At 43.8% G+C, this 45,563-nt stretch carries 45 protein-coding genes and 1 tRNA gene; 40 read left to right on the plus strand and 6 right to left on the minus strand.

Annotated elements, in window-relative coordinates; translation table 11 throughout:
* Nucleotides 1–112: 112 nt before the first annotated feature.
* Entirely contained in the window at nt 113–556 is a 444-nt protein-coding gene (locus CI597_RS11120) for a CYTH domain-containing protein (RefSeq protein ID WP_024728732.1), read from the minus strand.
* A 126-nt stretch (nt 557–682) separates the two neighbouring features.
* Here CI597_RS11120 and trmB point away from each other — a divergent pair, with 126 nt between their 5' ends.
* The 10 genes from trmB (at nt 683) to CI597_RS18580 (ending at nt 11,272) form a co-directional block, all read left to right on the plus strand.
* Nucleotides 683–1,318 (plus strand): tRNA (guanosine(46)-N7)-methyltransferase TrmB, encoded by a 636-nt coding sequence (gene trmB / locus CI597_RS11125; protein ID WP_024728731.1) that lies wholly within the window; start codon nt 683–685, stop codon nt 1,316–1,318.
* A 48-nt stretch (nt 1,319–1,366) separates the two neighbouring features.
* Complete coding sequence (locus tag CI597_RS18950; RefSeq protein WP_268876118.1) at nt 1,367–1,495, plus strand: hypothetical protein; 129 nt, start codon at nt 1,367–1,369, stop codon at nt 1,493–1,495.
* Nucleotides 1,496–1,506: 11 nt separating this feature from the next.
* Nucleotides 1,507–1,824 (plus strand): thioredoxin, encoded by a 318-nt coding sequence (gene trxA / locus CI597_RS11130; protein ID WP_024728730.1) that lies wholly within the window; start codon nt 1,507–1,509, stop codon nt 1,822–1,824.
* Nucleotides 1,825–1,974: 150 nt separating this feature from the next.
* Nucleotides 1,975–3,756: an ABC-F family ATP-binding cassette domain-containing protein gene (locus CI597_RS11135; RefSeq protein WP_024728729.1), complete on the plus strand. Its 1,782-nt coding sequence runs from the start codon at nt 1,975–1,977 to the stop codon at nt 3,754–3,756.
* Between the two features lie 13 nt (nt 3,757–3,769).
* Nucleotides 3,770–4,708, plus strand: a complete 939-nt coding sequence (locus tag CI597_RS11140; protein WP_024728728.1) for a substrate-binding domain-containing protein — start codon at nt 3,770–3,772, stop codon at nt 4,706–4,708.
* A gap of 204 nt (nt 4,709–4,912) precedes the next feature.
* Entirely contained in the window at nt 4,913–5,788 is an 876-nt protein-coding gene (locus CI597_RS11145; protein WP_268876119.1) for a Gfo/Idh/MocA family oxidoreductase, read from the plus strand.
* 84 nt (nt 5,789–5,872) lie between these two features.
* Nucleotides 5,873–7,603: a sensor histidine kinase gene (locus CI597_RS11150; protein WP_024728726.1), complete on the plus strand. Its 1,731-nt coding sequence runs from the start codon at nt 5,873–5,875 to the stop codon at nt 7,601–7,603.
* A gap of 14 nt (nt 7,604–7,617) precedes the next feature.
* Nucleotides 7,618–9,195, plus strand: a complete 1,578-nt coding sequence (locus CI597_RS11155; RefSeq protein ID WP_024728725.1) for a response regulator — start codon at nt 7,618–7,620, stop codon at nt 9,193–9,195.
* Nucleotides 9,196–9,326: 131 nt separating this feature from the next.
* Nucleotides 9,327–10,226 carry a myo-inosose-2 dehydratase gene (iolE, locus tag CI597_RS11160; RefSeq protein ID WP_024728724.1) on the plus strand — a complete coding sequence of 300 codons (900 nt, stop codon included), beginning with the start codon at nt 9,327–9,329 and terminating at the stop codon, nt 10,224–10,226.
* 125 nt (nt 10,227–10,351) lie between these two features.
* On the plus strand, nt 10,352–11,272 hold the full coding sequence (locus tag CI597_RS18580) for a hypothetical protein (RefSeq protein WP_024728722.1): 921 nt from the start codon (nt 10,352–10,354) through the stop codon (nt 11,270–11,272).
* A 176-nt stretch (nt 11,273–11,448) separates the two neighbouring features.
* Here CI597_RS18580 and CI597_RS11175 read toward each other — a convergent pair whose 3' ends face one another.
* Both CI597_RS11175 and CI597_RS11180 read right to left on the minus strand, forming a co-directional pair.
* Complete coding sequence (locus CI597_RS11175; RefSeq protein ID WP_024728721.1) at nt 11,449–11,928, minus strand: C-GCAxxG-C-C family protein; 480 nt, start codon at nt 11,926–11,928, stop codon at nt 11,449–11,451.
* A gap of 99 nt (nt 11,929–12,027) precedes the next feature.
* A tRNA-Lys gene (locus CI597_RS11180) sits at nt 12,028–12,100 on the minus strand.
* A 248-nt stretch (nt 12,101–12,348) separates the two neighbouring features.
* Here CI597_RS11180 and CI597_RS11185 point away from each other — a divergent pair.
* The 5 genes from CI597_RS11185 to CI597_RS11205 all read left to right on the plus strand — a co-directional run bounded on the left by CI597_RS11185 (nt 12,349) and on the right by CI597_RS11205 (nt 16,912).
* Nucleotides 12,349–13,512, plus strand: coding sequence for an AI-2E family transporter (locus CI597_RS11185; protein WP_024728720.1), 1,164 nt, complete (start codon nt 12,349–12,351; stop codon nt 13,510–13,512).
* Nucleotides 13,513–13,523: 11 nt separating this feature from the next.
* Complete coding sequence (locus tag CI597_RS11190) at nt 13,524–14,342, plus strand: carbon-nitrogen hydrolase family protein (RefSeq protein ID WP_024728719.1); 819 nt, start codon at nt 13,524–13,526, stop codon at nt 14,340–14,342.
* On the plus strand, nt 14,339–15,241 hold the full coding sequence (locus CI597_RS11195) for a LytTR family transcriptional regulator DNA-binding domain-containing protein (RefSeq protein ID WP_024728718.1): 903 nt from the start codon (nt 14,339–14,341) through the stop codon (nt 15,239–15,241). Before CI597_RS11190 ends, CI597_RS11195 begins: the two co-directional genes overlap by 4 nt.
* A gap of 97 nt (nt 15,242–15,338) precedes the next feature.
* Nucleotides 15,339–16,184 carry an ABC transporter ATP-binding protein gene (locus tag CI597_RS11200; RefSeq protein WP_024728717.1) on the plus strand — a complete coding sequence of 282 codons (846 nt, stop codon included), beginning with the start codon at nt 15,339–15,341 and terminating at the stop codon, nt 16,182–16,184.
* Entirely contained in the window at nt 16,181–16,912 is a 732-nt protein-coding gene (locus CI597_RS11205) for an ABC transporter permease (RefSeq protein ID WP_024728716.1), read from the plus strand. Before CI597_RS11200 ends, CI597_RS11205 begins: the two co-directional genes overlap by 4 nt.
* A 192-nt stretch (nt 16,913–17,104) precedes the next feature.
* Here CI597_RS11205 and CI597_RS11210 read toward each other — a convergent pair whose 3' ends face one another.
* On the minus strand, nt 17,105–17,512 hold the full coding sequence (locus CI597_RS11210) for a secondary thiamine-phosphate synthase enzyme YjbQ (protein WP_024728715.1): 408 nt from the start codon (nt 17,510–17,512) through the stop codon (nt 17,105–17,107).
* Between the two features lie 220 nt (nt 17,513–17,732).
* On the opposite strand from CI597_RS11210, the gene CI597_RS11215 reads away from it, so the two are divergent.
* From CI597_RS11215 to CI597_RS11230, 4 genes are all read left to right on the plus strand, one after another.
* Nucleotides 17,733–18,956 carry an InlB B-repeat-containing protein gene (locus CI597_RS11215; RefSeq protein WP_024728714.1) on the plus strand — a complete coding sequence of 408 codons (1,224 nt, stop codon included), beginning with the start codon at nt 17,733–17,735 and terminating at the stop codon, nt 18,954–18,956.
* 89 nt (nt 18,957–19,045) lie between these two features.
* Nucleotides 19,046–19,765, plus strand: coding sequence for a class B sortase (gene srtB, locus CI597_RS11220; RefSeq protein WP_024728713.1), 720 nt, complete (start codon nt 19,046–19,048; stop codon nt 19,763–19,765).
* 11 nt (nt 19,766–19,776) lie between these two features.
* A complete protein-coding gene (locus CI597_RS11225; protein WP_024728712.1) occupies nt 19,777–20,541 on the plus strand; it encodes a glycoside hydrolase family 25 protein in 765 nt (254 codons plus the stop codon).
* The gene (locus CI597_RS11230; protein WP_024728711.1) at nt 20,538–21,491 is read left to right on the plus strand and encodes a ketopantoate reductase family protein; all 954 of its coding nucleotides are present in this window, start codon (nt 20,538–20,540) and stop codon (nt 21,489–21,491) included. The genes CI597_RS11225 and CI597_RS11230 overlap by 4 nt, the downstream gene beginning before the upstream one ends.
* On the opposite strand, the gene CI597_RS11235 is transcribed toward CI597_RS11230, so the two are convergent.
* Both CI597_RS11235 and CI597_RS11240 read right to left on the minus strand, forming a co-directional pair.
* The gene (locus CI597_RS11235; RefSeq protein WP_024728710.1) at nt 21,470–22,387 is read right to left on the minus strand and encodes a CPBP family intramembrane glutamic endopeptidase; all 918 of its coding nucleotides are present in this window, start codon (nt 22,385–22,387) and stop codon (nt 21,470–21,472) included. The genes CI597_RS11230 and CI597_RS11235 overlap by 22 nt on opposite strands.
* A 23-nt stretch (nt 22,388–22,410) precedes the next feature.
* Complete coding sequence (locus tag CI597_RS11240; protein ID WP_024728709.1) at nt 22,411–23,247, minus strand: S1 RNA-binding domain-containing protein; 837 nt, start codon at nt 23,245–23,247, stop codon at nt 22,411–22,413.
* Between the two features lie 95 nt (nt 23,248–23,342).
* Here CI597_RS11240 and CI597_RS11245 point away from each other — a divergent pair, with 95 nt between their 5' ends.
* The 21 genes from CI597_RS11245 to CI597_RS11345 form a co-directional block, all read left to right on the plus strand.
* Nucleotides 23,343–23,771 carry a MazG family protein gene (locus CI597_RS11245; RefSeq protein ID WP_024728708.1) on the plus strand — a complete coding sequence of 143 codons (429 nt, stop codon included), beginning with the start codon at nt 23,343–23,345 and terminating at the stop codon, nt 23,769–23,771.
* A gap of 101 nt (nt 23,772–23,872) precedes the next feature.
* Nucleotides 23,873–24,151, plus strand: a complete 279-nt coding sequence (locus CI597_RS11250) for an HU family DNA-binding protein (RefSeq protein WP_006567569.1) — start codon at nt 23,873–23,875, stop codon at nt 24,149–24,151.
* Nucleotides 24,152–24,279: 128 nt separating this feature from the next.
* Nucleotides 24,280–24,519 (plus strand): RNA-binding S4 domain-containing protein, encoded by a 240-nt coding sequence (locus CI597_RS11255; protein ID WP_024728707.1) that lies wholly within the window; start codon nt 24,280–24,282, stop codon nt 24,517–24,519.
* Between the two features lie 64 nt (nt 24,520–24,583).
* The gene (yabP, locus tag CI597_RS11260) at nt 24,584–24,874 is read left to right on the plus strand and encodes a sporulation protein YabP (protein WP_009289329.1); all 291 of its coding nucleotides are present in this window, start codon (nt 24,584–24,586) and stop codon (nt 24,872–24,874) included.
* Nucleotides 24,874–25,353: a spore cortex biosynthesis protein YabQ gene (gene yabQ / locus CI597_RS11265; protein WP_024728706.1), complete on the plus strand. Its 480-nt coding sequence runs from the start codon at nt 24,874–24,876 to the stop codon at nt 25,351–25,353. The genes yabP and yabQ overlap by 1 nt, the downstream gene beginning before the upstream one ends.
* Complete coding sequence (locus tag CI597_RS11270) at nt 25,328–25,630, plus strand: FtsB family cell division protein (protein WP_024728705.1); 303 nt, start codon at nt 25,328–25,330, stop codon at nt 25,628–25,630. The genes yabQ and CI597_RS11270 overlap by 26 nt, the downstream gene beginning before the upstream one ends.
* Nucleotides 25,631–25,775: 145 nt before the next feature.
* The gene (locus CI597_RS11275) at nt 25,776–27,767 is read left to right on the plus strand and encodes a BglG family transcription antiterminator (protein WP_024728704.1); all 1,992 of its coding nucleotides are present in this window, start codon (nt 25,776–25,778) and stop codon (nt 27,765–27,767) included.
* A 1-nt stretch (nt 27,768) separates the two neighbouring features.
* Nucleotides 27,769–28,215, plus strand: a complete 447-nt coding sequence (locus CI597_RS11280) for a PTS sugar transporter subunit IIA (protein WP_024728703.1) — start codon at nt 27,769–27,771, stop codon at nt 28,213–28,215.
* 52 nt (nt 28,216–28,267) lie between these two features.
* Nucleotides 28,268–28,558: a PTS sugar transporter subunit IIB gene (locus CI597_RS11285; protein ID WP_006567562.1), complete on the plus strand. Its 291-nt coding sequence runs from the start codon at nt 28,268–28,270 to the stop codon at nt 28,556–28,558.
* A gap of 32 nt (nt 28,559–28,590) precedes the next feature.
* Nucleotides 28,591–29,868 (plus strand): PTS sugar transporter subunit IIC, encoded by a 1,278-nt coding sequence (locus CI597_RS11290; RefSeq protein WP_024728702.1) that lies wholly within the window; start codon nt 28,591–28,593, stop codon nt 29,866–29,868.
* 42 nt (nt 29,869–29,910) lie between these two features.
* On the plus strand, nt 29,911–30,294 hold the full coding sequence (locus CI597_RS11295; RefSeq protein ID WP_024728701.1) for a hypothetical protein: 384 nt from the start codon (nt 29,911–29,913) through the stop codon (nt 30,292–30,294).
* Between the two features lie 14 nt (nt 30,295–30,308).
* Entirely contained in the window at nt 30,309–31,154 is an 846-nt protein-coding gene (locus CI597_RS11300) for a class II fructose-bisphosphate aldolase (RefSeq protein WP_024728700.1), read from the plus strand.
* 116 nt (nt 31,155–31,270) lie between these two features.
* Nucleotides 31,271–31,921 (plus strand): deoxyribose-phosphate aldolase, encoded by a 651-nt coding sequence (gene deoC / locus CI597_RS11305; RefSeq protein WP_024728699.1) that lies wholly within the window; start codon nt 31,271–31,273, stop codon nt 31,919–31,921.
* A gap of 3 nt (nt 31,922–31,924) precedes the next feature.
* On the plus strand, nt 31,925–32,827 hold the full coding sequence (locus tag CI597_RS11310; RefSeq protein WP_024728698.1) for a PfkB family carbohydrate kinase: 903 nt from the start codon (nt 31,925–31,927) through the stop codon (nt 32,825–32,827).
* The gene (locus CI597_RS11315; RefSeq protein ID WP_024728697.1) at nt 32,824–33,426 is read left to right on the plus strand and encodes an AAA family ATPase; all 603 of its coding nucleotides are present in this window, start codon (nt 32,824–32,826) and stop codon (nt 33,424–33,426) included. Before CI597_RS11310 ends, CI597_RS11315 begins: the two co-directional genes overlap by 4 nt.
* A 225-nt stretch (nt 33,427–33,651) precedes the next feature.
* Complete coding sequence (locus tag CI597_RS11320) at nt 33,652–34,029, plus strand: BlaI/MecI/CopY family transcriptional regulator (RefSeq protein WP_024728696.1); 378 nt, start codon at nt 33,652–33,654, stop codon at nt 34,027–34,029.
* Nucleotides 34,010–35,407 carry a M56 family metallopeptidase gene (locus CI597_RS11325; RefSeq protein WP_024728695.1) on the plus strand — a complete coding sequence of 466 codons (1,398 nt, stop codon included), beginning with the start codon at nt 34,010–34,012 and terminating at the stop codon, nt 35,405–35,407. The genes CI597_RS11320 and CI597_RS11325 overlap by 20 nt, the downstream gene beginning before the upstream one ends.
* A 13-nt stretch (nt 35,408–35,420) precedes the next feature.
* Nucleotides 35,421–35,876, plus strand: a complete 456-nt coding sequence (locus CI597_RS11330; RefSeq protein ID WP_143266084.1) for a hypothetical protein — start codon at nt 35,421–35,423, stop codon at nt 35,874–35,876.
* Between the two features lie 205 nt (nt 35,877–36,081).
* Complete coding sequence (locus CI597_RS11335) at nt 36,082–43,209, plus strand: DNRLRE domain-containing protein (RefSeq protein ID WP_095142949.1); 7,128 nt, start codon at nt 36,082–36,084, stop codon at nt 43,207–43,209.
* A gap of 27 nt (nt 43,210–43,236) precedes the next feature.
* Nucleotides 43,237–44,292 (plus strand): hypothetical protein, encoded by a 1,056-nt coding sequence (locus CI597_RS11340; RefSeq protein ID WP_024728692.1) that lies wholly within the window; start codon nt 43,237–43,239, stop codon nt 44,290–44,292.
* 157 nt (nt 44,293–44,449) lie between these two features.
* A partial coding sequence (locus CI597_RS11345; protein ID WP_143266085.1) for an RHS repeat protein occupies nt 44,450–45,563 on the plus strand: 1,114 nt, incomplete at its 3' end.

Genomic DNA, 45,563 nt, shown 5'->3' on the forward strand with positions numbered 1-45,563 from the left:
TCAGAAATATGTTTTTTCGGTTTTATGGAAAGGGGCTGTAAAGATATGAAGAGAATATATCAAAGGCTTGGACCGGCAATGATACTGGATGGGTCTGTCATACTGAGAAGGTTCATCTGTTTGCCAAGTTGTTATTCTGATACCGGGGATCTAAAGTTACTTCGTCTTCAAACCACTCAGGCCCCTCGTAATCCAGAGCGGCTTCTTCGGACGCAAATTCAACTTCAGCCATCATGAGACCTTCGTGGTCACCGTGGAATACATCCAGTTCGATGGTGAGAGAGTCTGAGTCAGGAATCTGGTAGCGTGTCTTATAGATGAGAATACCGTCGATCTTGCTTTTCAGGTGCTCATAAGCCTGCTTCGTCAGAGGAAATTCATGCTCGGCCCGTTTCATCAGACCTTTAGACTTATAGGTCAGGATGTAATCATGGTCGAGTCTGCGGATCCGGATCACCGGTTCCATGCACAGATATCCCTGCTCGATTTCGGAGTGGGGATAGGAATCAAGGTCTTTCGGCGGGTCGGTAACAATAAACTTGCGTTCTATTTCCATAGTGCGTTCCTCCTTTTTCCTCATTATATACGCAGCGGAGACAGAATGCAAAGGAAATTGACAACGGGGCGGAAAGCTTTTAAAATGTTTTAGAAACATGAATACAGAGAAGGCGAGGAAGATACAATGCGTTTAAGGAATGTGCCGGGAGCGGCGGACATGATAGCGGCCAGTCCGTTTTCAGTCAATCAACCGGAAGAATGGAAAGGCAAGTGGAGGGAACTGTTTGGCAATGACAGGCCGGTTCATATAGAGATCGGTATGGGGAAAGGAAAATTTCTTTTGACATTGGCGGAAAAGAATCCCGAAATCAACTATATCGGGATCGAAAAGTTTTCCAGTGTTCTCGTGAGAGCAGTAGAAAAAACGGAAGAGTTTGAGGGGAATAACTTGAGACTGATGCGCATGGACGCGGAGAATCTTCAGGATGTATTTGCCGAGGGAGAGATCGACCGGATCTATCTGAATTTCTCCGATCCGTGGCCGAAAGAACGTCACGCAAAGCGGAGGCTTACGTCTACGAGATTTTATGAGAGGTATGACCACATCCTTGCGAAGGACGGGCAGGTTATTTTCAAAACGGATAACCGGGGGCTGTTCGACTTTTCCATGGAACAGACAGAGGAAGCCGGATGGAAGCTCCTTGACTGCACGTTCGATCTGCATCACAGTGAGTTTGCCAAAGACAATGTCATGACAGAATATGAGACAAAATTTTCTGAAAAAGGCAAGCCGATCTGCCGTTTCACAGCCTGCCGTTAATATTTTTATCCGTGTTGCATACTATAATAAAAAAGTGGTAAGATAATTATGAAACAGAAAAAGTGTCTAGTAAAGGTAAATCAATTCTTCTACCAGCATCCAAAGCACAGGAAATGGTTCTGCCGCCTGCTGGCATCGCTGGAAGAAGCAAAAGATTGTTTATGCCGGTCAAGATAAGGAGAATGAATATGGAGTATACGTTTACGAAGGAAAATTTCCAGGCAGAAGTGTTAGACTCAGAGCAGCCGGTACTTGTCGATATGTTTGCAACGTGGTGCGGACCGTGCAGGATGATGGGGCCGGTTGTGGAAGAACTGGCAAAGGAGTACGAGGGAAGCGTTAAAGTCGGAAAGCTGGATATCGATGAGAACAGTGATATCGCAGGGCAGTACGGCGTAATGTCAGTACCTACTTTCCTGGTCTTTAAGAACGGCCAGGTGGCAGCAAAGGTTGTAGGAGCTGTGCCTAAAGAAGAATTAAAGGAAGCCGTGGATAAAGCACGCTAGAGACTAAGAAATGAACGAATAAAAACGGATGGACGGAACGTAAACCGGCCATCCGTTTTTCTGTGGGTCTGCCCCGGGGATTTCGTTTGACAATATGAAAGACAGCAATTAAACTAAAAAACAGATAGTCAATGAAGAAAAGGTGGACCCATGAATATATTAAACATAGAACATATAAGTAAGATTTTTGGAGATAAGACCATATTTGATGACGTCTCTTTAGGAGTGCATCAGGGAGATAAGATCGGAGTGCTGGGCGTCAACGGGACAGGGAAATCAACTTTATTAAAGATCATTGCAGGAATGGAAACGGCTGACGAGGGAGAGGTGATCTTCGGCAGAGGTATCCGAACGGCTTTCCTCCCACAGAACCCGGAGTTTCCGGACGGGGCAAAGGTGCTGTCCTATGTGACGGAAGGGAAACATGATCCGGACGGGGGTGAGCCGGTGAGCGAGGCCAAGACGATCCTTACAAAGCTTGGGATCTGTGATTTTGAGGAGACTGTAGATCACCTGTCCGGCGGGCAGAAAAAAAGAGTGGCGCTGGCCCGGACTCTTGTGGACCCGGCAGATGTACTGATTCTGGACGAGCCAACCAACCATATAGACAACGATATGGCCCTGTGGCTGGAAGATTATCTGAAACGGTTTAAAGGAGTCCTGATCATGGTGACCCACGACCGTTATTTTCTGGACCGTGTAACCAATAAGATCGCAGAGATTGACAAGGGAAAACTGTACACCTATGACTCCAACTATTCAGGCTTTTTGGCTTTAAAGACACAGAGAGAAGAGATGGAGCTGGCCGCGGAGCGCAAACGCCGGAGTCTTCTGCGGACGGAGCTGGAATGGGTGAAGCGGGGACCTCAGGGCAGAGGGACCAAACAGAAGGCAAGGCTTGACCGGTATGAACAGCTGAAAAACATGGAAGGCCCCGGGGAAGCCCGGAATGTAGAGATGGATTCCGTCGGAACGAGACTCGGCAAGAAGACCATTGAACTTCATCGGATTTCCAAGGCATACGGAGAGAAAAAGCTCATAAAAGACTTTACCTATATTATTTTAAGGGATGACCGGCTGGGGATTATCGGGCCGAATGGCTGCGGCAAATCCACACTGATGAAAATCATCACAGGGCGTCTGGTCCCTGATTCCGGAGAAGTTGTGACCGGAGACACGGTAAAGATCGGATATTTTGCACAGGAAAATGAAGACATGGAGGATGACATCCGGGTTATCGACTATATCCGGGATGTGGCTGATTATATTCAGACACCCGGCGGGAAGATCAGCGCGTCTCAGATGCTAGAACGCTTTTTATTCACGCCTTCCATGCAGTACACACCTCTGTCCAAACTTTCGGGAGGAGAAAAGAGGAGGCTCTATCTGCTCAAAGTTCTGATGGATGCACCGAATGTGCTGGTGCTCGATGAGCCCACCAACGACCTGGACATAGCGACATTGAGAGTCCTTGAGGATTACCTGGATTCTTTTCAGGGGATTGTTCTGACTGTGTCCCATGACCGCTATTTTCTGGACCGCATCGCCGGCAGGATTTTTGCATTTGAGGGCGGCGGTGAAATAAAGCAGTATGAGGGCGGGTATACAGACTACCTGAGAGCAGTAAAACCGGCGGAGCAGACAAAGCCGAAGGAAAAAACAGATAAGAAATCATGGAAACAGAAAGATACCAGACTGAGATTTTCATATAAAGAACAGAGAGAATATGAAACCATAGATGAGGACATTGAACGGCTGGAAGAAAAAATTGCATCTGTGGGACAGCAGATGGAGGAAAACGCCAGCCAGTATACGAAGCTTGCAGAACTGACAGAAGAAAAGTCAAAACTGGAAGAACAGCTGAACGGAAAGATGGAGCGGTGGGTTTACTTGAACGACCTGGCAGAAAAAATTCAAGCCCAGAATTCCTGAGAGGTGGATTTGGATGAAGAAGAGTAAAAAACATAGCAGGATAAAATCTCTGTATGAGGTTCTTTTGTGTGCTTTGCTCGCGGGAAGTCTGTTTGCCTGCCAAAAGCATGAATCTGCCGAGGCTGAGAACCCCAAGTATGTGATCGGCGTCGTGACAAAATCACGGAACAGTGAATATTGGATGTCAGTCTGTTCCGGCATGGAAAAAGCGGCTTCAGATCTGGGAGCATCGGTCATTATTCTGTCTCCGGATACGGAGACAGATGAGAAAACCCAGCAGCAGATGATCGGCAGCCTTCTGAAAAAAGATATTGATGCCCTGGCAGTATCTCCGATCAATTCCCACAATGCAAAGGACTACTTAAAGAAGGCGGAAGAAAAAGGAATACAGGTTGTATCCTTTGACACAAAGATTCTTGAGAGAGGAGTTCCCTATATTGGAATAGACAATGAAAAAGTAGGGAGAGACCTGGCTGAATATATGGCGGGCCAGATGAAAAAGAAAGGGGTTGCAGGAATTATATCCGGAAACCTGAAACAGAGTTCCCATGCCTCAAGGATGAAAGGCTTTAAGGATTATATAGAGAAAAATACAGACATAAAGATTGCCTTTACCGAGAGCGGATACAGCAATCTGCGGATGCCGGAGAAAGAAATCTCAAGGCTTATGAGAGAACATCCGGAGTTGAATGGGATTTTTGCTACGAGCGCCGTGACCGCACTTGGAATCATGGAGTACATGGAAGACCGTCCGGTGCTGATTGCCACAGTGGATGCCCAGGAGGATGCGCTCGATGCGGTTAAGAAGGGAAGAATCGGGGCTTTGGCTTATCAGCCGGGCTATGAAATCGGCTATGAGACGGTACGCTATATCGTAAACCAAAAAGAAGGCAAAAAGCAGCCGGAACAAAAAATCATTAAAGTAGATCTAAAAATAAAACCACAAAAATAAAAAAAGTACATACAGCTGAGGACCTTTGGCAGACCAAAGGTCCTTTACTTTCATATATTATATGGCAGCCGGAATGCGTTACAAAAATATAATATCAAATCTAAAAAATCCATGGATACGACTTCGGATACCGGAAGGTAAAATAAAACCAAAGGCACAGATCATAGGATATCACATCGGAAAGTCTTTGGCAGACGAAACATCATAAAAAGGAGAGAAGTCTATGCAGATTACCGTGAAATGCTGAAAAAAGCAGATATCGATGCAGTTGCCATAGTGACGACGAGCGGAGAGCACTGCTGGCAGATCGAAGCCGCTTTGGATGCGGGAAAGCATGTTTTTTCCGACAAGCCGCTGGGATTAACGGTTGAGGAGTGCAGGACAGCTGAGGCTGCTGTGGAACGCCATCCGGAACTGACATTTTTCCTTGGGTTCATGCGCCGCTATGATCCGTCTTATGCGTATGCAAAGGAAAAGATCAAAGAAGGGGCCATCGGTACACCATATATGGTGAAAGCGGCAGGAATCGATCCGGAAGCTCTGGTAGAAGGAGCCATTAAATTTGCAGCGACCAGCGGGGGGATCTTCATTGATATGGCGATCCATGACATCGATCTGATGCGCTGGTTCCTGGAATCCGATCCCGTGGAAGTATATGCGGCAGGAGCCACATTCAAACATCCGGAGTTTAAGGAAGCGGGAGATGACGAGACCGGTGCGGCAATGTATAAATGCGAAAACGGTGCACTGGGATTTGTGCACGTCGGACGTACTGCGGCACATGGATATCACGTTGAGACAGAGATTGTCGGCACCGAAGGCTCTTTAAGGATCAGTCCGGTACCGGAAAAAAATCTGTGTATGATCTATGATAAAAACGGGGCTGTGAAAGAATGTGTCAGCGGTTTTCCGGAGAGATTTGCAGAGTCTTATCAGCTGGAAATGGCAGAATTCATCAACTGTGTCCAGAAAGGCGTTAAACCGGACGTCACCGTATACGACGGCACAAAATCAACACAGATTGGCTTCGCAACTACAAAAGCCTGGAAAAAGGGAGGCATTGTAAAGATCGAATATTAAAAATCGGTCAGCTTGACACTCTTTGGGTGTCACGTATAATTAGAAATAGAAGAAAATATCAGGGAAGGGAGAGTGAGGTCTGATATGATACGCAGTATGCGGAGTAAAGTTTTCTTAGCCATCATCAGCATCACATTTTTGACTGCCTCGGCCATCACCCTGATATTTTATTTGAAATCTACTCAGATGATTGAGGACAATTACGGGACAAACCTCTATGGCCGCATTGAGCAGGTAGGGAATGCTTTCGATGATGCCATGAAAGAGATCTATTACATTACGGTACAGGCATCCAACGCAGAAGGGCTTTCCCGGCAGGCAGAAAGCTATCTAAAGACAGAAGATGCGGGACGGCTGGAGAAGATGTCCGGTATGCTGGGAGGATTCAAGAAACGAAACAGTGATATCGGATCAGTCTATCTGGTTCTTCCGGAACAGAAAACCATTGTTACGTCGGAGGATTATCCGGTTTATGTAAAGAAAGTAAATAACTCTGTATTAAAGCATATTGCAGAGATTTCTCTGGAGGACCACCCCGTCATTATCAAAGATCCGGTGAGAAAACAGAATAAAGTGCTGTCTTTTATCGAGCCCGTCATGAAAGACGGAAGTGTCCTTGGCTTTATCATGTGCAATATTGAAGAGCGGGCTGTCTATTATAAGTATCTGGATATTCTAAATGACGGCAGATCTTCGGAGGCGGTCCTCCTCAATAAGAAAAATGCCATTGTCTCTACGAAGAATGTCGAATCCATGGGCAAAATTTACAGGAACAGCAATTTTCCCGATATCCAGCAGAACGGCATTTTTAATAAAAGGACCCCGGCGGTCATAGGTATCAGCTATAAAACGGCATTTACCGGGTGCAGTTTTTTTATTACGGTTGAGAAGAGTGTCGTATTGAGTGACCTGAATCAGCTGAAATATTTTTTGCTGGCATTTTTATTTCTCTTTCTGGGCATCTCACTGATTCCCGCCTATTTTGCCACGAGGGCTATGTATGAGCCGTTAAGGAATCTGACGGCGGCGATGGATGAAATCAGCGCCGGAGAACTGGATAAAAGGGTCCAGGTCTGCACCAGGGATGAGATTGGACGGCTTTCCAATGATTTTAACAACATGCTGAACCAGATTGAAAAGCTGATTGAAAAGCTGATCAAGGAAGAAGGACTCAAAAAAGACGCAGAGCTGGAAGCACTTCAATACCAGATTACCCCGCATTTTATGTACAATACTTTAAATTCCATAAAGTTTGCGGCTCTGCTGAAAGGAGAGAAGGAGCTGGGCGGCCTGATCGGTGATTTTGTCGAGCTTCTGCAGGCAAGTGTCAACAAAAAAGGCACGTTCGTCACGGTCTCAGACGAGATCCATATTTTAAAAAATTATATTCATCTGCAGAAAATAAGGTATGACGGTTATTTTGATGTGGATTATGAGATCGGGAAAGACGCGGGCAGCTGTTTTGTCCCGCGGCTGATTCTGCAGCCTCTGGTGGAAAACTCTATTTTACATGGGCTGGATATGAAGATGGACAACAGCCGGATCGAGATCAGGGCCGTGATCGAAGAAGACTATTTATGTATCAGCGTGAAAGACAACGGAAGAGGAATGACACAGGAACAGATTTATGAACTGCTGACCAAAAAAGACAAAAAAACCAGCGGCCTGAGCGGGATCGGGGTTGTCAATGTCCGTGAGAGGCTCGAACTGTATTACGGAAACAATGCCGGTCTGGGCTATGACAGTAATTCCGACGGAACAACGGCATATCTGTATCTGCCGGCTTATAAAGACCAGAATCAGTATGCAGTGTGAAAGGAGAAAACGCCATGTACCGAACAATGATTGTCGATGACGATTTTTTAGTGCGCAGTTATCTGAAGCAGCTGGATGCCTGGGAGAAAGCGGGCTATGAGATCGCTGCAGATGTAAGGGATGCGGAAGAGGCTTTAAATGCAGTCAGAGAGCAGGCTCCCGACATGATCGTAACCGATATTTCCATGCCCCTGATGGACGGAATCGAGCTGATACGCAGGGTACGGGAAATGGGTCTTTCTACATATATCATCGTTCTGAGCTGTCATGATGATTTCAATTATGTGAAAGAGGCTATGCGCCTTGGAGCAAATGAATATGTACTGAAGAATTCTCTGGATGAGGATTCTCTTTTTGAGGTGCTTAAAAATGCGGAACACCATATGAACAGTATAAAGAAACTAAACAGTGAAGAAGAACGGACAAAAAAGCTGATCGAGGCCGGAAGCCAGTCCCTGAAGATCCGGTTTTTTAACGAGATTTTGGCGGGAGATATGAGTCCCGGGGAGCGGGAAGAAAGGCGCATTGAAGCCGGGATTAAAGGAAAATATATAAACAGTGCGGTCGTGAATATGTTTATCCCTGCCTGGATGTCGATCAAAGACAGCCAGTCACCGGCAGAGTCGGAACAATATGCGGCAGGATTCATAGAGCGTCTGTCCGCTCAGCTTCAGATGCTCCTGGGAGAGGAGCACAGCAGGGCCGAGACAGTTTCTCTGGGAGGAGGCATCTTTTGCTGTTTTCTGGATCTTTCTGATCTGAGCAGGAGCAGTGTGATGAGGCAGAAGCTCACAAGTGTGGCCTCTGCCTGCTTCAAATGCTGCAAGGAGGAGATCTTTGACTACGATATTGCAGTCAGCAATATCTGCATCGGAGAGGGCGGCATCCGCCAGGCATACCAGCAGGCAAGAGAGGCCATTAAGCTTAGTTTTTATGAGGACAGCGATATTTTATATTTTGACAGCCAGAAGACCATCGGGACCAAGATGCCGGAGTGTGCACAGGAGCTTTTAAATCATGCAAGGGATTATGCGGCAGGAAGAAAAGAAAAAGAGATGAAAGAAGAGTTTTTTCGTGTGATAGAAGCATGCCGGGAGACAAGGACGGACCCAAAGATCATTTTTCGGTGGATTCGGAAATTAGATACGGCCGTGGGGACAGAGCACAGTCAGGAAGAGCTGTTTAAGCTTACTCATGTGGATCAGCTTTCTGATATATTTAAGGGTTACAGAAGCAGGATATTTTTAGGTACAGGGAAAAAAGTTCCGGAAAATGCGGGGACACAGACGAGACAGGCAGTCTGGTATATCCGCGAACATTTCAAAGAGCAGATTGGCCTTCAGGAGGTTGCAGATGCCGTAGGGCTGAATTTTGCTTATCTGAGTTATCTGTTTAAGCAGGAAATGGGGATCGGCTTTTCGGGATTTCTTCTGGAACTCCGTGTAGAGTATGCAAAAGATCTTCTCAAAAATACAAGCTACAAGATTAAAGATGTTGCAGTGGAATCGGGATTCAACGATTACCACTATTTCTCAAAGGCTTTTAAGCGGTTAAATGGGGTCAGCCCGGCAGAGTACCGCAGGAAGTCCTAAAAATAAGACACCAAATCGGGAACATCTATTTTTAGAACAACAAAGCTAAAAATATTCCCGATTTTTTTTGATCTTTTTCCATGTTATCCTTTATTCAGATAAAAAAAGAACACGGATAAAGGAGAAGTGCTATGTTTAACAAAGAAAAAGTAAAATTAGGAATTGCCCCGATCGCATGGACAAACGATGACCTTCCGGATTTGGGAAAAGAAAATACGTTTGAGCAGTGTGTCAGTGAGATGGCTTTGGCGGGATTTACCGGCTCAGAGGTGGGAAACAAATATCCGAAAGACCCTGAAGTGCTGAAAAAAGCTTTAGAGCTGCGTGGAATTGAAATCTGCAACCAGTGGTTTTCGTCTTTCCTGATTACGAAACCGTTTGAAGAAGTGGAGAAAGATTTCCGCGCACAGCTTTCCTTCTTAAAAGCTATGGGAGCAAAGGTCATCGGAGCATCCGAACAGAGCCACAGTGTACAGGGAATGACTGACACGCCGATCTTCGGACATAAATATGTGATGAATGATGAAGAATGGGAGATATTCTGCACGGGTATGAATAAACTCGGGGAGATCGCAAAAGAAGAATACGGCATCAGCCTTACCTTCCACCATCATATGGGAACCGTGGTGCAGGACCCGGATGAGGTTGAGCGGATGATGGCAAATACAGATCCTGAATATGTCAGCCTGTTATTTGACACCGGACATTTTACATACTGCGGCGCCGATCCTCTGGAGATGGTGAAAACATATGTGGACCGCATCAAGCACGTGCACTTAAAAGATATCCGTCCGGAAATCGTAGAAAAAGTAAAGGCAGAGAACCTGAGCTTCTTAGACGGTGTGCGCATGGGAGCATTTACTGTGCCGGGAGACGGATGCATCGACTTTGATCCGATCTTCAAGGTGCTGGAAGACGCAGGATATGAGGGATACATGCTTGTGGAAGCGGAACAGGACCCGGCAAAGGCGAATCCGCTGGAATATGCGCTAAAAGCAAGGAAATTTATTGCAGAGAAAACCGGATTATAAAAATAAAATAATTTATAAAATACTGCTGGATGGCATCCGGCAGTATTTTTTTGCCCACAATGTCCGGGAGAGCTGTGGTATGGTTTCTAATATAGAACATATTGTTGAAGGAGGGGTTATATATTATGAAACTTTGGGAAAATACAGTACTTACTGAAAAGGGTATAGCGCTGCAGAATAAAATGTTTGACGGGCAAACGTTAAAAATTACAGGGGCAAAGGCCGGAGCAGGAGAGGTGCCTCCTGTGAATCTGAGGCAGCAGACACAGATCACCGACGAACGGCAGGAAATTACACTGCAGCCGGTGCGGACAGAGGACGGTAAGGCCGTGATTTCTGTACTGCTGGAAAATACGGAGGTGAAGGAAAGCTATGAACTGCATCAAATAGGATTCTATGCAGAAGACCCTGATGAAGGGGAAATCTTATACTGCATTGCGCAGACTACTGAGGGAAAGAAAATTCCATCAGCGGCAGAAAGTCCGGGATTTTCTATCACATGGAATTTTTGTTTTCAGAATTCAGATACGGCACCTTTTGAGGTCGTTTTGGACTCGGCGGGACTGGTCGGAGTTGAGCAGTATGAGCTTCATTCAAAAGCAATCGAACAGATTGGAAAGACAGTTGAGGATCTTGGAAGTCTGACATCAAAAGATATAGCAGGATTGACAGCGGCAATCAATGAGACAAAGAATGAAATCAGCCGATTACGTGAGGAGCTAAATACAAAAGCGGCTCAGTCAGGTCTGAATAATACAAATATAAAAATGAAAGATCTTGTGAGAAGTCAGATCTTACAAAGATCCGATATCAGTATACCGGCGGGAGGAACACCTGAGTATCAATTCGCATACGATCTGCCGTCGGGATATAAGGTCTTAGGTCTTGGAGGCTTTGCATGCACTACCAGTAATCTGTCCGTATTCAATGCATACGTGGACGAAGCAAACAGGCGGGTGAGATGCTACATTAGAAATTATACTGTTTCTACTAATTACAATAATCAGACAGTTAAATTCTATATCTATTATATAAGAAATATATAGGATTATAGAAATAAAAGACCCCGCATGCCTGCGAGGTCTTTCAATGAAAAGAGAGGATTAAAATATATATGAAAAACTATGTCTTAAGTATATCAGCTTTATGTGCGAATACAATGTATAGAAACTAAACAATTCTAAACATCCTATAAACAAATATTAAGGAAAACTTGTGATTCTTATGAAAGGAACGGGTGATTACTGATATATTCTTCCATGATGTAAGCAGCACAGCCGACAATCTGTTCACATGGGCGCTTCCTGTAATAGTCTTTTGTGCGCTCTTCCGGGACGTAAGATTCCTTTTTCTGATCAAGCCCCAGCAGCTCGCGGCATACGATGGAACCGTTTAATTCTTCAAATGAGCGGGCGAGTTCCTGAATCCGCTTGTAGTGCTCTGTCTTTGAGGAACGGTCTATCGGTGAGTCGTATCCATACAAAACTCCCGCAGTGAGAAACATACCGCTTACAGAGCCGCACACTTCCCGGAGTCTTCCCATGCCTCCGCCAAAAGAAGAACTGAGCTTGAGGGCAGTGCTCCGGTCTATGCCGTACAGGTCTTTGAAAGCCAGAAAAACTGACTGAGAGCAGTTGTATCCTTCTTTAAATAAATTCATCGCTTTTTGGGCATATTGACTGGAAGTGAGATCAATGTTCATAAGGGCTCCTTTTCTTTTGTGCCGGTTCATTCAGTTTTCATTTTACAAAATAAAAAAACACCATCCCCAGCCCCAAGTAAGCCAAAAATAGTGTTTTAATACGCGATGAGGGGCTCGAACCCTCGACACCCTGATTAAGAGTCAGGTGCTCTACCAACTGAGCTAATCACGCTTATTTCATGATGCGCTACTTTTTCAACGCAAGAATTATTATATATGATGTTTTCCATAATTGCAAGTAAAAAATGAAAATTTTTTTGTATCTTTTTGTCGATGTCAATAATAAATGTATTTGTCATGCAAAAGTCATTGAAAAGACCGGGTGCAAAAGACGCCGGACCCTATACTTTTCTGTGTCTTTGTGCTAGAATAAAGCCAAAATTTGTTTGTGGCCTGAGGATAACAGAAGGAGTGTAAGAATTGAAAAACAATAAATTTGAATCCAATAAAAAATATTTTACCATATCGATCTATTCGATTGTTGTAATCCTTATCGGGTGTATTATATTCCGCCTGGTCAATAACTGGGCGTCTACGGTCGGGATTCTTACAGATCTATGGAATACGATCTTCCCGTTTTTTATTGGCTTTCTGATCGCATATGTGATGAATCCTGTCGTTACCTTTTTTAACGAAAAAGTCTTTTCCTCATTATTCGGTGAAAAACGAAAAAGATTATGCCGTGCAGGTGCGATCCTCACTACTTATATTATATTAGTCGGAGCACTTACGATCTGTCTGATCTTCATCGTGCCTCAGCTCTATGACAGCATCAAAGAACTGTCCAGCCAGATCCCGGTGATCTCAGATCAGATCATGGGACTGCTGGATCACTACAAGGAAAGCGGTTCCGGAGTATTCCCTGCCGAGCTGATGGACACACTGGAGACCAAGAGCCTGCCGAAGCTGGTACAGCTTTCCAATCAGATGCTCACAGAAGCCATTCCGATGCTATATAATTTTTCGGTTTCATTTGTAAAATGGCTGTTTAACCTGTTCATTGCTTTCGTAGTGTCCATCTATATGACGGCCGATAAGCAGTTATTGAAAAGTGCCTGCCGAAGGCTTATTTTTGCAGTTTTTCCTTATAACGCAGCGGTTCCGGTCATTCACGGACTGAAGGAGTGCCATAATATCTTCTCCGGATATATCATCGGAAAGTCGCTGGATTCCCTCATTATCGGATTCCTCTGTTTTTTGCTTATGAGCCTTCTAAACCTGCCGTATACTGTGCTGATCAGCGTTATCGTCGGGGTAACCAATATGATTCCTTATTTCGGACCTTTTATCGGAGCAGTGCCGGGTGCGTTTATCCTTTTTATTGTAAGCCCATATAAAACACTGATTTTCCTTGGAATGATCCTGGTGCTGCAGCAGTTCGACGGGCTGGTGCTGGGACCGAAGATCCTCGGCAATTCTACGGGAGTCAGGCCGATCCTGATCCTGTTCTCTATTACAGTAGGAGGAGCTTATTTCGGACCTTTGGGTATGTTTTTAGGTGTACCGTTTTTTGCAGTGGTCCAGTATCTGGTCAACAACTGGGTCAATTACAGATTGTATAAAAAGAATCTGGATATCGAGTAGGAGGCATATATATGAAATCCATTGCTGCCATGGCTCAGTGCAGAGCTTCACAAGAACCGGAAAAAAATCTCTGTAAGGCAGAACACTTCTGCCGGGAAGCCAGGGAAAAGAGAGCCTGTTTTATCATATTCCCGGAGTATTTTATGACCTACTATCCTATGGAGAGAAGTGCCTACTATGAAAAAGCCCAGCCTCTCGACGGGCCCTTTGTACAGGGAATGAAAAGACTGGCCGCAGCACATGGGCAGTGGATTTTATTTGGAATGAACGAAAAGCCCGGCAGGAATTCAGAAGGGAAATGTTTTAATACGGCGGTCCTTTTAGATGACAGGGGAACTCTCCGCTCTGTTTACAGAAAGACTCATCTTTTTGATGCATTTTCATGGAAAGAATCGGACAGTACGCTGCCCGGAGAAGCTCTGCATGAGCCGGAGGATACACCGCTTGGAAAGGCAGGCCTGGGAACCTGCTATGATCTCAGATTTCCGGAACCGGCCAGGGTACAGGCACTGAAGGGTGCCGAGGTTCTGATCTATCCTTCAGCCTGGGCAGACGGGCCGGATAAATTTATGCAGTGGGAGACGCTGCTTCGAGCCAGGGCCATTGAGAATACGGTGTTTACTATTGGCTGCTGCCATTACAGTGAAGAACACTATATGGGCAGAAGCCTCGCCTTCGATCCCTCCGGCAGAAAGCTTGCAGAAGGAGGAGCAGGAGAGGAACTGGTTGTCCTGTCGGTAGACACTGACCGGAGAGATGCCATTATACATCAGGTTCCGGTATTGAAAAAACGCCGGACAGATCTTTATGACATAAGGACAGGAAAATGAAATTCAATTTGGAAAAAATACTAAATAATTCAGCGGCAAACGGAAATACTCTTCTGCATTTTGAATGCCGGAGTGATATCTGTGAACTTTTGCTGGAAACATTGGTCAGTCTCTTTAAAGATGTTGGGGCTGTCCTCCAGAATGAAGGATACTATGACTATATGACCGTGAATTCCTATCTGAAATTATTTGCGGAATTATCCGGTTCTGATGTCACAATGGATTCTGCAGTCCACATCATGCAGCTTGATAAATTTCTGCACTGTAAGATAAAATTTCTGACACCTTCCCAAAAGTACCGTGTTTCAGCGGCGAGGGAAATCATCATGGACCGGGAAATCTTATTCCTGCAGGAACCCGTCCCTGGGACAGACAGAGCTTCTGTGCAGCCAATGATACAGTGGATCGAGTCGAGCGGTGATCAGGGGAAAAAGGTCATTACCACCTCTCAGTCTTTAAAACATGTGTATATGCTTCCGGGGAGACATTTCTTTATGGATGAGGAGTATGCGGAAGAACTGCCTGAAAATATTTTTTCTAAACAAGAACAAAGCGGGCCTGAGATGGCGGAAAAGATTCCGGCCAAAATGGGTGATAAAATTCTGCTTTTTGATCCGGACGAGATCGATTATATTGAAAGCATGCAGGGAAAAAATTATCTGCATGTCAGAAAGGCCAGATTCCAGTGTTCTATGACTATGGATGAACTCTGCAGCAAATTGAAAAAATTCGGTTTTTTCAGGAGCCACCGTTCTTACATCGTCAACATGCAAAAAGTTTCGGAAGTCATGAAATGGACCAAGAATTCTTATTCCCTCAGGATGAAAGGAGGGGAAGAGGAAAATATCCCTCTCAGCAAAGGAAGAGTTGAAGAATTGAAGGAGTATTATGGATTTTAGGGGCTCTTTTCATGGCCCTATATCTCCGTTCGTCCTTTTTTACTTGTCAAAACCAGGAAAATCCAATAAAATGTAAGTATTACGAGGAGGTATTTACATGAATCAAGACTGCATAACAATGGAACATGTGGGCATTTCATTTCAGAAGAAAATGGCATTGGACGATGTGAATATCCGGGTATCGGAGGGAGAAATCTTTGGATTTTTAGGGCCCAGCGGAGCCGGAAAGACAACGACGATCAAATTATTGAGCGCGCAGCTTCGGCAGGACTGCGGTCAAATTTCTGTCATGGGAATGGAACCGTTTGAAGATGTCAGCAAGCTGTATCAGAACATTGGAATTTTATCCGACAACAGCGGCTTGTATGAAAAAATGTCGGTGGAGGAAAACCTTAAAATATTTTCTGAGATTTACAGGCTTCCGAAAACAAGGATTCCGGAGGTGCTTGAGCAGCTTCATTTAACAGAAGACGGAAAGAAAAAGGCTGAGAAACTTTCCAGGGGAATGAAACAGAGGCTTTTGTTTGCCAGGGCGATCTTACATAAACCTAAGCTTCTGTTTTTGGATGAACCCACGGCCAATCTTGATCCATCTACAAGTGAGGATGTTCACGATATTATCAAACAGCTGAACAGGGACGGAACTACCGTTTTTCTTACGACTCATGATATGGAGGAAGCAGATGAACTCTGCAGCAGAGTGGCATTCTTAAACGAAGGGGTCATCAAAGAGGTCGGGGTACCGGAAGAACTGAAGATCAAATATGCAAAAGACAGGGTGAAGATCCTTTACACAGACGGAACTGTAAAAGAAATTCCGAAGGACAAAACGGCCATAGCAGAGGAACTTTTAAGTGCAGACAAAGAGGTTGTGACGATCCATTCAGTGGAACCCGACTTGAAAACGATATTCTTGGACTTGACGGGGAGGGAATTAGCATGAAATTAAGAGCGAGAATAATAAAAGCACTGATGAAAAAGGATTTCAGAATGCTTGCGGGTAATAAAAATACTTTTTTTATTTTACTGCTTCCAATTTTATTCTGTGTCCTTTACACAAAGGTGCTGCCGATTGGAAAAGAGACAGGGATGTTATACCCTCTGCTTCTCTGTGAAGTGCTGAATCTGATCTGCGCGCCGATCTCACTGCTGAGCATGATGGTGGCGGAGGAAAAAGAGAAAAATACCCTGCGGACTTTGATCATGTCCGATGTCAGGGCTATGGAGTTTCTGGCCAGCAAGATGTTTGTTGTACTCTTATTAATGGAAGTAATCTCTGTGACAAATTATCTGCTGGTGGGACTTGACATGAAGTTTTTTGCGGGCTATATGCTCATCTCCACTTTGGCTTCGATCGGTATCCTGTTTTTAGGCGCAACTGTGGGGATTTTGTCTGAAAATCAGATGTCAACAGGAACGATTTCCACACCGCTGATGCTTCTGCTGATGCTGCCGCCGATATTTGCCGGGATGAACAGGGTACTGGAAAAGATAGCATTTTGTCTTCCAACAAACGCCTTTATGGAGATCATGAACGGAGAATACCGAAACAAAGCCGCCTTTCTCTCCGGAGCCAACATGAAACACTATGCGGTCTGCCTTGTATGGATTGTCATCGGCATTGCAGTGTTTAATATTGTCTACAAGAAAAGAGGGGTAGACAGCCAATAGTTTATAATATGTTTAGAATTGTTTATTTTCTATATATTGTTTTTAAAGGGAAAGTTGCTATAATGAAAATATAGTTTTTCATATATACTTAATCCTCTCTTTTTTAAAATGCTCTGCCGGTAACAGAGCACATATTGTAAGCAGGTTGGTGCCGGAAGATATTCCGGCACCATTTTTATGAGTTTTTTACCACTATTCAATGATCTTTATATAGAATTTCCGGTTTCTGGGCCCGTCGAATTCGCAGAAGTAGATGTCCTGCCAGATTCCAAGTACCGGTTTTCCGTCAGCGATGATGACCGTCTGTGACGGGCCGACGGTCGATGTTTTCAGGTGGGCATTGGAGTTTCCTTCTGCGTGGCGGTAATTTTTGTCATGCAGAGGATATACCTTGTCAAACCCGAAGAGCATATCGTGGACCACATCCGGGTCCGCATTTTCATTGATTGTAATCCCTGCCGTTGTGTGAGGAGAATGGATGACGGCGATGCCGTCTTTGATCCCCGAAATTCTCAGGTCCTCTTCCAGGAAGGAAGTGATTTTTATCATATCCTCCCGTCCGGTGTGATTTAAATGGTGTTCAAAAAAAGTCTGTTTCATCTCACTGCTCCTTTCTTTTGCTCTCAGTATACCGCATCAGGAAAGGTGTGCCAACTTCTGTCAGGCCTCATTGTTAAGTCCTGTGAAATTATATTGTATTTTTTGGAATTTACTGCCGTATATTCTTGTTCTATGACAATATTTGTGATATTATGAATAAGGTTTAACGATAATATTACAAAAATCTTACGATAGAATGAGCTGCCGGAGGAGAAGAGAGTTGAGGAGCTATAAAAAATATATTACAGTGTGGGCCATGGCATTGACTATGGCAGCAGCATCTGTGCCGGTTTCAGCGGCGCCGGCAGAGAGCGGCAGCACTGAAGATATTCAGAAAAACATAGGACAGAAAGAATCATATCAGGTCAGGTTTGACGGAGCAGGCGGCACGGTGAGGGAGGCCGTGCGCCAGATCGAAGCAGGAGAACTTATTTCCGAGCCGGAGACGCCTGTCAGGAACGGATATGTATTTAAGGGCTGGAGTGATCAGAGCGGAGGACAGACCGGATACTGGAATTTCAGTGCCGATGAGATGCCTCGGAGAGATCTGATCCTCACGGCTGTGTGGGAAAAAGAATATACGCTTGACCGTCCCCATGTGACTGTGGCGGTCTCTGCACAGGCGAAGGTGGGAGTAAGAGAATCTTCGTCGCCCAGGGCTGTGTGGAAGTCAGGGGATGAACGCATCGCCACTGTGGACAGCAGCGGAAACGTAAGAGGAAAAGCGGCGGGAAGGACTTATGTACAGGCCATAGTGGGCAGCCAGGTTGTGACAGCAGGCGTACAGGTCACAAATCCATATCTGTCAAAGAGCAGCGGGACTGTGGCAAAGAACCGGACTGCGAAAATACCGATCAGGGGATTGAGTTCTACCAGCCGATCATCTGTCTCAGTAAGCGGCAGCAGGGCGAAAGTTTATATTCAGGATAATCAGCTGGTCATATACCCGAAAAAGAGAGGCATTACCTGGTTTTATGTCAAGATAGACGGAAAACAGAAGACCTATAAGGCGGAGGTCACTTCCTATAAGGCGGTCAAAGCTATCGCGAAGGCTAAAAAAGCAAAGGGATGCCGATACAGCCAGCCAAAGAGAATGAGGAAGGGCTATTATGACTGCAGTTCTCTGATCTGGCGCTGCTACAAGCCGTACGGCATACATTTCGGAAGCCGTTCTTATGCTCCGGTGGCAGCGAGTGAAGCCAAGTACATGAAGCGTCATAAAAAAGTCGTATCTTATAAGAGGGTGAAGGCCCAAAAGCTTCTCCCGGGAGATGTGATCTTTTATTCCTACACAAGAAACGGGCGATACCGGAACATTTCCCACGTGGCATTGTACATAGGAAACGGCAGGATCATCCACGCGGCCAACCGCAGAGTAGGCGTTGTGGAGGCAAAATATAAATACACCAAATGCATTAAAATGATTGCTCGTCCGGCTAAATAAATTTTAAGAAAAGAATCGGCTTTCTTTAAGGAAGACCGGTTCTTTTTGTGTTATACTGATAAAAATAAGGTTTAGGTGAGGGAAGCTGCATGAAAAAAGTAATTTCTAATCTTCTTCTGGCTGTGTGCATCGTGGTCTTTTTATTCAGCGGATGGAAACTCGCGGGGTATTATCTGGAATATAAAAAGGCAGATGACGAATATGATAAGATAGCACAGGAAGTGGTCAAAACAAAAGGAAAAGAACGAGTCATTGATTTTGAGAAACTCAGGAAGATCAATCCGGATACCATCGGCTGGGTCTATGCCAGGGGAACCAATATCGATTACCCGGTCGTCCTTGGGAAGGATAACGATTATTATCTGCACACAACATTTGAGGGGACAAAGAACAGTTCCGGAGCAGTTTTCATGGACTGCCACGGGGATAAGGATTTCGGTGCGGAGCACAATATCATATACGGGCATCATATGAGGAACGGATCGATGTTTGCAGACCTTATGAAGTTTCGCGAGCAGAGTTTTATCAAGAAACAGGATACGATCACCCTTTATACTCCGAATGGGAAAAGGGACCTGAAGGTCGTTGCCTCTTATGCAAGAAAGGCCGACAAGCTGATCCCGATCACTTTTGGGGACAGGAAGGACATGAAGAAGTATCTGGAGGAGATTTTGTCCATGAGTGATATCCAGTCCAGGATACCGAAGAAGACTGTGATGAAAACAAAGAAGCTGTATACGTTTGTCACGTGCAGTTATGAACAGGAAGATAACCGTACATTTGTACATGCGATTGAGAGCAAAGATTAACGAGGACTTATATGTTCAAATTTACAAAGAAAAATAAAAGGGAACTTGCAGTTATCTGCACGTTTCTTTTTATTGTCACTTTTATTTTTATATGGATCATCCAAAATATCGGACTGCCGATCGAGACAAAAGTCGAAAACGGCCATATCAAGGTGATCGATGTTTCAAAATACAACCATAAAGTCAACTGGAAGAAAGTAAAGGACAGCCAGATCAACCACGCTGTTTTAAAGATCGGCTCCGGTGCGAAAAAAAAGAAAAAGGGCACAGAAGATCCGATGTTTATTGCAAACTACCGGAACGCAAAGATCTCATCCATTCACTGCGGAGTTTATTATTACTCTTATGCCGGGGACGTGAAAGCGGCGGTGAAAGAGGCAAAACACTGTATTTCCCTGTTGAAGAAGCATGATATTGACCCGGAAGATCTGAAGCTTCCCGTGGTATTTGACATAGAGGAAGAAGAAGTCATGAAAACCGGGAAAAAGAATGTGACGGCGCTGACAAGGGCTTTCTGCGAAGAGATCAAACGGGCGGGCTATGAGCCCATGGTCTATTCCAACGCTTACTTTTTAAAACACTATTTTGACTATGACGGTATTAAAGAATATAAAATGTGGGTGGCTCATTATACAAAAGAGGATGAGCCGGATATCCCATATCAATACCACATGTGGCAGTTTACGGATCAGGCTTCTGTTCCCGGGGCAAATACGGGAAGCGGCCACTGCGATCTGAATTACTATTTAACAGATAAGGAAGGAAACCTGTTATGAGAGAAATCAAAAAAGCAGCATTGATAGGCCTTGGGGCCATCGGCGGATTCGCGGCACCCGGGCTTTGCAAAGCGCTCGGCAGCGAGAATTTCTGCGTCATCGCAGGAGGAGAGCGCAGAATGCGTCTGGAAAGGGACGGCGTCATCATCAACGGAAAACAATGGAAATTCCAGACGGCTGAGCCCTCATGGGAGAGCAGACCGGCGGATCTTATTATTTTGAGTGTGAAGTATACGGCGCTTGACCAGGCCATCGAAGATATCCGGAACCAGGTAGGGGAACACACTGTCATCATGTCACTGCTGAACGGAGTGGAGAGTGAAGAGCGGATCAAAGCGGCCTACCCCGACAATGAGGTGCTGTATTCCGTAATACGTGTACCGGCCCTTCACCATGGAAATGAAATCTCTTTTCCGGTGGGGGCCGGCAAGATTTCTTTCGGCCAGGCGTATAACGATACATTGTCGGAAACCGTGTGTTCCGTGAGGGATGTATTTGAAAAGGGCAAAATTCCATATGAAGTGCCAAAAGATATGCTGAGAAATATGTGGCATAAGTTTATGACAAATGTAAGCGAGAATCAGAGCGCTGCTATCCTTCGTGTCCCTTACGGCATCTGGACCATCAGTGAAGATGCCAATGAGCTGAGGGAGCAGGCGGCCAGGGAAGTCATCGCTATTGCCGGGAAGAAAGGTATCCATCTGACAGAGGAAGATCTTTTGGAACACAGGACCTATTTTGAGAGCGCCCCATTCTATGGGAAACCTTCGACTCTTCAGGATATCGAGGCCGGAAGGAAGACGGAGGTGGAGATGTTTGCGGGAGCGGTCATAAGAATGGGAAAGGAGCTGGGTATCCCAACTCCTTATAATCAAATGTTTTATCACTGTATCAAAACCCTGGAAACCTGGAATGACCACCAGCCGGATCACAAACAGGATGACGCATAGGATACAAATTCCAGCAATACTGCATAGCCGAAACTGATGATCAAAGCCGCATAGTATGAGATACCGGCGGCTTTTTCATTTGGCCAGCTTTGACGGATATCCCTGTCAAGCCATGTCTTCAGATAACCGGAACGGCCGCACAGGCGGGAAATGGCAATGAGGATCAGAACACTCAGCGCCAGAAAGGCAATACTTACAGGAACCAGGACTGCGATGGCCTGAAGCCTCTGGGCCGTGGATACGGTCTGGGTCATGAGAGAAGAATTGCCGATCAGTCCATAGATGATGCTGGTTATGACGCTGACGCCGTTAAATGTGGCATGGAGCAGCATACAGGAATAAATACTGTCGGAAGCCTCTAAAAGCAGACCTAAGACCAGTCCCAGGACAAAGGCATAACTGAACTGGTTGAAATTCATGTGTGCGATGCCGAAAAATAATGCGGTCAGCAGGATTCCTTTGATAGGGCGTGCTTTTCTGAGACCGGAATAAATAACGCCCCGGAACAGCACTTCCTCTACGATCCCCGGAAGAATAGACAGTGCCAGGACGGAAAGCCAGGGATTCTGCGAGGCCGTGGATACACTGGAGGTAATAAAGTCCCGGAAAATCAGCTGGCTTACATTATTGATCAGGCTGATAAAAGGCAGGACCGTAAATGCTAAAAGGATAGAAAGCAATGCAGCGGCCGGTCTCAGAGGTTTCAGATGAAGTCTCGCTTTCACATCTTCTTTGCCAATCTTCAGATAACCGATGCCAAGGCCAAGAAGTACCAGATAAAATACAATCATAAACAAATATCGGTCCTGTACTGCAAACTGCAGCAGAGGGGAAACAAAAAAGTAGACAAACAAATACATCAGACAGAAACAGCCCGGTGTCTTAAAATATTTCATATAATATCCAGCTCCTTGTAAGTTTATTTTGCCCGGATGGTTCCGCCGGTGATCTCGATCTTATTCTGTTTCAGTAATCGGCCGACGGCTCGCTTAAAGGCATTTTTGCTGAGTCCCAGTTCTTTGTCAATCATGGCAGGGCTCGCCTTGTCGGTGAATGGGAGTACCCCGTCATAGCTTTTGATCGTTTCCATGACCAGCTCGCTGTCTGCATCTATCTGAAGATATGCTTTATCTCTCGGTGAGAGATCCAGTTTGCCGTCCTCCCGGACGCGGAGTACCCGGACATTTACAGAGTCTCCCACAGACAGTCTGGTGTGGACTTCGTTGAGCGGGATCAGGCCGAAATACTGGTCGTCTACGGCTACAAACGTACCGATCTCAGGGTTAATGCTGTATACGGTGCCTGTGACCCAGTCATCCTTCTCATAGTCATGTTCACTGCTCAGTGCCTGATAAATCTTCATGGAAGCACAGAGACGCCGGCTCTTGTCAATATAAAGCCTGACCAGATAGGAATGATCCGTTTTGATCTTGGATGTCTGTTCTTTGAATGGGAGGAACAGGTCTTTTTCCAGTCCCCAGTCCAGGAATGCACCGATATCTGTGATCTCCTTAACCTTGAGGACGGCCAGATGTCCCATCGTAATGAGAGGATGGGAAGTCGTAGCGATCGGACGGTCTTTTGAATCCTTGTAGACGAAGACGGAAATGCGGTCTCCGACCCGGGCTCCCTCCGGAACCTGTTTTTTTGGCAGAAGGATACTCTGTTCCGTCACACCTTCCTCGTCATTTAAATATGCGCCGAAATCGGCAAATTTTACAATATAAAGTTCTTGGTTTTCTCCTAATTTAATCATAGTTCTTCCTTTCTTTGTTTCATTATTATAGCATAAATCGCTTTTCATTTGCAGAAAATGTGATACCATAAAAAGAAAACGGAGGGAGTCTTAAAATGCAGGAAAAAGAATACTATACAATAGAAGATTTTATCCAGGTAGTAAAAGAACTGCGGGGAGAAAACGGATGCCCGTGGGACAGGAAGCAGACACATGAATCCCTGATCCCCTGTCTCGTGGAGGAGAGCGGGGAAGTGGTGGAGGCCATTGAACATAATGATATGCAGAATCTGGAAGAGGAGCTTGGAGACGTTCTCCTTCAGGTGGTGATGCATGCAAGGATCGCCGAGGAACGGGGAGATTTCAGTTTTTCGGATGTGGTGAACGGAGTGTGCAGGAAAATGATTCGGAGGCATCCTCATGTGTTCGGAGATGAGACATTTTCCACTCGGGAGGAACAATTATCCAGCTGGAGGAAGATCAAGGAATTAGAAAAGATAGAAAAGAAGCGCAAAGCCCGTGAATTGGCTGAAAATAAGGAATAAAGCGCATTTTGGCTTGACATGCAGGCACCTTAATTATACAATGAACTCATGTAATCGAAGAGCAGAAAATGCTTATGACGAAATTAGGAGGAATATAATCAATGAACAAAACAGAATTAGTTGCGGCTATCGCAAGCAAGACTGAATTATCTAAAAAAGATGCAGAAAAAGCTTTAAAAGCTTTCACAGATGTCATTGCAGAAGAATTAAAGAAGGGTGAGAAAATTCAGTTAGTTGGTTTCGGAACTTTTGAAGTTTCTGAGAGAGCTGCAAGAGAAGGAAGAAATCCAAGAAGCGGTGAAGTGATGAACATTCCTGCATCCAAAGCTCCAAAGTTCAAAGCCGGAAAAGCTCTGAAAGATATCGTAAACGAAAAATAATCACAGAACGACAAATCAAGCTGCCCTTCAATTTTTATAAGGGCGGCTTCTTTTATATTATATTACAGGGAAGTTCTGCAGATTTCTGTTTTGTTTTTCGAAAACCAACATCAAAGGAGTAATATTGAATGAGACTAGACAAATTTCTTAAAGTATCCAGGCTGATCAAGCGCCGGACCGTCGCCAATGAAGCGTGCAGCGCCGGGAGAGTGACCGTCAACGGCAAGACCGCCAAAGCCGGGACAGACGTAAAACCGGGGGACGAGATCCGCATCTCGTTCGGTAATAAAGAGGCGGCCGTGGAAGTCCTCCGGGTGGAAGACACAGTAAAAAAAGACCAGGCGGCAGAATTATACAAATACATTTGATATTTTTCACATGATTTTCGTTCTCCTTTCATATAGTGTATAAACTATGAAAGGAGATTTTTTCATGATAGAAGATAGACAACCTATGAAAACACATAAAGTGGATCTGCTGAACCGTTCTCTGGGTGTCATTACGGGAGTGAGGGATGTAGTGTCCTTCGACCTGAATGAGATCATACTCGATACGGAGCAGGGACTCCTGATGATCAAGGGGTTTAATCTGCATGTGAAAAAGCTTTTGGTAGAAAAAGGCGAGGTGGAGATAGACGGTAAAGTCGACAGTTTCCTATATTCAGATGTGGATGACCATAACGGAGGCAAAAAAGAAGGGCTGCTCGGAAGGCTGTTAAAATAATGCAGGAAGCAGTGTTAGGCCAGCTTTATTTCTTCCTGGGGGCTGTCTGGTTCGGAGCATGCCTGCTGCTTGTCTATGACGGCATCAGGAGTTTCCGCGTCGTATTCCGGCACAAATTATGGGTCGTATCAGTGGAGGATGTGCTCTACTGGATCTTTGTGGGCTTCTTGTGTTTCCGGTTTCTCTGCTGGTATAATTGGGGAGAACTCCGTGGATTTTTCTTTTTAGGTCTGATCATCGGCATGGCAGTCTATTATATGCTCATCAGCCCGAAGGTATTAGAAGGTCTTGTGTTTTTGTTACATAATATTAGAAAGGTCTTTGGGAAAATATTTCGTATTATCCGCCATCCGTTTGCCAAAGCCGGAATAAATATGAGATGGAGATTGAAACAGGAGAGAAAAAACGTTAAAATAGCCTTAATGAGGAAGGGGCACAAAAGAGGTGATACACATGGGGAGAAAGATAAGCAGTTATAAAAAAGGACTCAGGCAGAGAACAAGGGTGATCTTACTTGTCGTCATTATGTTTGTCATTGTGATGTCCATTGCTTACCGAAGGCTGTCGGAAAAGTCGGCGGCCCTTCAGAAAGAGGAGGCCCAGCTGGAACAGCAGATAGAAAAGGCGAAAGATAAAAAGCAGGAACTGAAGGATAAGAAGGAGTATATTAAGACCAAAGAATTTATAGAAAAAACTGCACGTGTAAAATTCGGATTGTTTTATCCGGATGAGTATGTAGTTAGACCATCAAATTGATGGATTCAAAAAGAAGTCTGACATGGATGTCAGGCTTTCTTTTTTGTCATAAATTCGTTGTTCCTCTTTCCGCTTCAAGCGGAAATTTACGAACTATCATCAAAAATACCATTTACCTATAATGTATAACAAAGAGGAGGAAACTATGGAGAGATACAATAAGAGGCTGATCAAGATCCTTCGCTTCTTTTTGGAAAATGAAAAAAGGATTACCGGGGCAAGCATTGCATTGTCTGTGGGCGTTTCTACAAGGACGGTCAGGAATGACATCAAAGAGTTAAATCAGATGCTTGCGGACAGGGGAGCAGAGATCACGTCAGAGATCGGGCAGGGATATAAGCTTGCTGTGAACGACAGCCGGAAATTTGACGTCCTGAAAAAAGAGATCCGGAAAGAAGAGAGTTCAAAGCCGTTTCAAAATATCATTCCGTCAGATTCGGAAGAACGGGTTTATTATATTATTTCCAGGCTTTTGCTGAACTCTCTGAACAGCGGGGAGAGGATCGACTTCTTTGATCTGGAGGAAGAATTGTTTGTGAGTACTTCCACTCTGAAAAAAGATTTGAGAACTATCGACGGGATACTTAAAAAACATGACCTTCGGATCAGTGATACAAAAAAGGAAGGAATGAGAGTCGTAGGGCAGGAGACGAAGATCCGGTTTTGTATTTCGGAATACATTTTCAACAACCAAAAGGATACAGGAGATATAGGGAACCAGTTTTACAAGGACATTTTTTCATCCGATGAGGTGGAAAATCTGAGGATCATCCTCATGGAAGCGATCACAGATTTTAACCTGCGGCTTACGGATATCGCTTTCCGTAACCTGCTCGTACATAGCCTGATCATGCTTAAGCGTTTCGAGAAAAAACGGCATGTGAAATACGATGAAGAAGAGATCGAGCTGTTTTCGGGAACAAAGGAGTTCCGCTGTGCCCAGCAGATTATAAATGAGATTTCCAGGAAATTGGGCATCTCCCTGGGAGATGAAGTGTATTATCTGACCCAGCATCTGATCTCCAGCCAGCGTTTTCTGATCGAGAATCTGGATGGGGATTACGAGTATAAGGATGAAATTGAGGACATTTTAAATACCATCCGCTCGGGGACAGGGATCGATCTGTCCGACGACAATCAGCTGATCAACGGGCTGGCCATGCATTTGAGCGCGGCTTTGCAGAGGCTCCGGTTTGACATGAATATAAGAAATGAGTTTCTGGACAGTATCAAAAACCTGTATCCGCTTGCCTTTGAACTGGCAGTCGTAGCCGGGGAGGTGATTGAAAAAAAACATAAGCTCAAGGCAAAAGAGTCGGAAATCGGATTTCTGGCCATGCATTTCGGAGCGGCACTGGAGAGAAAAGGGCTGAATCGGAAACAGGAGCCAAAGAAAGTAGTTCTGGTCTGTATCGCAGGCATTGCCACGGCGCTGCTCCTAAAAGAGAAATTACAGCATAAGTTTGGGCAGTACATAGAGATCGTAAAATCCTGTCCGGTACAGGAAGTGAACGAAGAACTGATTGACAGCGCCGATCTGGTGCTGACCACGGTAGAGCTTCCCGATTTTCAGTCTGAAAAAATAAAAAAGATCAAACTGTTTCTGGATGATGATGACCTGAACCATCTGGCTACGGTGATCACAGACAGTGGAAACCAGATGAAAGTCATTGATTACAGCAGCATCTTCCGGGAAGACCTCTTCTTCACCAATATGGAGTTTAAGGACAAACAGGAAATTCTTGAATTTATGGCCAACGTCATGGTCGAAAAGGGCTATATCAACCAGGAGATCAAGCAATCCATCTTTAAAAGGGAAGAGATGTCAACTACAGAACTGGGAAGTCTGGTGGCCATACCACATGCCCTTTTTAACGATATGGAGGAGGCGGCTGTTTCCGTCATGGTCCTGAAAAAGCCAGTCATCTGGGAAAATGAAAAAGTCCAGGTAGTCCTGATGTTAAACATTCCCCAGAGCAAATACGATGTCTGGGAAGTTGTATTTAAAAACCTATATCAGTTTTTGATCGGAAATTCCGGCGTGGCGAAACTGGTGAAGCACCCTTGTTATGGGCAGTTTATCAAAGACTTATTAGAACAGGAAGAGAAGCTTAAAGAAACAGCAGGGAGGATATGAAGTGGAAAAGCTAATCTTAAACGAAAACAATGTGCAGCTGCAGATAGAAGCAAAAAACTGGGAAGAGGCAGTGAGGATCGGAGCGGAGATGCTGGTCAGCCAGGGATGTGCTGAAAAGTCCTATGTGGAAGGAATCATAAGTGCCATCAAAGAACTGGGGCCATACATCATCGTGGCCGACGGCCTGGCTATGCCGCATACAAGGCCGGAATGCGGGGCTACCGGCATCGGCTGCAGCCTGATCACCTTAAAAGAACCGGTCTTCTTTGACGGGGATAAGGAACCGGTAAGGGTCCTGATCTGTTTTTCGGCGGTGGACAGCGAAAGCCATCTGGACATTCTGAAAATGATCGTTGGCTTCGTGGAAAAGGGATGGATTCCGGAGATCGCCGCAATGAAGGATAAGCAGGAATTGTTTGATTTTCTCAATAAGAATAGTAATGCCTGATAAGGCTGCTATAAAAAGAAACACGACAACCATTTTAAAAGGAGGATAGAACATGTTAAAGATTTTAGCAGTGTGCGGGGCAGGGCTCGGAAGCAGTTTTGCATGCCAGATGAGTGCGGAAGCGGTATTGAAAGACCTGGGAGTAGACGCAAAAATGGATCACACGGACATTTCCAGTGTATCCGGGGCACAGGCAGACATCATAATCGCCGCAAAGAATTTTGAAAAGCAGTTTGAGCGTTATACGATCAGCTGCCCGACAGTATTTTTAGAGCGCCTGGTAGACAAAAATGAAATCCGGGAGAAGCTTGTACCGGTGTTAAAAGAACTGGGAGAACTTTGAAAACAAGAGGAAAAAGAAAGTGAGGAAAAACTATGCAAGTATTGAATTTTATCATCAATAATATTTTAACGCAGGCCTCCATCATCATCGCATTGATTGCGCTGCTCGGTCTGGTCCTGCAGAAAAAACCGGTGGGAGCCGTCATCTCAGGAACAATGAAAACCATGCTCGGATTTCTTGTACTGTCCGCAGGTTCTGCTGTCATCGTTTCATCGCTGACTTATTTTGGAGACATATTTAAGGCTGCATTCGGATTGAAGGGTCTGGTTGCCTCCATCGAGGGAATCAACGGCCAGGCCATGAATGAGCTGGGGCTGGGAAGCGAGATCGCCATCACCCTTGCGGGAATCTTTATCGTCAATATTATCATTGCAAGATTTACAAAATTCAAATACATATTCCTGACAGGCCAGGCATTGCTCTGGGAGGCGACACTCTGTGTGGTATTCGCTTATTACTGTGGATTAACAGGTGTACCTCTGATCATCATCGGAAGTATCGTGGGAGGATTCTTTGCGACCTTCATGCCTGCCTTTGCACAGCCTATTGTAAAGAAGATCACGGGCAGTGAAGATATCGCACTCGGACACTTATGTACAATCGGTTATATGTTCACAGCGCTGATTGCAAAACTGACCGGCGGAAAATCAAAATCCACAGAGGACATCAATCTTCCAAAGAGCCTGGAATTTTTACAGGATACTTACCTTTCTGTCATGGTTGTCATGGTACCGCTTTATGTGATTACAGCTGCATTTGCAGGGCCGGCCGCATGTGCAGAATATGCGGGAAATACGAACTTTATCGTTCATGCATTTTTACAGGGTATGCAGTTTGTCGTAGGTGTCTATGTGCTGATGACAGGAGTCCGCATGCTCTTGGCCGAGATCGTTCCTGCATTCCAGGGAATTTCCATGAAGCTGGTTCCAAACTCAGTGCCTGCACTGGACTGCCCGGTATTGTTCCCATATGCGCCGAATGCGGTCATCTTCGGATTTGTCTTTACAACGATCGGTTCTATTATCGGAATGTTCCTGACTCCGGTATTCGGACTTCCTATGGTCCTGCCGGGAGTACTGTCCAACTTCTTCGCAGGCGGAACAGCAGGTATATTTGCAAACCAGGTAGGCGGAAGACGGGGAGCCATGATCGGATGTATTGCTCACGGAATCTTTATTACCTTCCTGCCGGCTATGCTCTCACCGATGCTTGCCGACATTGGATTTATCAATACGACTTGTACGGACGTGGATACGGTAGTGACCGGTTTCCTGTTCATGCTGTTTAAGTCAATAGCTGCAATATTTTAGTCCGTAAATAAATAGTTTATGATGCGGCAGGAGGAAATAAAAATGTTTTTGTTTAAAAAGAAAAAAGATAAAGCGGCGAAAGAAGAGGCTGTACCTGAAATCAGCCGGGAAGAGCTTTTAAAAAAGGCCGAGGCCATACAAAAAGAGCTTCCGGATCTTTCCGGGGAGGAGCGGAACAAGGCGCTGAACGAGCTTGGGAGCCTGTACTTTGAGGCTGAAGAGACAGACAAGGCAATCAGAGCATATGAGACCAGCCTTTCAGAGAGCAAAGCCCTTGGTAAGGCATATACCGATCTGCTGAAGCTCTACAACATAAAAAGAAGAGAAGCTTCGGAGGCAAAAGATGATGCAAAGATGAAAGAATACATGGATAAAATTGACGGGCTGATGAAACTGTCTAAGGATGTCATTCGTGGAAAAGCGTAAAGGAGATAACCGATATGTATAGAAATTTAATTGACTTGTTTAAAGAAAATGAAGGAAAGGGGGCTGTGGGTGCTTTTAATGTGCACTGTTTCGAGATGCTTCCGGCTATGGTCAGAGCGGCAGAGGAACTTGGCGTGCCTGTGATCTTACAGACTTCTCTCGGCACTGCCAGATACATCGGATTTGAACCGCTGATCGCCGCAGTGAAGGCAATCGCTGAAAAATCTGCTGTAAGCGTTGCCTTACATATGGATCACTGCAAAGATATTGATGCACTGAAAGAAGCTATTGACAAGGGATATTCCTCTGTCATGTATGACGGGTCCTCTCTGTCTTTAGAAGAAAACATCAAAAATACAAAAGAAGTGGTTGCCTATGCCCATGAAAGAAATGTATCCGTGGAAGGTGAAGTCGGCTCCATCGGCGGTGCGGAGGAAGGTGTGGTCGTTGCCAAGGATGACGCCATGTATACGAAACCGGAAGATGCCCTTTATTTTGCCGAGAACACCGGGGTGGACGCACTGGCTGTTTCCATCGGGACAACTCACGGGCAGTACAAATCCAAGGCAAAGATCAACTATGAACTGCTGGCCGAACTGAAAGCGAAACTTGGGGATACCGGTCTGGTTCTTCACGGAGGCACCGGAGTGTCCGACGAAGATATGAGGCGCTGTGTCAGAGAAGGAATGAAAAAGATCAATGTAGGCACAGAACTTAACAAATCCTATATCGAAGTAGTGAGAGAAACTTTTACCGGAGAGGATGTGACCCCTCTGACTTCATTGAGAAATCTTCTCGGGCCTGCAAATGACAAGGTCGCAGATGTTGTAAAAGAGAAAGCATCTTTATTCAGAATCTAAGGGACAGAAGATAAAACCGGGAAAACGCATCTTACTTTCCCGGTTTTATCTGTTACAATAGTAAGTAAGAAACCAGTTAAACAGCCGCTTTAGTTTCAGAGAGAAGGAGCCTTGTTATGAAGAGAAATGAAATCTTAAAAACTGTTGACCACACACTGCTTGCACAGACAGCCGTATGGGACGAGATCAGAGTGATCTGTGATGATGCCATTGCCTACGGGACGGCTTCCGTCTGTATCCCGCCGTCTTTTATTAAAAAAGCCAAAGAATATGTGGGGGACAAGATGAAACTCTGTACGGTCATCGGCTTTCCCAACGGTTATTCCACCAGTGAAGTAAAGGAATTTGAGACAAAGAATGCCCTTTTAAACGGTGCTGATGAGATCGATATGGTCGTGAATCTGGGAGATGTAAAGGAAGGCAATGATGATAAGGTTATTGAAGAAATTCGTCTTTTGAAGAAAGCCTGCGGTGACAAGATCCTGAAAGTGATCGTGGAGACCTGTCTGCTGACGGAAGAAGAAAAGATCCGTATGTGCCGGGCAGTAACGGAAGCAGGAGCTGACTTCATCAAGACATCCACGGGATTTTCCACGGGAGGCGCTGCGTTTGAGGATGTGGAGCTGTTTAAAAAGCATGTGGGAGAGGGAGTAAAGATCAAGGCCGCAGGCGGAATTGCTTCTTTTGACGATGCAGAACGCTTTCTTTCACTGGGCGCAGACCGCCTTGGAACCAGCAGGCTGATCAAGATCATGAAGGAGGAATAGCCTATGGCAGTAGTCTGTGTAGGGCAGTCTGCCTATGATATTGTAATTCCATACGATGGAGAGCTGACAGAAAATCAGAAGTACCGTGTCAGAGACCGGCTGGAGTGCGGGGGAGGCCCTGCCATGAATGCGGCTTATCTCTGTGCCCTGTGGGGAGAGGAAACCAGCCTCATCAGCCGTATCGGTGACGATGACTATGGAAAAAAGCTTAAAAAAATCCTCAGAGAAGCGGGGGTCGATACGTCCCATCTCGTAGAGGAAGACGGGATAGAGACACCTTACAGCATCATCCTTTCCAATACAGGAAACGGAGCCAGGACAATCTTTAATTTCCCAGGAGAAATACGGTACCGGCAGTATACCTATCCCAAGCTTAATGTGAGTGTGATCTTAAGCGACGGACACCTTCCCAAACTCAGCATCGGGGCCATTGAGAAATATCCGTCGGCACTGTCCGTACTGGATGCGGGAACCTGCCGTGAAAGTACCATGGAGGTGGCGCCATATGTGGACTATATTGTCTGTTCAGAAGACTTTGCCAGACAGTATACAGGGAAGGCCGTGGATCTGAATAACCCCGGACTGTGCAGAGAGATTTTCGGCCGGATTCAGAGCATCAACCAGAAGCAAGCGGTGATCACTCTGGGGGAAAAGGGATTGCTGTACGAAGAGGACGGAGAACTGAAACACCTTCCCGCCTATCCTGCCAGGGCCGTTGATACGAGCGGAGCCGGGGATATCTTTCACGGGGCATTTGCCTGTGGACTGGCAAGAAAGATGCCTCTTAAAGATATTTTAAAGCTGAGCTCCATGGCCTCTGCTATTTCAGTGGAAAGTCTGGGAGGGCAGAGTTCCATACCGTCTCTGGATTTGACGGAACGAAAGCTAAAGGAGCAGGAAAGATGAAAAGGACTTTGATTTTACTGGCAGGGTATCCAGGCACCGGAAAGACTTATATGTGCAATAAGATTTTGGAGCAGGAGAAGGATTTTCAGGTGATCTCTCAGGATGACATGAAGGAACAGCTTTGGGATGAGTTTGGCTTTGACAACATGGAAGAAAAGACGGCTCTGGAGAATAAAAGCTGGGCACTTTATTATGAGCGGACAGAAGAGGCCATGAAACAGGGGAAACGGCTGATCTCGGATTATCCGTTCAGCGAAAAACAGAGAGGAAAGCTCGAAAGACTCTGTGAAGAATACGGATATCAGCCTGTTACGATCCGCCTGGTGGGTGATCTGGATGTCCTTTTCGGGCGGTCAAAGCAGAGAGATCTGGATACAAGCCGTCACTTGGGTCATGTGGTGAGCCGTTATCACAAAGGGGATGTGCTTCTGGACCGGACGAAAGGCGACTGCTTTGTGGATTATGATATCTTCATGGACCGGTGCAGGAACCGGGGTTACGGAGAATTCTGTCTGGGGAAACTCATCGAAGTAGACGTAACCGATTACAGCAAGATAGACTACGATAAAATATTAGGACAGTTGAAAAAGTGGCTTTAGAGACAGCCATAAACCTCATTCTATAATTAGGATGGGGTTTTTTATTTTATGGGGAAGTTCTGCGACCTTCCCCATGAAAAAAAGCTCCGCGGATTGTGCACAACTTTGTTTTAGTAAATTTTTGTGAAAAACTGCGATTAGTCTATTAGGTTTCTTGTAATTCCGTTTCTGCTGTGCTATAATTATGCTAAATCATTAAATGAATAACAAAAGGAGATTTTACGTATGAGAGAAAGGGAATTAACAAACAGGGAAATACTGATCATGAAGTGTGCATGGAGCTCAGAAAAAGAATTGTCGGTGCAGGAGATGCAGGGAAGGCTGAAAGAACAGTTCGGCTGGGATGCAAAGCGTTCTACGCTCCGTACATTTCTTGTGGATATGGAAGGAAAAGGATTTATAGCGATCGAAAGGAGGGGGAGGCATTCTTATATAAAGGTGCTGGCCGAGGAAGATGAGTATAAAAAGACCCAGACAGCAAAGATGCTGGATTTCTGGTTTGACGGGTCCAGTCAAAAGCTGATAAGCGCATTGACAAATGAAGTGACCGAAGATTCAGTGGATCATCTTATGGGGGTATTAGATGAGCTGGGAGACGATTGAGGTCCTGATTCGGGTATTCACAGGAATTTTCCTGTGTTCGGCGACAGGAAGCGTTTTATTTCTTTACTGGAAACCTGTCAGCAAATATTTGGAGAAAAAAGGGGATGCAAAACTCAACTATGCGATTTTAAAGGTTATTATTTGTGCATTTTTTATTCCGGTGCTTTCTGTCATATTTGAGGATCTGTCACATAAGTCCTGGCTGTTTTCTTCTACTGCTGTGATCAGAAACATTACGGAGATAACAGGCGTAATATGGCTTGCTGGAGCCGCAGCTTCGGGGTGCTTTTATTTTTTGAAATACAGGCGTCTGAGGAAGTCACTTGAGAATTCCTGTATTTGCAGCAGACAGACTCAGAAAATTGCGGATGAGTGCAGAAAAAAACTGTGTGTACGGCGAAAAATCACTGTTTACCAAAGCTACCAGGTTCCCGTGCCGTTTATCTGCGGGGTAATCAGCCCTGAGATTATACTGCCGGAGGAACGTTACACGAAGCAGGAACTTGAGATCATTCTTCTGCATGAGATGGAACATTATAAACAGAGGGATATTTTTTGGAAACTGATGTGTAATGTCCTGGCCTGTGTTCACTGGTTTAATCCGCTGAAAAAGCAGATCTGCAGTCAGGTGGAGGATTGGAGCGAGGTGTCCTGTGATGTCCATGTGCTGAAGGTGTTCGGAAGCCTGAAACAGTATTTCAGCACGATCATTTCGATCGCCGCAAGAAAAAGCGGATACCGGCAGTATCTGGCCTCTGCACTTTATGAAAACAGCAGAGGGCTGGAACTGCGGATGCGGAGAACCGCCTCTATCAGGAAGATGAAGGGATTCCCGTGGAAAAGCGCACAAATATTTTTCATCTGTTTTTGCACTCTGGGAGCGGCAACGATCTCTGCAATATCTTATGGATATTATAGAGGATACATATATTTAGAAGATAAGACCAGCAGCAAAACAATATTAAAAGAAATGGATGCACCCAAATTAATGAAGGAAAAGCAGCGGAAGGGGACCTCATTGTCGAAACAGAGGATGATGGAAGACGAAGTACCTGGCAAAGAAAAAGATATATGGATAGACTGGTGGCCGAAAGCAAACGAATTTTTGATGAGTAAGAAATTTCAGGCAGAAAAAGGAGACAGAATCCAGATGATGTTGTTATGTTCGGAGAATGATAACCCAAATGTTAACAATAATGAAATACTCGCAGGAGTCATAACACCGGATGGAACGCAGAAGTTTGTCTGTGATAAAGACAAGCTACAGCACAGCTTTTTGATAAAGGAAAGCGGAGAATACCAGTTTTTTGTAGAAAATCAGACAACAAAGAAGATTCAGCTGGCAGGAGATTATGAACTTATTACAAAAAAACGATAAAGGAAGAGCAGGAATGAGAAAAATATTATTAAAAGCTATGGCAATCGCAGCGGCCTGTGCATTGATCACTGCCCCAATGTCTGTGTTCGCAGAAGAAGTGGACGGAGAGACAGAATATTTTTCAATGGAAGACGATCCGGATGTGACTGTTGAGACTGTGGATGAAGTACTAATGACTACATATTCTACAGCGTATGCACTGAATTGGTCTGTGGGAAATAAAATTTCAAAACAGACAAAAGAATTCAGCAAAACATCAGGGAGTACAGTGTCCATCTATGCGAAGATTGGACCAACTGTGAAAAATGTCACGATTGGAATTAAAAAAACCGGCGGCGGAAAAAAATACATCAAAGCAACCAGTACTGTAAATAGAACTTTTACAATTACAAAGCCAGGAAAATACAGAGTATTTGTTGAGAACAAATCAGGGAAGACCATTACTGTCAAAGGAAATTACCGGCGGTAGTGATGAGATAGATGGAAAGGCGGTGATGCCGAAGAAAAAACAGACAGGACTTGCATTAGCAACGACACATAAGAAGGCGTTTATAATAAAGATCCATGCAATACAAATGGCGGCCAAACCAGATATCTGCAAATGCAGATAGCGTATCACATGGACGTCTTTATTATAACAGACAGTACAACTGGATGAAAGGAGAAGAGTTATAATGAAGAAATTGGTAAAGCCAACAATCTGTGCGGCTCTGTCATTTATTTTGATGTTTACATCTGTTCAGTGGAGCGGCATTCTTGCCGGACCAAGGCGGGTAAATGCCGAGGCATCAAAAGATGTAAAAGAAGTCATTGACAGCGAGAGCACAAAAAATTCAACTACATTCCGCCTGTCCAACGGAAAGAAGGAATCTGTGTTTTACGGACAGGATGTAAGGTACGAAGATGAAAATGGAAATCTGAAAGACTATGATCCGACCCTTGTGGAGATTAAAGACAAGACCAGCGGGCACGGACATAATCTGAAAGACTATCAATACGAAAACAAAGACGGGGATAAAAAGCAGTATCTGCCCAAGAAGCTGACGGAATCCACTCCGGTTTTGATGGAGCATGATAAGTATGAAATCTCTTTTGCACCGATCACTGGAGAAGAAGAAAGCGGCATTAAGACACAGGACCAGCAGAAAGAAAAAACAGAGGAGAATGCATTTTCTTGTATTAATAAGTTAAAAAGGACAAAACTCCAGAGAGAGGAAGTCCTGACGGCAGAAGACAAAAAAGAAGAGCTGCCGGTCAGTGTGGCATACGAGTCAGAAGATAAAAACTGTACGTTTTTATATCAGTCACTGGACACGGGAGTGAAAGAAAGTGTCACATTAAAAGAGATCCCGGACAGCAATCAGCTGAAGTTCCGGTTTTATGCCAAAAACCTGACAGCAAAGAAAAACATCGGGGACGGCGGCATCACGTTCTATGACAAAGAAAGTGAAGACATCATTGCCTCACTGGAAGCTCCGTCAATGAATGATGACACGAAAGAAGCATACAATGAAAAATTATCCTATGATATTAAACCGATCAAGGACGAAAAAGATACTTATGAACTGACACTGACACTGGATGAGGAATATCTGAAAGACAAAAACCGCAAATATCCGATTACGATTGATCCCACAGTCACATGGAAAGGATCAACAGACTTCTGGGACGTGTACGTGATCAATGGAAGTTACAAAAACACCAACTTTTATGATTCCGGCATAACGGCAATGATGGCTGGAAAGGCCAGCAAGGGAATATATCGTACATACCTGAGATTTAAGGATTTCACGGCAAAGATTAAAAATAAGTACGTGGACACTGCCACATTGACCATGTATGAAACCGGTGACAGCACCAGCGGCCAGACGATTGAGGCAAGGAGAGTCACTTCTAACTGGTCAAGACCCGGACTTACATGGAGTAACCGTCCCGGATATTCCACAAATTATGGAAGTGTGACGACAACGGGAACCACCCATAAAGCAAGGAGCATCAACCTGACCAAATATGCCAGGGAGTGTGCAAACGGATCTATCACCTCCTACGGCGTCATGCTGAAAAATGCGGATGAAACAAAGAAATACGGGCAGTTTTACAGTTCCAGGTATTCAAATGCAAGTTATAGACCCAAAATGAGTGTTACATATTATGACGGGCCGACAACTCCGACTTCTGCTTCTGTGACTCCGCAGTATATGAAGAAGGGACAGACACTGACAGCGAAATGGGCAGGCATCAGTTCCAAATCCTTAAACAGGGTAGAATACAGAGTTGCAACCTTTGATCCTGCTAAAAATGCGGAAGTGAACGCAAATTACCGCGCTTATTCCGGAAGCACAAAGCTTGGGACAACAGGAAGCGGAAGCGCTTCTGTACCGGACAGTAAGAACTGGCCGGAGGGATGCTATAAGTTCGTCATCCGAGGTGTGGACAACGGAGGGATCAACGGTACCGGAAAAGGATATATATTTTATGTAGACGGGGCAAAACCAGTGATCCATGACGTGATCGTACAAGGGGAAGGAGCAAAAGGAACAACGGAAGATAATCCATCTTCTGACATTGCTCCGGTTTTGAGCTGGCATGTTTCAGATACATATTTAAGTAAGGTCGAATATAAGGTAGAGAATGGAAGCTATATTAATTTAGGAAATAGTTCAGCCGGAAGCATTGCTATTAACAGTGCATCTTTTAATGAAAATAGGTCTTACACTGTTACTATACGAGTTACTGATAAAGTGGGAAATCAAACAGAGAAAACAGTACAGTACTACTATGAAGATAAAGCCAAAGTATCTGATTATCAGCCAACCGAACCAGAGGTAAAGTCATCTTATGGGAAAGCACTGATTTCATGGAAACAAAGTTCGGCGAATCTTCCGGGAAGTATTTATTATGAAGTGCATTGGGGAGAAAGTGCAGACTTTACTCCAGATGACAGCAATCTGGTACGAAGTGCTGTTAAAGATACCTATGTCGCTGATATGAATACAGGTGACGGAAAAGAATACTATTATAAAGTATGTGCAGTGAAACTTGCAAAATCAGGAAAGGTACTATCAAGAAGCAATTATGTTACAACGGGAAAAGTAAGACAGCAAGAAGCAAGAGAGTTTGAGCAGTATCTGGGAGAAAAAGACTATCGGGACACACTAGAACTATCGACACCAAATGGAACTGGTACTATTGATAAAGCCAGCGGAAATCTGACTTATTCAGGAGATGACTTTGATATTAATGTGGGTGGAATGGGGTTATCCTTGACCAGAACCTATAATAGCCAAAGTAAGAAAGCAGGTATGCTTGGAAATGGATGGTATGATACCTTTCATAAGCAGTTATATCAAGTGGGAGATAACCTTATCTTTCAAGATAGTGATGGAACTTATATTACCTTTGAGAAAAATGGAAACTCTTACACATCCAAAGAAACAAAAGATTATACACTGTCACTGACTGAAAATAATTCGAAGGCGTCCACTTTAAAAAATGCCGCAAAAAGCACCGTTTTGGTCAATACGAGAGCAAATAACATATTAGGAAGAAGTACATCAAGAACAGCAACATATAATCCAAGCCATAATACAAAGACAGAAACAGGGGAAATACAGCCCGTAATTTCGGAAAAGAGTGTAATAGTCGTTTGTACATTGACAGATAAAAATAACACAACATATCAGTTTGATGCCAATGGTCATATGACAGGAATGGAAGATGCCAATGGAAACTATGTTCTGTATGGATACAATGAAAAAGGACAATTAGAAACAGTAACCAGCAATAAGAATCAAACATTAACTTTAAAATATAACGGAGGAGACGGTGAGGATGCAGATCGGTTAAAAGAGATTGTCTTGCCGGATGAGACAAAGGTTTCCTATACATATGAAAAAGGAAATCTGATCAAAGCCACACACAGTTCCAAAGATGGAGGAGACTCTGTTGTCTATCACTATGCATATGATTCAGAAGACCACTTAATAAACATCCAGGATGCAAAAGGGAATGACTATGGAATCTCTTACCAAGGACAAAAGGCGAGTAAAGTCACAAAACCGAATGGATCTTATCAACAACTCACTTATGGAGATGGAACAACAGCGGTATCCAATCATAAGAATGGGGGAGTGAAGCTTTCCGAAGACTCAATTACTTATGATACATCCAATGGTAAATTATTATCAGCCACGGATGTCAATGGGATTACAACGACTTATAATTACGCAGATGCATCCAACAATTTGCTGCAGACAGGAACCACAGCCAAAGTTTATTATCAAACTTTAACAGATGGGGTGGTAAACTTTGCATCTGATGATAAGATTACAACGAGTACGACATATAATGCCGATGAAAATGTAGTCAAAGAAGTAGATGAGACTGGACAGGTAACAACCACAACCTATGGAGACAGCAAAAATAAAAATCTGCCGACCAATGAAGTGACCAGCAATGAAGATGGGAAGGTCTCCAATGTTACAACAACCTATGATGAAAATGGAAATCCTTTAACAGAGAAAGATTCAGTTGCTGATACTGAGACAAAATATTTATATGATAATAAAAATAATTGGGAGATGACAGATGAATGGCAGTATGAAGAGGGAGAAGAGATCTCACATGAAAAAGTAGACAGCGAGGAATTGGATCATGAGGTAAAAGAATCTAGTACTTTGACCCAGGGGAAGATAGAAGAAATTTCTACAGCAAAACAGGATAACATGGGTCGTGAGATCTACAGCAAAGATGAAAAGACAGGGGAAGAGACTTCGATTTCTTATGATTTCATGGGGAGAGTTACGAAATCTGTAAAGTCTCTTGATGGAATCAGTCAAACAGAGGTGAAGTCTTATGATGCCAATGGAATGACGGTATCTGAAACTTCTAATACAGGGATTACTACTTCTTATGAGTATGATTCACTAAATCGTGTGACAACAGCTACGGAAAGTGCCGATGGAAAAACAAAGACTACAAAAACAGCGTATGGATATGAAGATGCGAATATCCATACCTTAGATGGTACAAAAGTATATCAGAATCTAGCTGTACAGACCGTTACGACCAATGGAACAGTTACATCAAAAAGTTATACAGATTCAGAGGGAAATGTAGTGCGTACTCTGAATGACGGAATTTATACGGATTATGTATTTACAGGAGATGGAAAAGAAATAGCATCCATTGTTCTGGGGACAAACAAAACCGGGAAAGAAAAGGTTACAGTTCAATTGTTTGATAAAGAAGGGAATCAGACACACATCATTCGAAATCCAAATGTAACGGCAGGAAACATTACATTACAAAAGGATACGATCGTTACAAAAGCAGCCTACGATGCTAATGGTAATGAAACAGCAGAAACGGATGGAAAAGGAAATGAGACTACTTATACCTATGATGATCAAAACAGGATCACAGGAGTGTCCCAGGATGGAGGAAATGTCAGCAGTACGATATCCTATGCCATGTTAGATGGAAAAAAAACAACAAGTATCACGGATGCCAAAGGTCATGTGAATATGGAAGTGACAAATGAGGCGGGACTTACGGAAAGTAGTATAGACCAAGGAGATGCAGAAGAGCGTATTTCTACAAAATATTCTTATGATGACAGTGGAAATAAGATAAAAGAAACTTTTAACAATGGAGCATATAAAGCCTACAGTTATGACAAAAAGAACCGCATAACCAAAACGGAATCTTTTGAAGCACCGGAAGTAGGAGAAAGTAGTGGAACAAGGACATTAAAAACAGCTTATCGGTATGACGCACAGGACAGGCTTTTAGAAGCAATTGATTATAGTGTTGTAGGAAATACAGAAACGGCTTACCGCTATACAGAATATACATATGACAGCCGGGGAAACGTAACAAGCTTTGCAGAACTCAGTCAAGAGAGCCAACCAACGGCTGAAGAGATATCAGCGAAAAAGATCCGTTATGTTTATGATAGTGAAGGAAAACTCACAAAAGTTGCTTATCCAACCATAAAAGACGGGGTACAAGGATTAACTTATGAATATAATGAGAATGGATGGCTTATAAAAGTTGAGGCAAATGTAAAAACTGGAGAAAGCAGTACCGAAAAGACGATCCGAAGCTATTCCTATGATTCCTTTGGAAAAGTAAAAGAAATCAAAGATTACAGGAATATTCTTTCTGCTGGAGACAAGGCAGTAAGAAAAATCTATACTTATGATAGTTTTGACCGCGTGAAAGAAATGATATACACAGATCTTGAGCATCCCGATACGGTGATGGAATCTTATACCTATGAGTATGATAAGAATTCCTATATCACAAAAAAAACAGAGGTCAACAACTATCCACCAGAAGGTGAAAAAAAGATTGATGAATCAAAGGATTATACCTATGATGCCTTGGGAAGACTCACAAAAACGATAACAACCAATCATAAAAAAGATGATGAAAAGAAAACGACTACCTATGAGTATGATAAGGTTGGAAACCGTACTTTGGAGAATGTAAACGAGAAGGCTACAAGCTATAATTATAATGGGTTAGACCAGGCATTGACGGCGACAAAATATGAAGGTGTCAGCGTTTCTGAACAGATCCAGTATGAGTATGATGCGAATGGAAATGAAATAAGCCAGCATAGTACGAAAACAGGAGAAACTACAAGGAGAAGTTATGACGCAGAGAATCGACTGAGTAAAGTGTCTGTAGAAAAAGATGGGAAGACTATGACCATTCAGGAAAATCAATATAATGGGGAAGGACAGAGGATACGGAAGACAGAAGGAGATACCGTAAGGAACTATTATTACCAGGATGGAGTGGTTTCCTATACGACAGATGCAGCCAAGACACAAACAAGCCAAAATTTAATTGGACTGGAAAGAAACATCATTGGAACAGAGCGTTATGATGGTAACCAGACTTCCTATTATATGTATAATAAAGATATCCAGGGAAGTACGACAAGTCTTGTAAAAGAAGATGGAAGTGCTGATGCAACCTATCAATACACAGATTTCGGAGAGACAACGATCAGTGGAGCTAATCAGGCCAGAAATGAAATTTGTTATACAGGTGGGATTTATGATAAAACTACAGCTTTTTATTATCTGAATGCAAGGTACTATAATCCTGAAGGTGGAAGATTTGCCACGGAAGATACCTATCGTGGGGAGCCAAATGATCAAGATACATATCACTTGTATACGTACTGTGCTAATAATCCAATTAACTATGCAGATCCAAGTGGACATAAGAAAGAATGGATTAGTAAGAAAAAAGGAAATGTATACAAGAGAAGTTTTAAAGAAATGCGTATATGTACGGATGGTAGAATTGCAAACAAATATGAAAAAAAGAAAAAGAGACCTTATGAAGATAAAAATCATCAGGGAAAAACAGCATGTTTTGGTAATGTAGTTGCATCTGATGCGGTTCCGTATATTGTAATACCTTCCAGTATGAAAAAGTATAAATTTTCTTCAGGAGTAATTGTGAATAGAAAAAATGGGGATTATATGTACGCTGTAGTTGGTGAAACAGGTGGTACCAAACCAGTTGGTGAGGTATCCATATATGCGGCATGGAAAATGAATTACATAACGCCACCGAAAAACCATCAAGTATACGAAAATCATAGAATCGGAAATAAAAGTCAAAATGGAAGATGGAAGATTATTCTTTTCCAAAAATCTGCTCCAAACTCTAAAAAAGCAAAAAGTGGATGGAAATATAAAAAAACGAGTACACTTAATCCCCAGATAAAAAGTGTAGGACAGAAATGTTATAAAGGAACAGGAAAATGCTTAAATTAATCTATATTTGTTGGAAGAGGTGTATGCATGGAAAAGTTGAAAGTTTCAATAATATTTATAATCACACTGACATTCGTTTGTGGTTTGTTTGCAGCATGTCAAAACAAGTCAAAACAAGTTCGATTTTCCGATCTTGTTGATTGGAACAAGGAAAAGATAGCTGAAAGCGGGTACCCTGAATGGGCACCCGCCCTTGTTCAGAATAAAACCTATGTTTTTTATCAAAATTCAGATTGGGAGATTATACGAGTTGATAAAAATAACCATAAGAAAACAATCATAAAAAAACTTACAAAACTTCGTGATTCTCCTTATGATGTTGGGATGACTCTTTTAAACAATAGGTTATATTATATATATGACTCTTGTCTGTATCAATGTGATTTTAACGGAGATAATGAAACTCAAATTATTTCAAAACAAAAATTACAACAGTTTACAAAAAATACAAATATTCAGGATACAGTTAATGGAGTAAAGTTTTATAAAAACGAGATGTATTTAATTATAGGGTGTGATGTACTAGTAAAGTTTAATTTTAATACAAAGGAATTGCAAACAGTAGCCAAGGAAGTTGGGTCCGGGACTTTTTATAAAGATGATTTTTATTACGTTGATTACACAGCATTGTATAAAGTGAATTTGGAGACATTAAAAAGGACGCTTGTGAGAGGTCAGAAGTATTCAAAAAAATTATTGAAAATAAAGGATACAGTGTATTACCAAACGATCATGAATATTAAAGGAAAGCTATATTATACTCGTTCCCAAGGTAAATGGGCATCAGAGGGTGGTGCACCATCGAAAGTATATTTGTATCAAGATAGTGGAAATGATATAAAAAAATACAATGCTAGTACAGATTTACATAATCTTGTATATGATGGAGGAAAAATTGCTTACTATGATACACATCCCAAGGAAATCAAACTTATTTTAGTAATTTATGATTTGGATACTGGAAAAGAAAGAAAAATAGATCTGCCAAAGGACTTCTCTCAGGTAGAGCAGCTTGTCGATGATATTTTATTATATCGGTCAGATAAGGGTCAACTTACTTATTCTGTATTTAAAATTTCTTAAAAAGCAGGTCAAGATCCAAAAAGAACTGAACGGAGTTGTAAAGTCAGAGGAAAAGAAATGCGATGACAACGGTACTTTCATATCAGAGACTTAAGATACAGGAGTTACCACTTCTTACAGCTACGACGTAAATAACCGGGTAAAAGAGGCTGTCGAAGTGTCAAAGGACGGCATCACGAAAACTACAAAGACAGGCTATGGGTATGCCGACCGGGAGATTCACACACTCTCTGGAATGAAAAGCTATCAGAATCTTTCTGTCGTCACCACAACCGTGAACGGAAAGGTTCAGGGAGAAACATATACCGATGGTTCCGGCAATACCGTCCGGGAGAAAAGCAACGGCATTTATACGGACCATGTATTTACAGAAGACGGCAAGGAGACAGCGTCCATTCTTCTCGGCACAAAAGCCGGAGCGGATGTCAAAGGAAAGATTACTTTAAACCTGTATGACCGAAATGGAAAACAGACACATACAGTCCAGAATCCTGTGATTGCCGGTGAGGATGTTTCTATTAATCCGGAGAAGTCCATTGTCAATCAGACCGCTTATGATGACAAGGGAAATGAGACGGCCAAGACAGACGGAAACGGCAATACGGTGGCGTACACTTACGATGACCAGGACCGGGTGACCCAAATATCCCAGGGAGATAACAGTACTTCCATATCCTATACGATGGGAACTGATGGGGTGAGTACTACAAGCATCACGGACGCCATGGGTCATGAAAACGTTGAGGTGACCAACGCAGCCGGACTGACAGAAACCACGACGAGCAAAGGAAATCTGGGAGAGAGCATTTCCACCAAATTTACTTATGATACAAATGGAAATAAGACCAAAGAAACCTATGAAAACGGGGCTTACAAGACGTATCATTATGATAAAAAGAACCGTCTGACAGAGACTAACACCTATGAAGCACCTGAAGCAGGAAGTGAAACAGGTACGAGGACTCTCAAAACTTCTTATAGCTACGACGGCAACGACCAGCTCATAGAAATGGTGGATTATCAGGTCAGCGGAAATACAGAAACAGCTTACCGCTATACAGAGTGTGAGTATGACGGGCTTCAGAGAAAGACAACTTATGCGGAACTGAGTCAGTCAGAGAGGCCAACAGCTGACGAGATCAAAAGCCATGCGATTAAATATACTTACGACGCAGAAGGCAAACTTACGAAAGTTACCTATCCAACGAAAAAAGATGGGGTAAGAAGCCTTTCTTATCATTACACCAGCGACGGCTGGCTGTCTGTGATCA

This window comes from Anaerostipes hominis (ex Lee et al. 2021) (genome assembly GCF_002270485.1).
Classification (GTDB): domain Bacteria; phylum Bacillota; class Clostridia; order Lachnospirales; family Lachnospiraceae; genus Anaerostipes; species Anaerostipes hominis.

Bases quoted from the DNA above. Each gene is read 5' to 3' on its own strand.
- CI597_RS11225 (WP_024728712.1), top strand. From the start codon at position 19,777: ATGTTCAAATTTACAAAGAAAAATAAAAGGGAACTTGCAGTTATCTGC.
- CI597_RS11235 (WP_024728710.1), bottom strand. From the start codon at position 22,387: ATGAAATATTTTAAGACACCGGGCTGTTTCTGTCTGATGTATTTGTTT.
- CI597_RS11315 (WP_024728697.1), top strand. From the start codon at position 32,824: ATGAAAAGGACTTTGATTTTACTGGCAGGGTATCCAGGCACCGGAAAG.
- trxA (WP_024728730.1), top strand. From the start codon at position 1,507: ATGGAGTATACGTTTACGAAGGAAAATTTCCAGGCAGAAGTGTTAGAC.
- CI597_RS11150 (WP_024728726.1), top strand. From the start codon at position 5,873: ATGATACGCAGTATGCGGAGTAAAGTTTTCTTAGCCATCATCAGCATC.
- CI597_RS11295 (WP_024728701.1), top strand. From the start codon at position 29,911: ATGTTTTTGTTTAAAAAGAAAAAAGATAAAGCGGCGAAAGAAGAGGCT.
- CI597_RS11120 (WP_024728732.1), bottom strand. From the start codon at position 556: ATGGAAATAGAACGCAAGTTTATTGTTACCGACCCGCCGAAAGACCTT.
- deoC (WP_024728699.1), top strand. From the start codon at position 31,271: ATGAAGAGAAATGAAATCTTAAAAACTGTTGACCACACACTGCTTGCA.
- CI597_RS11140 (WP_024728728.1), top strand. From the start codon at position 3,770: ATGAAGAAGAGTAAAAAACATAGCAGGATAAAATCTCTGTATGAGGTT.
- CI597_RS11245 (WP_024728708.1), top strand. From the start codon at position 23,343: ATGCAGGAAAAAGAATACTATACAATAGAAGATTTTATCCAGGTAGTA.
- CI597_RS11255 (WP_024728707.1), top strand. From the start codon at position 24,280: ATGAGACTAGACAAATTTCTTAAAGTATCCAGGCTGATCAAGCGCCGG.
- CI597_RS11195 (WP_024728718.1), top strand. From the start codon at position 14,339: ATGAAATTCAATTTGGAAAAAATACTAAATAATTCAGCGGCAAACGGA.
- CI597_RS11310 (WP_024728698.1), top strand. From the start codon at position 31,925: ATGGCAGTAGTCTGTGTAGGGCAGTCTGCCTATGATATTGTAATTCCA.
- CI597_RS18580 (WP_024728722.1), top strand. From the start codon at position 10,352: ATGAAACTTTGGGAAAATACAGTACTTACTGAAAAGGGTATAGCGCTG.
- yabQ (WP_024728706.1), top strand. From the start codon at position 24,874: ATGCAGGAAGCAGTGTTAGGCCAGCTTTATTTCTTCCTGGGGGCTGTC.
- CI597_RS11300 (WP_024728700.1), top strand. From the start codon at position 30,309: ATGTATAGAAATTTAATTGACTTGTTTAAAGAAAATGAAGGAAAGGGG.
- CI597_RS11320 (WP_024728696.1), top strand. From the start codon at position 33,652: ATGAGAGAAAGGGAATTAACAAACAGGGAAATACTGATCATGAAGTGT.
- CI597_RS11275 (WP_024728704.1), top strand. From the start codon at position 25,776: ATGGAGAGATACAATAAGAGGCTGATCAAGATCCTTCGCTTCTTTTTG.
- CI597_RS11210 (WP_024728715.1), bottom strand. From the start codon at position 17,512: ATGAAACAGACTTTTTTTGAACACCATTTAAATCACACCGGACGGGAG.
- CI597_RS11340 (WP_024728692.1), top strand. From the start codon at position 43,237: ATGGAAAAGTTGAAAGTTTCAATAATATTTATAATCACACTGACATTC.
- CI597_RS11290 (WP_024728702.1), top strand. From the start codon at position 28,591: ATGCAAGTATTGAATTTTATCATCAATAATATTTTAACGCAGGCCTCC.
- CI597_RS11200 (WP_024728717.1), top strand. From the start codon at position 15,339: ATGAATCAAGACTGCATAACAATGGAACATGTGGGCATTTCATTTCAG.
- CI597_RS11240 (WP_024728709.1), bottom strand. From the start codon at position 23,247: ATGATTAAATTAGGAGAAAACCAAGAACTTTATATTGTAAAATTTGCC.
- CI597_RS11175 (WP_024728721.1), bottom strand. From the start codon at position 11,928: ATGAACATTGATCTCACTTCCAGTCAATATGCCCAAAAAGCGATGAAT.
- CI597_RS11190 (WP_024728719.1), top strand. From the start codon at position 13,524: ATGAAATCCATTGCTGCCATGGCTCAGTGCAGAGCTTCACAAGAACCG.
- CI597_RS11230 (WP_024728711.1), top strand. From the start codon at position 20,538: ATGAGAGAAATCAAAAAAGCAGCATTGATAGGCCTTGGGGCCATCGGC.
- CI597_RS11205 (WP_024728716.1), top strand. From the start codon at position 16,181: ATGAAATTAAGAGCGAGAATAATAAAAGCACTGATGAAAAAGGATTTC.
- CI597_RS18950 (WP_268876118.1), top strand. From the start codon at position 1,367: ATGAAACAGAAAAAGTGTCTAGTAAAGGTAAATCAATTCTTCTACCAG.
- iolE (WP_024728724.1), top strand. From the start codon at position 9,327: ATGTTTAACAAAGAAAAAGTAAAATTAGGAATTGCCCCGATCGCATGG.
- CI597_RS11155 (WP_024728725.1), top strand. From the start codon at position 7,618: ATGTACCGAACAATGATTGTCGATGACGATTTTTTAGTGCGCAGTTAT.
- CI597_RS11325 (WP_024728695.1), top strand. From the start codon at position 34,010: ATGAGCTGGGAGACGATTGAGGTCCTGATTCGGGTATTCACAGGAATT.
- trmB (WP_024728731.1), top strand. From the start codon at position 683: ATGCGTTTAAGGAATGTGCCGGGAGCGGCGGACATGATAGCGGCCAGT.
- CI597_RS11330 (WP_143266084.1), top strand. From the start codon at position 35,421: ATGAGAAAAATATTATTAAAAGCTATGGCAATCGCAGCGGCCTGTGCA.
- CI597_RS11270 (WP_024728705.1), top strand. From the start codon at position 25,328: ATGGGGAGAAAGATAAGCAGTTATAAAAAAGGACTCAGGCAGAGAACA.
- CI597_RS11250 (WP_006567569.1), top strand. From the start codon at position 23,873: ATGAACAAAACAGAATTAGTTGCGGCTATCGCAAGCAAGACTGAATTA.
- CI597_RS11335 (WP_095142949.1), top strand. From the start codon at position 36,082: ATGAAGAAATTGGTAAAGCCAACAATCTGTGCGGCTCTGTCATTTATT.
- CI597_RS11135 (WP_024728729.1), top strand. From the start codon at position 1,975: ATGAATATATTAAACATAGAACATATAAGTAAGATTTTTGGAGATAAG.
- yabP (WP_009289329.1), top strand. From the start codon at position 24,584: ATGATAGAAGATAGACAACCTATGAAAACACATAAAGTGGATCTGCTG.
- CI597_RS11285 (WP_006567562.1), top strand. From the start codon at position 28,268: ATGTTAAAGATTTTAGCAGTGTGCGGGGCAGGGCTCGGAAGCAGTTTT.
- srtB (WP_024728713.1), top strand. From the start codon at position 19,046: ATGAAAAAAGTAATTTCTAATCTTCTTCTGGCTGTGTGCATCGTGGTC.